Raw genomic sequence first — 57,671 nt, forward strand, 5'->3', positions numbered from 1 at the left:
TCGCTGCAGGAAAGAAGACGAGTTGAAGTTTGCCGCGCACTGATGACAAGGCCGGATGTGCTGCTGCTGGATGAGCCCTGTGCGGGCTTGAGCCAGCAGGAATCGCTTGCTTTCTGCGATGTGATCCAGGCTATCCGCAGCAGAGGCATTTCGATCGTGCTCGTAGAGCATAACGTCAAGATGGTGATGTCGCTGTCGGACCGGATTATCGTGCTGGATCACGGACAAAAAATCGCCGAAGGGACGCCGGAGGAAGTTTCCCGCAACCAAGCCGTCATTCAGGCTTATCTGGGAGGGACCGCGCATGCTTAACATTCAAGGCCTAATAAGCGGATACGGAGATATTAACGTCCTCAAAGGCGTTGATTTGACAGTGAACGAAGGGGAAATCGTCGGGCTGCTGGGCGCCAACGGAGTTGGCAAAACGACGCTGCTCAAAACGGTTTCGGGTCTTGTGAAAGCAAGAGGGGGTTCGGTCGACTATTTGGGTACTGACCTGCTCCGTACACCTCCTGTCAAGCTGCTCGGCATGGGTATCGCGCATGTCCCGCAGGGAAGGCACATTTTCTCCAAAATGACCGTATTGGAAAATTTGCAGGTTGCCATAGACAGCGTCCGGAAACGGGTACATGCAAAAGAGAAGCTGCAATACGTCTTCTCCCTATTTCCAAGGCTTGAAGAACGGTTGAACCAGCTTGGCGGAACGCTCAGCGGAGGGGAGCAGCAGATGCTCGCCGTGGCGCGAGCGCTCGTGACGAGCCCTAAGCTGCTCATTCTGGACGAGCCGTCGATGGGACTGGCTCCGATTATCGTGCAGAACATGTTCGATGCGATCCGCAAAATCGCTGACGACGGAATGACGATTTTACTGGTCGAGCAGAACGCCGTAGCCGCGCTCGATATTGTCAACCGGCTGTATGTCATGGACATGGGCTCCATCGTCTATCGTTCATCGCAAATTACGGATCAGGAAATGGAGAAAATCAAAGAAGTATATTTAGGCTTCGGCCATTAATGGCACCGCAACACGAACGAAACGGACGGTGAATGAATTGATCGTTACAGGTACCTCGGAAGTGCTGCCTCATCATATTGAAGCGATTTACGGGCAGACAGGCGAAAAAGCCGGCGTGTTCTCCGCCATTGACCGGATCCCGGACGCCGTTGCGGCGCAAGCGGAAGTTCTGCTCACATTCGGCAGCAACATTACCGATGGTGAGCGCGATATCGTCGATCTGTCGCGGTTTCATAATCTGCGCTGGATTCAGATGATGAGCACGGGAATCGATAATTTGCCTTTGGCGGACATTATCGAGCGCGGCATCATCGTGACAAACGCCGCCGGCGTCCATGTGAAGCCGATGAGCGAGTATGTGCTCATGTGCATGCTTCACTTCGAGAAAGACATGGAACGTTACCGGGAACTTAAGAAACGCAAGGAGTTCGACCGGACAAAGCTGGTAGGGGAGCTTTCAGGGCGGAAAGTGCTGATGTACGGTACCGGAACGATCGGAAAAGCGATCGCGCAGCTGCTGACGATGATGGGAATGGACGTCTACGGCGTGAATACGAGCGGCGCTCCGGTTGATCCGTTTATCCGCACGTACCGGCTGGAGGAAGCGGCAGATGCGCTCGAAACCGCTGATTACGTGATCAGTCTTCTGCCGGATACGACCCGAACAAGGGGGCTGTTCTCAGGCGGCTATGTCCGGAGGATGAAGCCGGAGGCCGTATTTATCAGTCTCGGCAGAGGCCGGGTGGTGGAGGAAAATGAAATCGCCGCGATGCTCCGGGAGGGGCTGTTGAAGGGAGCCGCGTTCGACGTGTTCCAGCAGGAGCCTTTGCCGGCGGACAGTCCGCTTTGGAGCTGCGATAATCTGCTGCTGACGCCTCATATGTCGGCTAAGTCGATCTATTATGTCGACCGGTGCGTCGAACTTTTTATCCGTAATTTGCTGGCGTTTCGCAGCGGTTCCCCGATGGTGAACGTGATCGATCCTTCCCGTCAATATTGACCATTTTACCCGCAAGGAGTCTACTGCAATGATAAATGATACGAAAGAACTGGAGCTGCAGCAGCAAGTGGAGGCCTTCACGGATGCGCTCGTCCGCACACTGAGCGTGAACGGAACGGCCGGGGAAGTGGAAATCGCCGATCAAATCGAATCGATTCTGCGCAGCTTTCCTTATTTTGTGGCGCATCCCGGCCAAGTGTGGACGCAGCCGCTGCCGGGGGACGCGCTGGGGCGCAAAAACGTGTTTGCCCGGATTAAAGGAAGAGGCACCTCGAAGCGGACCGTTATTTTTCACAGCCATACCGATACCGTAGGCATCAGCGACTATGGGAACCTGGAGCCGGCCGCGGGCAAACCGGACGAACTGCTCGCTTTCTTCAAGCAGTGGAACGATCACCCGGAAATCCGCCAGCAGGCGCAATCGGGAGACTGGATGTTCGGGCGCGGCGCGCTCGATATGAAGAGCGGCGTTGCCGTCCATCTGGCCAATGTAAAGTTTTTCTCCGAGCGCCCCGACCTGCTTGACGGCGACATAATTTTTATGGCGAACCCCGTTGAAGAGAACGAGCATTCCGGCGTCATCGCGTCGGTTGACGAGCTGCTGCGCCTGCGGAAAGATGAAGGGCTCAGCTATGAGGTTGCAATCAACACGGACTATATTTCGCCTATGTATCCTGGCGATCCGTTGAAATATATTTATACCGGCGCCGTAGGCAAGCTGCTTGCTTGTTTCTATGTATACGGCCGCGAAACTCATGTCGGGCAGACGCTGAACGGGCTTGACCCGACGCTGATGACGGCCGAGCTTAACCGCCGGATTAACAACAACATGGCGTTGACGGAACAGGTGGAAGGCGAGGTCATGGTGCCTCCGTCGGCACTGTATCACCGGGATACGAAGCAGTTCTACAATGTGCAGACGGCAACTTCGAGCCAATTGTATTTCAACTGTATGGTGCTGGAAGACTCGCCGAAAGACGTCATGGCCAAATTAAAGCGGATCGCTTGCGAAGCGGCAGCGGATGTCGAGAAGTATTACCGGGAGCAGTTTCAGACGTATACGCGGGTAAACGGGTTTGTGAACCATGAGATGTCCTGGGAGATGAAGGTGTACACCTATGCCGAATACTGCGGGAAGCTGCAGCGGCAGGGAGTGGACGTGGCAGCCGTGACGGCTCGCATCGTAGAGGCTAACCCGGGAATGGAGCTGCGGACGCTTTGTTATGAAATCGTCGACGTCTTGCGAAAGCTCGACAGTTCGGGAAGCCCGTGCACCGTGCTTTTCTTCGCGCCTCCTTATTGCCCCCACAATTACTTGAAAGGGCAAGGGGCACATGAAAGCCGCATTATGAACACGATCCGGGATGTCCTGGAGCGGTGGTCGGAAACGGAGGACGAATCGTTCGCCGTGAAACGGTTCTTCCCCTATTTGTCGGACAGCAGCTATTTGTCGCTGCATGATACGGATGAAGAAATCGAATCGCTGAAAAATAATTTCCCGGAGTGGGAACGGATTTATCCGGTGCCGGTGGAGAAAATCCGCAGTCTTGGCATTCCGGCCATTAACGTCGGGGTGTACGGACTTGACGCGCATTGCTGGACGGAGCGGGTGTACAAGCCGTATTCGTTCCGGACGGTGCCGCTGCTCATTCGCGAAATGACCCAAAGCTGGCTGCAGCAGCGTTCGGAAGAATGATTTGCCCGCGCAGCGGGCTTTCAAGAACGGACAAGGATTCCTAATGACCTTTAAAGAATAAGGAGTGGATGCTCAATGAACGAGACGACAACGAAAACGTTGTATGAAAGAGCGATGGAGGCGATGCCGCCGGTCGCGGCCCGGGCGACGCAGCTTGGGATCGTGAAAGGAAGCGGCTCGTATCTATGGGACGAGCACGGCCGCAAGTACCTTGATTTCGCGAGCGGAGTCGCCGTCACGAACGTCGGCCACAACCACCCGTATGTTCTGGAAAAAGCGAAAGCGCAAATGGATGAGCTTGTTCACGGCGGCCATAACGTCGTTTATTATCCCGTCTATGTGGAGCTCGCCGAGAAGCTGAACGCGCTGAACGGCGGTGACCGCAAGACGTACTTCTCCAACAGCGGAGCGGAAGTGAACGAAGGCGCCATCAAGCTGGCCAAAAAAGTGACGAAGCGTCCCGGCATCATTTCGTTCAAGCGCAGCTTCCATGGACGCACGATTGCCACCACGACGCTGACGGCGTCCAACTCGGCCTACCGCCGCGATTACGAAGGGCTGCTGCCGAGCGTTTACTACGCCGAGTACCCGTATGCACTGCGCAGCGGGCTGTCCGAGGAGGAAGAGACGCAGCGCTGCCTGAAATCGCTGGATGAAATTTTCCAGTTCCTCATTGCCCCGGACCAAGTGGCGGCGATCATCATGGAGCCGGTGCAGGGCGAGGGCGGATACATCGTGCCTCCGGTCGAGTTTGTTAAAGCGATCCGCGACATTTGCGACCGTCACGGGATTTTGCTAATTTTTGATGAAATCCAGACCGGCTTCGGACGGACGGGCCTCATGTTCGCCTGGGAGCATTTCGGCGTGCAGCCGGACATCCTGACACTCGCCAAAGGCATTGCCAGCGGCTTCCCGCTCAGCGCGCTCGTGGCGCGCAAGGACCTCATGGACCAGTGGCCGGGCGGCTCGCACGGCGGCACGTATGGCGGCAACCCTGTCGCCTGCGCCGCTTCGCTGGCCACGATCGAGCTGCTGGAGAACGGCCTGCTCGACAATGCCAATGCGATGGGACGTTATTTGGTCGCTCAGCTGCAGCAGCTGCAGCAGCAGTATCCGGGCATTAAGGATATCCGAGGTCTCGGCCTGATGATCGGGATGGAAATGTGGACAAGCGACGGCCAGCCGGACCACGACACGATCACGAAGCTGAAGGACAAGGCGCTGGAAAAGGGCGTGATCCTGCTGACCTGCGGTACGGAGCGCAACGTGATCCGCTTCATCCCGTCCACGGCGGTCAACAAAGAAGAAATCGACGAGGCGGTAGCGGTGATCAAAGAAGCGCTGGCGGAAATTAAGGCGTAACGGAAACGCAGCGAACTAATCTTAAGCTATCGAATTGTTTTTGCTCCGAAAAAAACGTTAGCCTGTTCTTACGAAGTGGTTTTGCCTCCGGCAAAACCTTTAGAAGGCAGGTGATAAAGTTGCCGAAGTGTCGGTATGGAGTTGAAACAGCGCTAGCGGTCGCCTTTGTAGACGGATTTTCACCTCATAAATGGGTTATCAAAACAAAAAATCCGGCTACAACAGCGAGTGGAAACCCATACCGACCGTAGGCAACTTGTATTTCACCGGACTTTAAGGAGGGAATCACCATGTTATATATTAACGGGCAGTGGCGGGATTCGTCATCGGGCGAAACGTTTGATGTTATCAATCCGGCAACGGGCGAGGTCGTCGGCAGGGTCGCGAAAGGCACCAAAGCGGATACGGAAGCGGCGATCGACAGCGCCCATGCGGCTTTTGCGGGGTGGGCGAAGAAAACGGCAAAGGAAAGATATGCGTATCTGAAAAAGACGGCCGACATTCTCCGCTCCCGCGCCGATGAGTTGGCCGCACTCGTTACCCGTGAGATGGGCAAGCCGGTGGCCGAATCGAAGGGCGAGCTTGGCCTCGCCGTCGACTACCTGGACTGGTACGCGGAAGAAGGCAAGCGGGTGTACGGCGATACGATTCCGGCCTCTGCGGAGGACAAGCGGATCCTTGTCCTGCGGCAGCCGGTCGGCGTCGTGGCGGCGATTACGCCGTGGAATTTCCCGCTGGCGATGATTACGAGGAAGCTCGCTCCGGCCCTTGCGGCCGGCTGCACGGTCATCCTCAAAGCGGCCGAGGCTACGCCTTTGTCGGCGATTGAAATCTTTAAAGCTTTTCATGAAGCGGGAATTCCCGCCGGCGTCGTCAACCTGGTCAGCGGCGTTCCGGCGGAGGTGGCCGGCGTGCTGATGAGCAGTCCGAAGGTGCGCAAGATGACGTTCACCGGCTCGACGCAGGTCGGCAAACAGCTCGTCCGCCAATCGGCCGACACGATGAAAAAGGTGTCCATGGAGCTCGGCGGTCATGCGCCGTTCATCGTATTTGAAGACGCGGACCTGGGGGAAGCGGCCAAAGGCGCGATCGCCAGCAAATTCCGCAATGCCGGCCAGACGTGCGTCTGCACGAACCGGATTTATGTGCAAAAATCGGTCGTCAAGCCGTTCACGGAAATTTTGGCGCGCCACATGCAAGCGCTCGTCGTCGGCAACGGCCTGGACGAAGGCGTTACGATCGGCCCGCTCATCAATGACCGCGCCGTGGCGAAATCGGCGGATCATATCGCCGATGCGGTGAGCAAAGGCGCCGCCGTCGTCTGCGGCGGCGCCGAGCTGACCGGCGGGGCATACGGCAACGGTTACTTTTTCGAACCGACGGTGCTTGTAAATGTCACCTCCGACATGAAAATCGCCCGGGAGGAAACGTTCGGTCCGGTCGCCCCCGTATTCGAGTTTGAGACGGAGGAAGAGGTCATCCGCTATGCGAACGATACGGAGTACGGCCTGGCGGCCTACATTTTCAGCCGCGACCTGTCGAGGGTGTTCCGCGTGGCCGAAGCGCTGGAATACGGCATCGTCGGCATCAACGATCCGCTGCCGACCGTGGCGCAGGCGCCGTTCGGCGGCGTGAAGGAGTCCGGCATCGGACGCGAGGGCGGCAAATACGGGATCGAGGATTATTTGGAATATAAATTCCTCTCCATTAAATTGGATGTCTGACTTAAAGCGGGGTGAGCCGGGTGACGTACCGTAAAGCGGGCGGGGACCGGTTACGGCAGGCGGCTGTGAAGGACAACGGGCGCCTGCTGTCAGCCGTAAACCGGACGTTTGACCGCATAATGCCGTTTATCACACCTGTAAGTCTGATTATCGGCATGGTTTTTACCGTTTGGCTGAAGCCATACGGTTTTTTATCCACCTGGCTGTTTGCGTTCATGACGCTTGCGGGCAGTCTGGGCTCCGGCTTCGGCGATTTTCTCAAGGTGCTCCGGAGGCCGCTGCCGCTGTTGTGCGCGCTGTTTCTCCTTCATATCGTGCTTCCGCTGATCGCATGGGGGGCGGGCAAGCTTCTCTTTGGAGGCGACGTGGAAACGGTGACCGGATTCGTACTCGCCGCCGCGATCCCGACGGGCGTCACAACCTTGTTCTGGGTGACTGTAAAAGGCGGGGACGTGGCTCTGGCGCTCTCGATTATTTTGATCGATACTCTCCTTGCCCCGTTCGTTGTACCCGGCACGTTGTCGCTGCTGTTCGGTTCAGAGGTGCACATCGACGCTTTCGGGATGGTCATAAATTTGTTTTGGATGATCGTGCTGCCGTCTCTGGCCGGAATGTGGATTAACCATGTAACCAAGGGGAAGGCCGAGCGAAAATGGAAGCCCCGGCTGTCACCGCTGTCCAAGCTGGCAATGGGAGCGGTCGTGGCGCTGAACGGAGCGTTTGTCGCCCCATTTTTCGTTCCTTTTCGATTTAAGCTTCTCGGTATATTGATGACGATTATCCTGTTAACGATCATTGCCTATACTTTGGGCTGGTCCTTTTCCAGATGGTTTTGGAAAAAGGAAGACAGGATCACGGTCACGATAACCTATGCGGTCGGCATGCGAAATATCAGTGCCGGTGCCGTCATCGCAACGACATTTCTGCCTGCGCCGGCCGCTTTGCCCGTCGTGTTGGCCATGCTTGTTCAACAGCTGTTGGCATCGGTTGCAGGCGTGTTGATGGGCCGAACCGGAAAACAAGAATACGATGATGAAAGAGCATTAAGTCTTAAACGAAACAAAGCAGTATAGAGCTGGCATCGGACGAGAGGACGGCCGCTCCGGATTCGAAGCATATTCGGAGAATAAATTTCATCATTTTAGCGCAGGAGACCCCTACTTCTATAAGTGGGGGAGGAATGCGCTTCGGACAAGGACAGGATTCATCCTGTTCAGTTGTCCGACACTCTCTCCTGCCTCTCGTTTCTATGATAGACTCTCACTACACACTATGATATCATTATTTTAGTGAAAGTGAGGTGATGATACATGCAAATGACGATTACAGCAAAAATAAAGATCAATCCCACATCTGAACAGATCGAATTGCTGAGAAACACACTTCATGCTTACCGTACGGGATGTAATTACGTTTCTGCTCTTGTATTTGAAACGAAGCAATTGGCACAGGCGAAATTACACAACATCACTTATGAACGTTTACGTTCTTGCTTTTCTCTACGTTCTCAAATGGCACAGTCGGTTATGAAAACTGTCATTGCCCGCTATCAGTCTCTGAAGAGTAACGGTCACGATTGGACAAAAGTTCAGTTCCGAAAGCCTGAATATGATCTCGTATGGAATCGAGATTATTCGCTTATTCAAGGACTATTTTCGATTAATACCCTTGGCGGTCGGGTGAAAGTGCCATTTGAAACGAAAGGCATGGAACAATACTTTGACGGAACATGGTCTTTTGGTACTGCAAAACTTGTCAACAAGTATGGGAAGTTCTATCTGCATATCCCGATGACGAAAGAAATTCCAACAGCTTCTGAACATACAATCAGTCAAGTAGCCGGTGTTGACATGGGCATTCATTTTGTTGCGGTTAGTTATGACTCTCAGGGAAAATCCTTGTTCTTTAATGGAAGATTAATCAAGAATAAGCGTTCGATCTACAAACATATGCGTAAACAACTGCAACAATTGGGTACAGCTTCTGCTCGCAGGAAGCTGAAACGAATCGGACAACGAGAAAACCGTTGGATGTCAGATGTAAACCATCAGGTATCAAAGGCACTCGTTGAACGATATGGAGCGAATACACTGTTTGTAGTCGAAGACTTATCGGGTGTTCGTCAAGTTACTGAGCGTGTGAGAGTCAAAAATCGTTATGAAACGGTTTCTTGGGCATTCTACCAATTACGTCAGATGATCGAGTACAAAGCGCTTATGGCTGGCTCCAGGATGATTGCCGTCGATCCACGGTTTACTTCTCAAACATGTCCGAAATGCGGACATACAGAGAAAGGAAACCGGAATAAGAAAAAACATACATTCTGCTGTAAAACGTGTGGATATCAATCAAATGATGATCGTATTGGTGCAATGAATCTTCAACGAAAAGGAATTGAGTACATCGTTGAAGTGACTGCACAAGCATGACTTGTGCAGTTGGGTAGTTGTCAGCCTGCCTAAAGTAACGCCACGCTCACAAGAGTGAAAAAGATAGGAGCCGCCAGGCATTTGTACTATCGGGCAGTTACAAGCCCCCACCTCAAAGCGTTAGCATAGGTGGTGGGTAGTTGACTCGTTTAAATTGGATGTCTGACCGAAAAGTGAGGTGAGCTTAGATGACGTACCGTAAAGTGGACGGGGAAATCGTAAGCAGCCTGCGGACAATCCTCAAGGAAAACGGGCGCGTGCTGACGGAGAAAAGTGACTTGGCCAGCTATTCGTTCGACGCTTCGTTCGGCACGTATTTACCTGAAGCGGTTGTCCAGCCGGTGAGTGCGGAAGAGGTTGCCGCCATCATGAAGCTGGCATATCGTGAGCGGATTCCGGTAATCCGAGAGGCCAATCGACGTCGTTGTCCGGCGGGCCGCTTCCGGTAATGGGCGGCATCGTGCTCGATCTGTCGCACATGAACCGGAAGCTGGAGATACACCCCGAAGATTTAATCGCGGTCGTTTCCCCGGGTGTGATCACCGGCGATATTCACCGGGAGGCGGAGAAACACGGCTTCATGTATCCGCCGGACCCGAGCAGCTCTACCGTCTGCACGATCGGCGGCAATATCGCCGAGAACGCGGGCGGCCCCAGGGGGCTGAAATACGGAGTGACCAAAGATTACGTCCTCGGGCTTGAAGTTGTGACGCCGCAGGGTGATCTTGTCCGTACGGGCGGGCGAACTGTCAAAAATGTGACCGGCTATGATCTGACGAAGCTGATTGTCGGCTCGGAGGGAACGCTCGGCATTGTGACGGAGGCGGTGCTGCAGCTGATTCCGAGGCAGCCGGCAACGGGAACGGTTATGGCTGTTTTTGATGATATTGTGTTGTCCGGACGGGCGATCTCGAGGGTGCTGACGTCCGGCATTCTGCCCTACAAGCTGGAAATTATGGATCAGGCGTGCATCCGTGCGGTGGAAGCGTACCGTCCGAGTGGCTTGCCCGTTGACGCGGAAGCGATCATTTTGATCGAGGTGGACGGTCACGAGAAGGCGGTTGAGGCGGAGCTTGCAGCTGTGGCGGAAGTGTTCCGCGGCATCGGCGCAAGACAAGTAGCCGTGGCGGAATCCCGGGAAAATTTTCTCGGAGCAGGGACAGAAGCTTCGATTGACTGAGGGATGAACATGACGAAACTTCCAAAACTTCCTTATGACGAAACCGTCCAATGCGTTCAATGCGGCTACTGTCTGCCTGCCTGTCCAACATATGTGACGATGGGCAAAGAAACCCATTCTCCCCGGGGGAGAATCAATTTGGTCAAAATGGCGGCGGAAGGGCGCGTGTCGCTGGACGACATTATCGTGAACAATGCCGGAGGCTGCGGCGCGATGCTGATCGAGTACGATCATCTGTTTAAAGGCGCTGACAGAACTGGCAGCGGCGCGCCGAAGCTTTTGCCGGTAAAACCCGCGATATCAGCCAAATTCTCGCCTTGTGCGACCTTTCTTTTACGAAGTCACTGAACGAGACCGTCACCTATCAGCACTCCTGCCACATGACCAACGTCCAGAAAGTGACCGCGGAGCCGCTTCAGCTTCTGCAGAGCATTCCGGGCGTGCGGTATGCAGTGATGGACAATCCTCACATGTGCTGCGGCTCGGCCGGCATCTATAACGTGGTGCATCACGAAGAGTCGATGGAAATTTTGGACTGCAAAATGGAAAGCGTCAAAGGAACCCGTGCGACGGTAATCGTTACCACAAACCCCGGATGTCTGCTGCAGATGAAGCTCGGCATCGAAAGGGAAGGCTTATCGGGGCAGGTAAGGGGCATCCATCTGGTGGAGCTGCTGGCTGAAGCGATGGGGATAAGAAGCACGCTTTAGACGACAACAGTAAACGAAATTACAAAAAAACGAACCAATTCAAGGATAACGCCTTGAACGGTTCGTTTTTTTAAGTTGATCAAACTACTTATAATCGCCCTGCAAGTAACGATAAAACGGTTCGTCAACCCAGAATGAGTACGATTCCAGTTGGATGTCCGGGTTCAGTTGTTTTAATCCGGCGGCTATCGCTGCCGTTTGATTACTTAGCGAAAACGTTTGGGCGTAATAGTTTCTGCTTGTTATTTTCGTATTGGAAATGATCTTGTAATCTTGCATGGCCGTATCCGAAAAGTAAAGCGGCTGCCACCATGAGTCGGCAATTAGTCCCGTTTGATTGTCGCTGTCTTTTTTGGCGTATTTAAGGATGATGCGCTGGAAGTCGTTCTTTTGCTCCACATTTTGAAATTCAAATGAAAGATCGTATTCCTTCGTATATGCGATGGAAGTGCCGTCTTCATCCTCGACAATTTTATAATCCTGCGGGCCCCATTCTTTCAAATAAACGAAAGCGGAAGTTTTCGGTTCAAGCTGTACCTTCGCGTCAATTCCTTCGCTGCGCAGCAGACCGATGAGCTGCAGTGCATGCACAATATTACTATGACCGTATGTTAGCGTAAGGTTTGGGTCAAAATGCGGGTCGTAGCGGGAATCCTTCAAATTATAGCCGGTCACCAGTTTTTGTTTTAATGCGGTATCGACGACGGATTGCAGCTGCTTGTCCTCGATAATATCCCGGGAAAGCCAAGCTTGATTGACGAGCCGGAAAATATCCGGATCCGATATGCGGCCAAGGTAATTTTCGTTTTGGCCATGGAAGGTAATGACGCGATCGAGCAGCATGGATGCGAAATTGCCGGAAGCCGGCTTTGACAAAGAGAATGAAGAGAATGAATCGGCAGGCAGCAGTCCAAGGTCTACGGCCGCCGCCAGCTCTTGGGAAGCTTGCGGGGATAGCGCGTTATTGCCGGTTATTCGTAATTTAGCCAGCGAGCGCTTTGTTTTCTCCGGAGAGTAAGTATAGGCCAACTCCTTCATGCCCGAAGCTTTAAGGGCAATCATGACGGCGTTGCTTTGGGTTAGTTGCCGGTCGGCATTAACGCTTAGTTGGGTAATAATGCCTTTGTCGTATAGAGCCGCAGCGGGCTCATAGTAAGGGCTGCCCTCTTGAAGATCGCTGAATGGTATCTTGTGACCGGTTGCCTTTAAATCAAGAATCTTCGCGACCACAACGATGAAATCGCCTTTGGTTAAGGAGTCGGGGATCGAGAGCCCGTAGCGCTCCTTCAAAGATTGTTTATGATCCGCCGCTTTTGACAACGGGGCCTGACCTTGCTTCACCGCTTGCGAATAAACATCGCTCTCCGGCCAGAAGCCGGATAACAGTAGAGCGGAAATAACAATTGAAACGAATATACGTACTGCTCCATTTGAAATTACCATCCAAATATCCTCCCTGTAAGTGGATTGCTGACTCATTGCCTCAAAATCTAATAACGCATATTCATCACCCCCATAAGCAGTAAAGATGAGCCGCATCCCAGCGGCATCTGTTCTGTTCTGTGTTGTGGTACCGCACACAAAACGGGCATAAAACAACAAAATATCAAGCAGTAATTTTGTTATGGATTATAACATCGAGCCGCAAAAGAGGCAATATACCCAAAAAAAAGTTTGGAAAAAGGAAAAAATATGTTGATAAACGAATTTTCATGCATTATTATGTGAGTTAATGTTACGCAAGAAGATTTATGGGTCGTTATTTCAACTACTTTAGTGACCGATTATGTTGTTATTTGTTTGAAAAGCCGCGATTGGCTGGAGAGGTGATCATGATGGGCACAGAACAAATTCAATCCGTATCGTTTGACGGGAAGACGCTTCATATTTTAGATCAGACGAAATTGCCGGCATTAAAGCAATTTTTGCAAATTACAACGATTGAGCATTGCTGGCAAGCGATCAAGGAACTGAAGGTGAGAGGGGCGCCGGCAATCGGCATCGCCGCCGCTTACGGGCTGTTTCTTGGTGTCAGAGACGTATGCTCATCGGCAACGTTCGACGAATTTGATCATGTTTTTCAAGAGAAATCCGATTACTTGGCTTCCTCCCGCCCGACAGCCGTCAATCTGTTCTGGGCATTAAAGCGGATGCGCGCACGATTAATGGCTGAGAAGGGGCATTCGATCGAAGATTTGAAAGCGAAGCTGCTGCAGGAGGCGCACGCGATTAAAGCGGAGGATGAAGAGGTATGCCGCAGCATCGGGCTTCACGGACTTTCTTTATTGCATGATGGAATGACCATTTTAACGCATTGCAACGCAGGGGGAATTGCAACGGCTAAATACGGCACAGCGCTGGCGCCGGTATATTTGGCCAAAGAACACGGCTGGAACGTGAAGGTGTTTGCCGACGAGACGCGCCCTTTGCTGCAGGGATCCCGGTTAACAGCCTGGGAGCTGCAGGAAGCCGGTATTGACGTTACCTTAATTACCGACAGCATGGCTGCTTTCGTGATGGCGAAAGGCTGGGTGCAGGCCGTTATTGTCGGCTGCGACCGGGTTGCCGCGAACGGTGACGTTGCCAACAAAATCGGTACTTACGGCCTCGCCCTGCTGGCGAAGGCTCACCAAATTCCGTTCTACGTGGCGGCTCCGATGTCGACGATCGATATGGAAACAGCATCCGGCGCACATATTCCGATCGAAGAGCGGGATGCCCGTGAAATCATTAATGGATTCGGAGTGCCGACAGCTCCGGCTGACGTAAAGGTGTTCAATCCTGCCTTCGATGTAACGCCGAATGAGCTCATTACCGCCATCATTACGGAAAAAGGGATTGTCCGTCAGCCTTACCAGGAGTCGTTAATCGAGTTGTTCAAGGAGAAATCTGAAAATTCCATGCCGCAATACGGGAACAGCGAGGAAGGTAACCAACATGTTACAGCATGAAGCGGACGATCGAGTAAAGCAGGACATTTGTGAGATTGGAAGGCGCGTGTACGAAAAAGGGTTCGTAGCCGCAAACGACGGCAACATCTCCGTTCGCACGGGAGAAGATGAAATTTGGATTACGCCTACAGGCGTCAGTAAAGGCGAAATGACGCCGGATATGCTCATTAAAGTGAATCTTCAAGGCGAAGTGCTGCATGGCAGGCTGAAACCCACTTCGGAAATGAAGATGCATTTGAAAGTCTATGAAAAACGGTCGGATATCCGTGCGGTCATCCATGTTCATCCGCCGTATGCGACAGCGTTTGCGATTGCGGGCATTCCGCTTGACCAGGCGACGATGCCGGAATCGGTCGTGCTGCTCGGCACGATCCCGGTCGCTGAATATGCTACACCTTCTACGGAGGATGTTCCGAAGAAGATTGAACAATATGTGGCAGGCCATAACGGGGTGCTGCTGGAAAATCACGGCGCGCTTACCTGGGGCCGCGATCTGCGCTCCGCTTATTATTTGATGGAGTCGCTGGAATTTTGCGCGAAAATCAATTGGATTGCGAACCAAATGAACGGCATGCGCGAGCTGTCTGTCGAGCAGGTTGCCGAGCTGGTCCAAATTAGAGAACGGATGGGGCTAAAAGGCGAGACGCCGACCGGTGCTGTCGCCGTTAACGGCAGAAATAAGGGATTGCCGGACAAGAGCGCCGTTCATGCTCCGATTTCTGACGACCAATTGGAGCGCATGGTGTGCAGGATTACGGCGTCCGTACTTAGCGGGCTGCAGCAGGATGGAGCGAGAAGGGGTGATGGAATTGCACAGCATAATCGTTAACGCCACCGTCATTACCGTTGATGAATCGAACCGGATTATCATGGATGGGGCCGTCGCCTTCAAAAACGGGGTCATTACATATGTCGGGGCTACACCGGAGGAGCTGGAGCTGTACGATGAAGTCATTGACGGACGTCACCGCTATGTGCTTCCGGGTCTCATCAATACGCACGGGCATGTGGGGATGTCGCTGCTGCGCGGCTATGCAGACGATTTGCCGCTTCAAACTTGGTTGAAAGAGAAAATTTGGCCTTGGGAAGCGCGGTTTACGGATGAACATGTGAGATGGGGAACAGGGCTTTCATTAATCGAAATGATTCGCACAGGTACGACGACCTTCGTCGATATGTATGACCATAATGAGGCAATCGCGGGTATCGTTGCGCCGTCGGGAATGAGAGCCGCCCTCTGCTGCGGCATGATTGGAAGCGGCGATCCAGGCGTTCAGGACCGGAAGCTTGCGGACGCCGTTTCCTTTGCGAAGGATTGGCACCGGCAAGCGAACGGCCGCATTTCGGTCATGTTGGCTCCGCATGCGCCGTATACGTGCACGCCGCATTTCATTTCGCAAATTATTGATAAGGCGGCCCAGCTTCAGCTCCCCGTACATACGCATATGTCCGAGACGAATTGGGAGGTCGAGCTTAATGTGCAGCAATACGGCTGCCGCCCGGTCGCTCATCTGCATAAGCTGGGCATGTTTGAGCGGTCGGCATTGGTCGCGCATGCGGTCCATTTGACAGAGGAAGAGATCGACTTGCTGGCGGAGTGCAACGTTCGCGTATCGCATAATGTCGTCAGCAATTTGAAGCTTGCGAGCGGCGTTGCGCCAGTGCCGCAAATGCTTGCCAGAGGAATAAGCGTGTCGCTCGGCACCGACAGCTCGGTCAGCAATAATAATCTCAATTTGTTCGAAGAGCTGAAGTTAGCGGCGATTGTGCATAAGGGAACGACGTATGACCCGCTGGCCGTTCCGGCGGAAACGGCGCTCCGAATGGCTACGCGCAATGGAGCGGACGGCGTGTTTCAATCCGATTCGATCGGAAGCATCGAGATTGGCAAGCAAGCCGATCTCATCATGATCGATGCGGGGAAAGCGAATTTTCAGCCGGCGCACAATCCGGTTTCCCATGTTGTATATGCAGCTAACGGGCTGGACGTAACGGATACGATCGTGGCGGGCAAATTCCTAATGCGCAAAGGGGAGCTGATGACGCTGGATGAAGAGCGGATGATCTATGAAGCGAACCGGATGGTCCGCCAATTAATGAACGAGGATCGGCCCGCTCATTCGAAATAAACGAAATGCACAAGTTGAATGCTGGTGTTGCGGCGAGCTTATAGAAATAGGAGGGGCAGCGATGGAGTTGATGGACAGAATTGATCGCGCCAAGACATATATTCAGCGTTTAACCGGCTACCGCCCGACGGTAGGACTGATTTTGGGATCGGGACTTGGCGATTTGGGACACGAAATCGAAGAAGCAATCAAGATTCCTTATGATGAAATCCCGTTTTTCTCCAGCACGACCGTCGAAAGCCATGCCGGCTTGCTCGTGATCGGCAAGCTGGAGGGGAAAGTAGTCGTCGCGATGCAGGGCCGGTTTCATTATTATGAAGGACATTCCATGGATGCCATCACCTTCCCGGTCCGCGTTATGAAAGCGCTCGGTGTCGAACGGCTGCTCATTACCAATTCGAGCGGCGGCGTGAACGAGTCCTATCAAGCGGGCGATGTGATGGTCGTTAGCGACCATATTAATTTGACGGGAGTAAATCCGCTTATCGGCCCCAATGACGGGCGGCTGGGCGTTCGTTTTCCCGATTTGACGAACGCTTACTGCGCTGACCTGAGGCGGCTTGCGCATGAGACGGCCGCTGCTCAGGGTTTACGTATGCACGAGGGCGTTTATGTCGGCTGGGCTGGCCCGACGTTTGAAACTCCTGCCGAAATTCGAATGACGCGAATTGTAGGCGGGGATGCGGTCGGCATGTCAACCATTCCCGAAGTGATTGTGGCCAATCATGCCGGGATGAAAGTGCTGGCGCTGTCCTGTGTCTGCAATATGGCCGCCGGCATTTTGCCGGGAGGGCTTACGGCTGAAGAGGTGTTTGAAGCGGCTCAGGAGCTGAAAGGAAGGCTGATCGGACTTGTAAGGGCGATTTTGAAGGTCATGTAAATCGTATGCGAGTGCCGATAAATGACTCGTGTTTCTGGCAATTGATGATCAAAAAATAGAACATAGGAGTGGGAAGATGAAGAAGAGTGCGGTATTGGTTATCATGTTGATTATTTCGATCCTAGCGGCGGGATGTTCGGCAAGCAAAACGAAAGATCAGGCGGGATCGGATGCCGAAACCAAAAAGCCGCTGCGCGTCGCGCTTATTACACCGGAGAAAATTGGCGTAAATCCGTTTTTTCAAATTATGGACGAAGGTGCCAAGCAAGCGGCGCTAACTTATAAAGTGGAACAAAAAACGATGGAGTCGGCAGATCCGAATGCCATTGAAGAAAATTTGCGGGTTGCGGTTGCCGATAACTACGATTTGATTATTACGTCGTCCTTCCAGGCCGCGGATGCTTTGAAGAAGGTAGCGGCGGAAAATCCGGACAAAAAGTTCATTATTATTGACGATGTTGTCGACTTGCCCAATGTGCGCAGTGCGGTGTTCCGCGAGCAGGAGGCCGCTTATTTGCTGGGAGCAGCGGCGGGCCTGTCGACAAAATCGGACACGGTCGGCATGGTAGTCGCCATGGATATCCCGCTGATGAAGAAATGGACGAGCGGCTTTGAGCAAGGTTTGAAGGCGACGAATCCGCAAGCTACGTTCCTCGTCAACTATGTGGGCAGCTTTACCGATCCCGCCAAGGCCAAAGAATTGGCGCTCGTGCAGTATTCGAAAGGGGCCGATTTTGTTGCCGGGGCATCGGCGGTAGGAGACCTTGGCGTATTCGAAGCTGCGAAGGAAAAAGGTTTTTTCACTTCAGGTCAGGATATTGACCGGACAATGATCGATCCGCAGCATATCGTCATGTCCCAATTGAAATCCGCTGACAACGTTGTGATCGACAGCATTAAACAATTTGTTGACGGCTCCTTTGCGCCGGGCGTGTACGATTACGGTTTGAAAGAAAATGGCGTTGGCATTACGTACGTCACGGACAACAATCCGTTTATAACAAAAGAAACGATCGAGAAGGTTTTACAGATCCGCAGCGATATCATTTCCGGCAAAACCTCCGTCGTTAACCCGCTGAAATAATCAAACTTCAACTAAACCGGCTATGGTCCAGCCGGTTTGTTTTTCACGGAAAGGATGTATAATTGATGACCACCGTGCTTGAAGCAAGGCAGATCACGAAAACATACGGTGATTTCATAGCGAATGATGGTATCGATTTTTCATTGCATAAAGGCGAGATTCATGCGATCGTCGGCGAAAACGGCGCCGGAAAAACAACGTTGATGAGAATGCTGTACGGGATGGAAGCGCCGACTTCGGGGGACATTGTGTGCCAAGGTGAAGTGAAGCGATTCCAAAGTCCATTAGAAGCGATTCAGAGCGGCATCGGGATGGTGTTCCAGCACTTCATGCTGTTCCCTACCTATACGGTCGCTGAAAATATCGTCATCGGCAATGAACCTGCACGGGGGATTTGGTTCGACCGCAAGCTGGCCGCAGACCGGATTAAAGCGTTATGCGAAACGTATCAGCTGCACGTTGATCCGGATCAGAAAGTGTCTGAATGCTCGCTTGGAACCCGGCAGCGGATTGAAATATTGAAGGTGCTTTACAATGGGGCGGACATCATTATTTTGGATGAGCCGACGGCTGTATTGACGCCGCTGGAAGTGAAGGAATTGCTCGTGACGATTAAACGGCTTGCAAAGCAAGGGAAGAGCATTATCCTTATTACGCATAAATTGCACGAGGTTATGGAAGCGGCGGACCGCGTTACCGTGCTGCGCAACGGCAAAGTAACCGGAACTTTAGAAGCGGACCGTACAAGTGCGGAGGAGATTTCCCGTTTAATGGTGGGCCGGGAACTGGAGGGAGTTGCCCGGCAGGACAATAAGGCGGGAGAGCCTGTTCTGCAGGTGCGCAAATTGGTTGTGAAAGGAGCAAACGGGAAGGCGCTGCTTAATGATATCAATTTCGACGTGTGCGCCGGGGAAATTGTCGGTATTGCGGGTGTGTCCGGTAACGGCCAGTCCGAGCTGGTTCGAGTGCTGAACGGGCTGATAAAGGCCGATCAGGGCAGCATGCTGCTGGATGGAACCGATGTGACCAACTTGCCGGTGCGCCGCATCCGCGCGGCAGGTTTGGCCCATATTCCCGAGGACCGGTACTTATGGGGGGCTTCCAAGGATGCAAGCGTCAAGGAAAATGCCATTATGGGCCATTATCGTAAAGATGGCTGCCATCGCTTCGGATTGTTGAGGCATAAGCGGCTGAACCAATTGGTTCATGGCTGGGTACAGTCGTTTGCGGTCAAGACGGCGTCGATTCACGAGCAGGCGCAGTATTTATCCGGAGGGAACTTGCAGAAGCTGATTTCAGCAAGGGAAATCGGCCAGCACACGAAATGCATCATTGCGGCGGAGCCGACCCGCGGCGTCGACCTCGGTGCAATGGAAATTATTCACCGGCAGTTGTTGCGGAAGCGGGAGAGCGGTGAAGCCGTGCTCGTCGTTTCATCCGAGCTGTCGGAAATGATGACGCTGTCGGATCGTATTTTGGTTATGTTTGAAGGGGAAATCGTGGGAGAGCTTAAAGGCAAGGACGCTTCGGAAGAGGAGATCAGCTTGTTGATGGCGGGAGGAGGGCGAGCATGAAGAACTGGAATCCGATGCTCCTCTCGATGATGCAGCCGATTATGGCCATCTTGTTCGGTTTGACGGCTGGAGCAATCGTCGTCAGCTTCACCGGGGAGTCGGTTATGGAGTGTTTCAAGGAGTTGTGGAGAGGGGCGTTTGGCAGCTTTTACTTTTTGTCGAGCACGATGGCAAGAGCAACGCCGATCATTTTGAGCGGACTGGGAATCGCATTTGCTTTTCGCGCCGGCTTCTTCAACATGGGGGCGGAAGGGCAGATGGTGCTTGGCGGACTGGCGGCTGCTTTAACTGCGCTCCATGTTCCAGGTCCTGGCTGGGTGAAGCTTGTTGCCGCCCTATGCGCCGGTATCGCAGCGGGCGGAATGTGGTCGGTACTCGCCGTCTGGATGGAAGTGAAGTTTAAAGTGAATCTGCTTATCTCGACCTTATTATTGAATTATATTGCCGTCTTGTTCGCCGGGTACATCGTATCGGGGCCTTTCAAGGATACGAGCGGTTCGGCAGGGCTGGCGCAAACCGCGATGATCGATCAGGGCTCCTGGCTGCCGAAACTGTATAACGGGATGAGTGTGCATGCGGGTTTTTCGATCGCGATCGGACTGACGGTTTTGTTTGTTCTGATGTTTCGGTACTCGATTGTCGGCTACGAGGTGAAAATGCTTGGGTTAAATCCGTCTTTCGCCATGTACGGAGGCGTCAACCGTCTGCAAATGATGATCTTCAGTATGGTTGCAAGCGGAGGGCTGGCCGGACTTGCCGGCGGTGTTGAGGTGCTTGGCATGCAGTACCGTTTCGTAGACGGCGCCTTGACGATGCCGGGGTATGCGTGGACCGCTCTGATGGCGGCGTTGCTTGCGAATGCGCATCCGGCCGGGACGGCAGTGTGCTCCTTTCTGCTCGCAGCTCTGCAAACCGGGGCGGCAGGGATGGAACGAAACACGAATGTTCCGGTTGAATTGTCAGCGGTTATACAAGCCGTGCTCATTTTGTTCGTATCGGTCAAGTTCGGCTATTCGTTTATGAGGCGGAGAAAAGCGAGGAAAAACAATGGATCAATTATTTGACATCTCTCTACTCAACTCCACGATTCGTATGGTGACGCCTATTTTGCTCGCTGCATTGGGAGGGGCGCTTTGCGCACGTGCAGGCCTCTTTAATGTCGGTCTGGAAGGCATGGTTCTGGCCGGCGCATTCGGGGCGGTTCTCGGCAACTACCTGCTTAACAATCTATTTCTTGCCGTAATGTTTGCAATCGGCTGCGTTTTGCTGCTTTCACTGCTATACGGCTATTTCACGATTCACTTGAAGGCCAACGTCATCGTGGTCGGCATTGCCGTCAACTTCCTCGCGATGGGGCTGACGACTTTTTTATTAAGCGCGGTCTTTCATGTCAAAGGGGCGTACTATAACAAAGATATGGAAGGATTGCCCCGCTTGGATATTCCTGTATTAAGCAAGGTGCCTGTTCTCGGAGATGTCGTATCCGGTTATTCCCCGATCGTATTTTGCGCATTTCTGCTCGTTATTGTCCTCCATTTGTTTTTGTACCGGACGGTAACGGGCTTCCGCTTAAGCGCGGTCGGACAAAGTCCGATTGTCGCTCAAAGCGCGGGCATAAAAGTGCGCCGTTATCAATATGCAGCCGTCTTGGCGTGCGGTATGTTGTGCGGGCTGGCCGGAGCGCAGCTCTCGCTCGGCCAGGTGACGATGTTTGCCGAAGGCATGACATCGGGCAGAGGATTTATTGCTCTTGTCGCGATGATGCTGGGTCAGGCGAATCCGGCCGGAATTATGGGATCAAGCTTGCTGTTCGGACTGATGGATGCGCTTAGTATCCGGATGCAGGGATTGTGGCTTCCGACACCGTTTACGATGATGGTGCCTTATGTCGTCACGATTATGGCCATGTTCTTTTTTAAGGATAAAAGTTATTTGCACGGCACGACCGGCAGCTCCAGATAATACGAAGCTTCCCGTCCGGTTTCGAAATCCAATTGGTGTCCTGCTGCTTCTATGGTACAATCGAGGTAAAATGTGCGAGTTGGTGGGATTACATTTGTTTGCCGCTGAACGAAGAAATAAAATTATAAACATGTTGTTGGAGCAGGGATATGTGCTGGTAACCGATCTCAGCAAAGCCTTTAACGTTTCGGAAGAGACCATCAGACGCGATCTGGATAAAATGGAGAAAGAAAATCTGCTTACCCGCACGCACGGAGGGGCGTTTATCGAGGAAGGCATCACGTCCGACATTCCGGTCGGCATTCGGGAGCGCGCTTATCTTCAAGGAAAGGACTGGATCGGTGAGAAGGTCGTCGGCCTAATCAACAGCGGGGATACGCTGATGCTGGATTCCAGTACAACTTCTCTGCATATCGCCAAGAAAATCAAAAACAAAAAAAACTTGACGGTCATTACGAACTCCTTCAAAGCGCAGATGGAGCTATCTTCTGCCGAAGGAATTAAAATCATATCAACGGGCGGCATTTTGCGCCAGCACTCGTTGTCATACGTCGGGCATGCGGCCACGCGGGAACTGTCCAACTATTTTGCAGATACGGCTATCATTTCATGCTCGGGGATTCATCTGGATAAAGGAATTTCGGATTCGAACGAATATGAAGCCGAAATGCGCAAAATTATGCTGAAAAACGCGGAGTATAAAATATTGGCGGTCGATACTACCAAACTGAACAAGCTCGGTTTCATGTTCATAGCCGATTTTCCGGCTATCAACAAGGTCGTGGTGGACAAAAAGCTGCCCGCCGACTGGGTTCAGTTATTTGAACGGCTCAATATTGAGTTCGATGATCGGGAGATGCCGTCAGCGGGCTTGGAGACAACCGTATAATTCACAAGGAGGCTGCCCCAAGGTTATTGGCCTTGAGGGCGGCTTTTCTTGTCATTACAGCCCCAAACGATCATCGCATGCCGAAGCTCAGGCAATGATGTCATTTCAGGTCCGCCGGGCAGAAAGATGCTGCTCCTGATATTCCCCCGGCGGAAGGCCGAAATGCTGCTTGAACACGTGCGAAAAATGCTTCACGCCGACGTAGCCGACCTTCTCGGCGACGTCGTACACCTTCTCGGGCGGCGAGGCCTGCAGCAGCTTGGCGGCCTGCTCCATGCGGATGCGCGTCAAAAATTTGACATACGTTTCTCCGACCGTGCGGTGGAACGTGTTGCTTAAATAGCCCTGCGACACGCCGAGCTTGTCGGCGAGCAGCGCGAGGCTAAGCGGCTCGGCGTAATGGGCGTAAATATAGGCTTTGGCGCGGTTGCCGATATCGGTTTCGTCGAGCGCCTCCGGCTTCGCTTGCCCGGCGGAGAAGGATGCCGCGATATCGCGGAAGACCGCCAGCACGGACTCGGCCTCCCAGGAAGCCCGCTGCTCCTGGAAAACCCGCTGCAGCCGCCGGCAAGCCTTGTTCATGCGCTGTCCGTACAGCTCCCGCTTGCCGGCGGCGATGCTTTTGGTCAGATGAATGCCGAACGTGACGACTTCATTGGACGTAAAGAGCCTCATCTGATCGATATACGACCCCAGCGCAATCGCTGCGGCCGTCTCATTCCGGTTGAAGAGAGCATGCCGGATTTCCGCCGCCGCTTGATCAATCGCTTTCAGCCGGCCGGCCAGACTGCCGGCTTCCCGCTGTCCGAACAGAGCGGGCTGCCCGGTCAGAAGGCGGCATTGAAGGTTCCGGGCCGCTGCCGCATATGAAGTGTGGAGATGAAAGAGCTCGCTCTCCAGCGAGCCTAACCCGCCGGAGACGGCAATGCCCGTACTCACCGCCATCGCGTCCGCCACCCGGCGGTAAAGCTCGGTGCACCGCTGTAAAATTTGGGCTTCGTCATCCCCGGTAACGAGTACACTCGTCAGCTGTTCCTCGTCCAAAAATACGTTGCCGAACGCATCCTCCTCGGCTATTTCCGCGGCGGCCTGCTGCAAAATAAAGCGGAAAATCGGAAAATCGCCGCACGGGACGCCCCGTTCGATCAGACTCTGCTCGTCGAGATCCAGCAGCATAATCATGCCTTCGGTTTCGATCAGCTGCACCTTCAGCCGATATATAAGCGGGTAGAGCGTCTTGATCTCAACACCGCTGTCGCTGATGACCGCCTTCAAAAATTGCTTGATTACTTGCGCCCGGCTTTCCTTCGATATGCTGTTTTCGGTATAAAATGCCAGACTTTCACGGTTCCGGAGCTCCAGCAGCGATGTAACCGAATGGATCGCTTCCATCAGTTCTTCCTTGACGACCGGCTTCAGCAGGTAATTGCAGACGCCGCTGCGAAGTGCTTCCTGGGCCAGCGCGAATTCGTCATAGCCGGAGAGAATGACCATTTGCGGCGGGGCTTCCATCCGGTGAATGAGCCGGCTCAGCTCGATGCCGTTCATGACCGGCATTTTAATATCGGAGATGACGAGGTCGATCCGGCACTCCTGCAGCTTTTCCCATGCTTCCTGACCGTCCATCGCTTCCGCGGCGATCTTCCACTCGGGGTGATGCTGCCTGAAATGAGCGCGCAGAAATTCCCGCACGAGCGGCTCGTCGTCGACAAGCATAACGTTAAACATCATAGCTCCTCCATTCCCGGCCTGGTTTCGGCAGCGCTACGGTGACGGCGGTTCCTTCATGCAGCGTGCTGTCCACCGTCAATCCATACCCGGCGCCGTATTTCAGCTTGATCCGCTTATTCACATTGAGCAGTCCGATCCCGGTTCCAGACCGGCTCGGCTCGTGGGCGGCGGGATGCTCCGCCGCATGCTCCGCCGGATGCCCGGCCTCATGTGCGGCCGGATGCTCGGCATCCTCGCTGAGCGCAAGCTTATGCCGCACCCGCTCCAGCGTCTCTTCGTCCATCCCGATGCCGGTATCTTCAATCACGAACAGAAGCTTGCTGTCGGTCTCGCGGCTTGCGATCCTCACAGTCGTTTTCCCGCGCTTTGTTTCGCAGCCGTGAATGACAGCGTTCTCAACAATCGGCTGGAACAGCAGCGCCGGAACATTTACCTGGGAAAGGGACGGATCGATATCGATCTCATAGTCGAGGCGCCCTTCGTAACGGCCGCTTTGAATGCTCAAATACGCGCGCAGCAGTTCGATTTCCCGCTGCAGCGTAATGTCCTTGTCCGATCTCGTCATGCTGCGCAGAATGCTGCTCAGCTGCTGGATATGGCCGATCGATTTGTCCGTCTTGCCCATCTGCATCTGCAGCGAAATCATATTGAGCGTATTGAAAATAAAGTGGGGCTTGATCTGGCTGTGCAGCGCCAGCACCTGCGCTTCTTTTTGCAGCAGCTCCGTTTCATACACCTGCTTCACCAGCTGCGTATTCTCCTCAAGCATCGTGCGGATTCTCGACACCAGCGCGTTGAAGGAGAGGCCCAAATAGCCGACCTCGTCGCCCCGCTTGTCGGGAAAGCGGACGTTCAAATCGCCGCGTTCGACCGTGCGCATCAACCGGACGACATTTAACAGCGGCCGCAAAAATTTTTGCAAAAACCACCATAAAACGCAGAAGGCGAGCGCCGCGCACGCAAGGGCCATCCATAAGCCGAAGTTGCGCGTTTTCGTCGCTTTCGCGTTTAATTCCGTGAGCGAATTGACCGCGACAATCGTCCAGTCGGACCGGGGCAGCAGCGTCGAATTGAGCAAATAGGGCTCGCCGTTGTAATCCACTTTCAGCGTCTTTTGGCCGCTTTGCTGTATGCTCCGGTAAAAGTGAACCGCTTCCAATTTTCCGGTGCTTCCATAAATGACCGTTTCTTTGTTGTCGATAATGAACAAACCGCCATATGCGCCCATGTTGACCTTGCGGACGATGTTTTCGATGCCGGTATAGTTCGCGTCCACCTTGATGACGCCAAGCACTTTGTCGCTGTTGCGCGTGCTCCGCAGCTGCCTGACGATCGAGAACACTTTTGGCCCCCGGTTATTGACCATCTGCTGCATATGGGCCGGAACAAAAATAGGCTCAGGCGAGACAAGAGCCTGCTTATACCAGCCGAACTGCTTAAATAGGCCGCTGTCGTCGATGTCGACCTGAATGCGTCCCGAGGAGTAAATCGTGTTCGTTATAATAAAGACGCGGTTAATATCGCCGCGCGGATAAATCATCATCTGATCGAGAAATTCCTCGATCAGGCGGCGCTTCTGCAGCCGGGAAAGGGCGGAGCCGCCGTCTTCGTCTTCCAGCGCCTCCATAACGAAGTCGTTCATATACAGGGCGAGGGAAAGGCGGTTCAAGTCGTCCAGATAGGTGTCGATATTATAGGAAACCTGGCCGATAATCTGCTGCACGCTGTCCGAGGATTGGGATTCGAAATCCTCCGTATATTTGGTGTACGAAATAAAGGTTACCGAATAGAGCGATCCGAGTATAAAGACGGCGGCAAAAACAAGCAGCTTCGGTTTCAGCCTCCAGTCGCGGTACTTTTTCCAGCGGAGCACGATCATCACCTTCCAGCTCCAGTTTAACCGCTTTCATTGTCAGGGACAATACTTTTTCCCCTACCTGTAAAAAACATACCTTCACCTAAAAATTCCGGTATTTCGAGTTCGCCCGATAACAACTAAGATAAAGATGTACCGATCGGGTGACAAAAAAGGGAGGAAAAAAGATGCGTATGAAAGCGGTTCCTTTTGCGCTTGGCTGCACGCTTGTTTTATCGCTGCTCGGGGGTTGCGGAAGTAGCGGGAACGGGTCGGACAAAGAAACGGGAAATACGGGGGCAACAGGCAATACGGAGGCGAACAGTCAGCAGCAGCAGACCGATGCGCCGAAAGAAACGGTGAAGCTGAAGTTTTTTACCGGAAAAGTCGAAACGGTAGACTTAATGAATGATCTGATCAAAAAGTTCAACGCGGAAAATCCGGGCATTGTCGTCGAGCAGGAATATCAGAAGGATGCGAGCAGCGTCATCAAAGTCAAATTCGCCTCGGACGATGTGCCGGACATTACGACGGTCGTCGAGCAGGATTACATCGATCAGGGCAAATATTTGGACCTTTCGAACGAACCGTTCTGGTCAAGAGTGCTGCCGGCGATCAAAGAGCTGTCGACCGACGTCAAAACCGGCAAGCAGTTCCGCGTGGCGACCAACGTCACGATGGCAGGCATTTTTTACAACAAAAAAATCTTTAACGAACTGGGTTTAAAGGAAGCGCTTACTTGGGATGAATTCCAGTCGAACCTGCAGACGATCAAGGACAAAAAGCCCGACGTCGTGCCGATGTTTCTGGCCGGCCGGGACTCGTGGACGCTCGGGCATTTAATCGAATTTATGCCGCACGGCGTCATTAAGCAGAATCTGGGCGTGAACGGCTCGCGCCAGGCGTTTATCAATAACGAATCGGATAAGCTTGCATTCGATGCCGAAGGCGGCTCGATCGACACGTTTGCGAAGCGGCTGCTTGACCTGAACAAAGCCGGACTGATCAATGCGGACGCTTTGACGGCCACCTACGACAACCAGAAGGAAGCGTTCGCGACCGGCAAAGCGGCCGTGATCAGCCAAGGGATGTGGGTACTCGGCGACCTGCTGAAAATCAACCCGGACATCGCAAATGACATCGGCTTCAGCCCGTTCCCGGCCATCATGGACGGAACGAAACCGGTCGTCTTGTCCGCAGACGATTCGCGGTATGCGATTACGTCGGCTTCCAAGCATCCGGAAGAAGCGAAGAAATTCCTTGAGTTCCTGTTCAAGCCGGAAAATCTGCAGGCGTACAGCGAATTCCTCAAGTCGCCGCCGGCCTTCACCGACGTCACCGCCAACTGGGGACCGCTGAAGGATCAGGCAAACGCGGCTTTGCAAACGGGCGTCAACATTCCGTTTACGGAGACGCCTTCCGGCTTCTCCGGCGACGATGCCGGCAAAATGGTGCAGGAGCTGCTCGCGGGCAAGTACACCTCCATTGAGTTTGCCAAGGCGTACCGCAAAGCATGGGACAAAGCGTGGAATGCCACGCATAAGTAGAGGAAGCGCAACCAGAATCAACGCAACTAGAGTCAACGCAAGCAGAGCAAGGCAAGTATAGTGAACGCAACTAGAGAAAACGTATGTTGAGCTTAATCGGCAGGAGAATCGAAAAAGACATAAACGCCGCAAACCCGGTATGTCCGCCGGCAGGAACGAAAGACGGGCATGCCGGAAAAGCGGCGCAGGATTGGAGGGAGAGGCTGTGCCACTTTTTCGCGCGGTATCGAATCGGTTGCACTATTTCATGGCGGTTCCGGCTATCGTGCTGTTCGCTTTATTTTTCATCTACCCGCTAACGCAAGGAATCGGGATCAGCCTGACGGATTCAAACGGCGTTACGCAGCCGAACTTTATCGGTTTGCAAAACTTTCTGGATTTCTTTCACGACGACCGGGCGAAAACGGACATTTTCAACACCGTGTTTTTTGCGCTCGGAAGCGCTCCGCTGCTCAATTTGTTCGGCTTTTTGTATGCGCTTGTACTCGACCGTACGTTCAAAGGAAAAAGCGTCGTGCGCGCCCTCGTTTATTTGCCGGCCGTCATCAGCCCGCTCATTATGGGATACGTCTGGTACTTCATTTTGCAGCCGGGAAGAGGCTTTCTGTTTCACATCCTGGAAAGCATGGGTCTCAAAGGCGGCAACTGGCTGGCGGAAGCGAACTCGGCCATCGTTGTGCTTATCCTGGTCAATGTATGGCAGTTCGTCGGCATGACGATGATCATATACTTGGCGGGACTGCAGTCCATTCCGAAGGAGCTGTACGAGGCGGCCGAGATCGACGGGGCCGGTTCCGGCAAAAAGCTGCGTTATATCACGATTCCGATGCTCGTGCAATCGATCAAAATTAATGTCGTCACCAATATAATCGGCTCGCTCTCGGTGTTTGAAATTATTATCGCGTTAACCGACGGCGGTCCGGGGTACAGCACCGAATCGCTGAGCATTTACATTTTGCGCATGCTGTACGGCAGCTTCACCGGCTACTCGACGGCGGTCGCGATGATTCTGTTCGTCATGATCGTCATCCCCGTCTTTGTCTTTATGCGGTTTATCCGCAAGCAAGAGTTTGAAATGTAGGAGGCGCCTTCACATGAAATCGACCCGCAATTTATGGATCTATGCACCCGTTGCCGTGATGGCGCTGCTGTCCCTGATTCCTTTTTATATCCTGCTTTACCTGTCGCTCAACACCCCGTCGCGGACGATGTTCGACGGCGTGCTGATGCTTCCCGATTTTCATTTCGCCAACTATGTCGAAGCTTGGAAGTCGTCGAAAATCGGCACGGCGACGGTCAACTCGCTCATTATAACGGTCGGCGGGGTCGCCATCATCGTCGCGGCGTCGAGCATGGCGGGGTATGCGATCGCGCGCTATTCGAACAAGTTTCACGCCGTGCTGTTCAACACGCTGCTGATCTGCATGATGATTCCGGCCATCATCATTACGGTGCCGCTCTACTCGCTGATGAAATCGATCGGCGGCATCAATACGCATTGGGCGATGATTTTGCTGATGGCGTCCAACGGCCTGCCGTTTGCCGTCTTTCTATACACCGGCTTTATTAAAGGGCTGCCGCGCGAAGTTGAGGAGTCGGCCATAATCGACGGCTGTACGCCGTTCACGGCGTTTTGGCGGGTGACGTTTCACTTTTTGCGACCGGTGACGGCGGCTGTGGTCATTTTGCAAGGATTGGCGGTATGGAACAATTACGGCCAGGCCGTCTTTTTTTTGCAAAGGGAGTCGATGCGGACCATTCCTTTGGCGGTTTCGATGTTTTTTCAACAGTATGGCGCGCAGTGGAACTTAATGGCGGCGGCGTCCGTCATCGGGCTTGCGCCGGCGGTGGCCGCGTTTCTCTTGTTCCAAAAATATTTTATAAAAGGGATAACTGCAGGGGCAGTTAAAGGGTGATGACGATGGTTCCGGTGTTAAAAGATGTCTATCCGCTCAAAGCGCAGTATATGAAAGGCGAGCCGGTTGAAATCGCGATCGAAATCGAAAATTTTTACGATTACGACTATTCGGTGCAGCTGGAAATCGGCATCATGGATTTGAACCGTACGCTGTCCTTGGAAACGATTGTGCTGAAGCTTCCTCCGCAGGCGGTCATGACTCATGTGCTGACAACGGGGCCGTACCAGACGAAAATGGGCGGTTTTGGCGTCGATGTGCTGCTGCACGGGGGAGAAGCGGAGCCGCAGCGGCTGTCGGGTTCTTTCGACGTCGTTGCCGACTGGCGGAAATCGCTGCGGTACGGATTTTTGAGCGATTTCCATCCGCGGGAGGCGGGCGACGAGCAGGATGTCGCGCTGCTGAATAAGCTGCATCTCAATTTGGTGCAGTTCTACGATTGGATGTACCGCCATGACGATCTCGTCTCGCCCGAAGAAGTGTTCACCGATTTGATGGGCAGGGAACTGAGCCTGGGCGTCGTGAAGAAAAAGATCGAGCTCTGCCATAGGTACGGGATGAAGGCGATCGCGTACGGAGCGGTTTATGCCGCCAGCCGGGCCTTCTACGATCGGCATCCGGACTGGGCGCTGTATTATAACAACGGCAAAGTCATCGACTTTATCGATATCTTCTGCATTATGAATATTGCGGAGCAGTCCCCTTGGCACCGCCACATTATCGCCGAATACCGGAAAGCGGTGGAGCAGGTCGATTTCGACGGCATCCATATGGACACTTACGGCTATCCGAAGACAGGATTTTCCAGGCTCGGCGGCGAGCTGAAGCCGGAGCGTCTGGACGGGCAGTTTCCCGTGCTGATTGCGAATACCCGCAGGGAGCTGGAGCAGGTCAGGGACGACGTCTGCCTTATTTTCAACAACGTCGGCAACTGGCCGGTCGACACGGTAGCGGCCGCTCCGCAGGATGCCGTCTACATTGAAGTCTGGAACCCGTACGAGCGGTACCATCACATTGCGCAGATTATTGCCTGGGCGCAGCAGCACGGCGGCGGCAAACCGGTCATTTTGGCCGCTTATTTGGCGCCGTTCCGGCTCGAGCCGGCCGAACAGATCGACCGGGCGCACGTGTCCGCGCTGCTGCTGTCCGCCGTTATTTTCTCCCATGGGGCGAACCATCTGCTGCTCGGGGAAAACGGCGGCGTGCTGACGCAGGGCTATTATGCCGACTATTCGGTCGCATCGGACGCTTTCATCCGCGAAATCCGCAATTATTACGATTTCATGATCCGTTATTTGCACGTGCTGTACGCACCGTCGCTGCGCGACGTGTCGATGACCCATGTCGAGGGGGACAACCTCGAGTATGTGTTCGCCGGCGCGCCGATGTCCACCTACGGCGAAGCCGGCAAGGTGTGGACGGTCGTCCGGGAAAACGAAGCGTACAAGCTGATCAGCTTCATTAACATGACGAACAATGATGAGGATTATTGGAACCGGGGGAAAAAGCGGCCGGCCCCTCAAGGCCCGGTTACGGTACGCATTCTGATGGACCGCGAAGCCGAGTCCGTGTTCATCGCCAGCCCGGATGCGGGCATGGGTGCGCCGCGAGAGGTTGCCGCCGTATACGAGGACAGCCCGCGCGGCTTAACGCTCACGGTTACGATACCGGAGCTGCATATATGGGATTTACTGGTGGTGGAAAAAGGAGAAAAAGGAGCGCTTCGCGGGCAGGTTTGATCTTCCGATCGCCACCGTCCCCGGATTCTTGGATTCGATAAACCCTTACAGGGTTAGAATCCGGGGACAAAAGCGACCGCTACGCTTCTCCAGATTCAAACCCGCCCGCTGCGCTTTCCTTTTTCGGAGGAAAGGGGAGAGGGGCGGCTAGCGCGGAATTGCCGCTTGCCGGGAGAGAAAGCGGAAAAGCAGCCGCTGCACGGGCAGGAGAAAACGGAGTCGCTCCGCGAGGAGAGGAATAAGGAGTGCTCCGCGGGCAGGTTTGATCTTCCGATCGCTGTTGTGGCCGGATTCTTGGATTCAATAAACCCTTAGCAGGGTTAGAATCCGTCCACAAAGGCGAACGCTAACGCTTCTCCAGATTCAAACCTGCCCGCTACGCTTTCCTTTTTCGGAGGAAAGGGCAGGGGCGGCTAGCGCGGGATTACCGCTTGCCGGGAGAGAGAAGGCGGAAGAGGAGCCCTGCGCGGACACAGGAGCTGCTATTTCCCTCCAAACACTCGTTTTTTGCATGTAAGCGGACCTAGGAGCCGTTAATAGCTGTGAATCCTCACAAATTGGCTAATTTCTGAACGAATAACGGCTTCTCTGTCCGCAAATGTTGCAGATGAGCGGTCTCTGCAGGAAATAACGGCTTTACGGTCCGTCTAAGGGTAACCAAGAGCATCCAAGAGCATCTTGTGCCGTTTTTTTGCCGAAAGCTTGCGGCTGCGCTGTTTCGGATTCAATTGGCCTGCTGCGCCTATCTGTAGGAAGGCGGGCTATTTTTCACGAAGATTTTTTGAAAAGCCAATTTTGAACGAGAAGGGAGAATCGTAATGAAGCAAATGAACGCCAGATCTTGTTTGGCTTTGCTCGTCTCGCTTTTGTTATTGTCGGGGGTCGTCCCGCTCCCGGCGAAGGCGGCTGCAAGCGGAATGATCAAACGGGTGTATACCGATAAAGCGAGGTACAACCCCGGAAGCAGCGCCGTGATCAAGGTGGACATGAAAAATGATTCCGGTTCCGCGTATAACGGCAGCGTTAATTTGACGATTCATCATCTTGAGACGCAGGTGTATCAGACGAGTCAGACAGTTAGTCTGTCCGCTGGAGCTTCAACAACGGTAACGTTTAACTGGACGGTCCCGAACCAGGATTTCAAGGGATATTTTGTAAGCGTTTCCGCGGGATCGTCAGCCGGAGCGACGGCTATCGATGTATCCAGCAAGTGGACAAGGTATCCGCGTTACGGATATATGACGGAATTCCCGGTTGGCGAGTCCTCGTCGGCTACGGATGCCCGGGTGAAACAAACGGTGGAGGATTACCATACGAACGCGTTTCAATTGTACGACTGGATGTGGCGGCACGAAAACATGATCAAGCGGACGAACGGAACCGTCGACAGCTCCTGGACCGATTGGAGCGGCAAACATACGATGTCGTGGCCGACGATCCAAAATTTGATCTCGTCCATGCATAACTACAATGCGGCCGCGATGCCGTATACGATGACCTATGCGGCGCTGCAGGATTACGAGAATATTTCCGGCGTCAGCCCACAGTGGGGCATGTTCCATGATAACCTGCACCAGAGCCAGCTCGGCTTCGACTTCGACGACAACAATCCGAATACGGACATGTGGCTGTTCAATCCGGCGAGCAGCGGCTGGCAAAACTATATTTTCGGACAATACCGCGATATTATCGCCACGGCCGGCTTTGACGGCGTCCACCTGGATCAAATGGGCGAGCGTTCCGATCCGTACGATTATAACGGCGGCACGATCGACCTGGACAAAAGTTTTTCCGGATTCATCAACAATTTGCGCGGCAATTTGAACAGCAACGGTTACGCGGACAAAGTGATCACGTTCAACAACGTCGACGGGGCTTCAACCGGATGGGCGTTCAACGACGTGACGAAAAACGCGAACTATGACTTCAGCTACACCGAAATATGGGGGCATGCGGACGATTATATCGAGCTGAAAGATTTGATCGACCAAGGCAGGCGCAACAACGGCCAAAAAGCGATGGTGCTGGCGGCTTATATGAATTTTGAAGAAAATACGGGCACCCGCTACGAGGCGGAGTCGGCTTCGCTGAACGGCGTGAACGTAAACACGAATCATCCCGGATATACGGGCAGCGGTTTTGTTGACGGCTTCGGGGAGACCGGCGATTATGTCCAGTTTACGATTTCGGTGCCGGAGGAAGGCTGGTACGGTCTCGTATTCGACTACGCCAACGATACCGGAACGAACAACTCCCGCAGCTTGTATGTAGACGGCACATTCGTCAAGCAGCTGAAATATTTCCTGGATCAGCCGAATTGGGACACCTGGAAATTTGACGAATCGGCAACCGTCTGGCTGACCCCGGGCACGCATACGGTGAAACTTGCCAAAGAGGCGAACGATACCGGCTATATTAATCTCGACAGCCTCACGCTGGGCACGTTCAATGAACCGTCCGTTCGGTTGACGCAGGCAGCGATTGCGGCAAGCGGCGCGCTCCGCATTGAAATGGGAGAAGGCGACCAAATGCTCGGCCATCCTTACTTTCCGAACCGCGCCAAGCAAATGCGCAACAGTTTGAAGGAAGCGACAAAGGACTACTACAATTTTATAACGGCCTACGAAAATTTATTGTATGACCCGGATGTGTTCAACAACGATTCCGGTAGCCAGTTTGTGGAGATTGCGGGGCAGTCCGTGAGCGGCGAAGGGGCGGCCGGTTCGGTGTGGCAGATGATGAAACGAAGCCCGGATTATACAATCGTCCATTTGATCAACCTGCTGAACAGCACCGATACGAAATGGAGGAACTCCGACAATGCGCCGACTACGCTGACGAATCAGGCGGTAAAAGTGTATATCGGCGGCGACGAGTCGATCTCGAACGTATATTTGGCGTCACCGGAAATTTCGATGGGGGCTACCCAGGAGCTTTCGTTCACGACCGGTACCGACAGCAAAGGGAAGTACGTCTCCTTCACGCTGCCGTCCCTTCAATATTGGGATATGGTCTACATGAAGCGCTCTCTGACGGCGCCGACGAACGATATTTATGAAGCCGAAAACGCGGTGAAAGTTAATTTGGGCGTGAATACCGATCATTCCGGGTATACCGGCAGCGGATATGTCGATCAATTCGCCGATGTGAACGACGGGCTTGCGTTTACGGTAAAAGCGGCAACGACCGACGATCACGTGCTGCGGTTCCGGTACGCGAACGGAGGGTCCGATGCAACCCGCGACGTTTTCGTGGACGGAGTTTTTGCCGGCACGATCGGCTTTAAAGGATTAGGAGACTGGGATACTTGGGGCTTCGGAGAGCTGACCGTTTCATTGAAGCAGGGCGTTCATACCGTAACGCTTTGGAAACGGGTCTCGAATACCGGAGCGATTAATTTGGATCATTTGGACTTGGATAAAACGTATGTCTGGCAGTTTGACCGTCAAATCACCTCGGTTCCCGCCGGTTACCGGGTCACGTTCCGGACGGGCGCGTCGGGATGGGTGCACTCGGGAACGAACAATTGGCAAAACGTTACCGATTCAATGATGCGGCCTAACGGATCGGGCAACGATGACCTGGACTACGAAATTTCCGTTGGGCCGTTCGCATCGGGCACGACCGTCGATGCCACGTTCCTGTGGGACGACAATGGAAACGGCGTGCTTGAGGAGAGCACCGACCGCTGGGAAGGAACGGATTTTCATATTTCGGTAGAGTGAAAAAGGAAGGCGCTATGCAGGATGGTTTGATCTTCCGATCGCTGTTGTGGCCGGATTCTTGAATTCGATAAACCCTTAGCAGGGTTAGAATCCGTCCACAAAGGCGAACGCTGACGCTTCTCCAGATTCAAGCCATCCCGCGCCGTCGCGCCTCCCGCGGGAAACTGCGCGAGGCCAAATCTCCACATTTAAACAGCAGCAAAGCGGCAGCATTCGAAAGGGATGCCGCCGCTTAACCTGCCTCTGCTTTAAATGCCTCTTTCACCACCCACTTGACTTTTCTTTAGAAAGCGGTTTCATTTTCCGGGAAATTTTAATAGCGGAAAAATTTCAATAAATAAGGAGGATGAACATGAAACGCGTTTTGACGCGAGAGCTATCAAAATTTTTGATCGGTTTGTTGGCCGTGATCCTCTGCTTTAGCTTGGCGGCGGGAACAGGATTTGCCCGGGACAGTGCAGCGACCCGCAAAGGCGTGCCGCCGCTGTACTGGATGGCATATGAAACGCCGTTTACGACGAACACGCCGCTTACGGAAGCCCGCTGGAAAGCGAATGTGGACTGGTTTGCGGCGAATTTTTTGCCTTACGGCTACGATATGGTCAGCACGGACGGCTGGATCGAAGGCGCGACGATGACGAACGCGAACGGATATATTTTAAGCTACAACGATTCGTGGATCACGAACAACCCTGCGTCGGAAACGGTTACGGGCACCGACACGTGGGCCGATTGGGGCGGCTATGTGCAGAGCAAAGGGCTCAAGCTGGGCGTCTATTACAATCCGCTCTGGGTTTCGCCGTTCGCCGTTGAGGATACGAGCAAAAAGGTGGCCGGCAGGCCGGGCATCAGCATCCGCGACATTGTGGACTTGAATTACGACTGCGACGGCGACGGCATCGCCGACGGCGACCGGTTCAATACGGGACAGCCGAATCCGCTCTATTGGGTCGATGTGACGAAACCGGGAGCCGAGGAATACGTGAAGGGCTACGTCAACTATTTCAAATCGATCGGCGCGAAGTTTCTGAGGGTCGATTTTCTGTCCTGGTACGAGAACGGCAAAGAAGGAACGACGCCGTTAACGTGCAAAAAAGACGAGAACGGCAACGGCTACGGCCAGCAAAAAGATCACGGGCGCGCCAATTACGAGACAGCGCTGCGCTGGATGTCCGAAGCGGCCGGAGACGATTTGACGCTTAGCCTCGTCATGCCGCATCTGTACAATCACGGCGAGATTGAGAAAAAATACGGCGACATGATCCGCATTGACGAGGATGTGTTCGGCGGCGGCTGGGACCATATTAGCGGCAGAAGGCAAACGTGGAGGAACGGCTGGTCGCAGTGGGCCAATCCGTTTCAGGGACTGACGGGCTTTTCCGATCTGGCCGGACGCACCTCGATGATCAATGACGCCGATTTCCTGCGGATGAACACGTTCAGCGGCCCTTACGCGGACAACGAGCGGAAAACGGCCGTGTCGCTGCTGACGATGGCCGGCGCTCCGATTGCCGTTGCGGATCAGTACGATACGATCGGATCATCCGCGCCGATTTATCAAAATCCGGAAATGATCGAGCTGCCGAAAAGCGGCTTTGCCGGAAAACCGGTCTACCTTAGCGGAGCGCCTTATGAACCGGAGACAGACGGGCAAAACGATACCGGCAGCCGCGATACCGAGCGCTGGGCGGGGCAGCTGCCGAATGGGGATTGGGTGGTCGGGCTGTTCAACCGCTCCGATGCGAACAAAACGCTCTCCATGAACTTTGCAAGCGTCCTTGGCCTGCAAACGGATGCGCTCGTGCGCGACCTGTGGGCTCATGAGGAACTGGGCTACAAGACGTCACATTCGGTTGATCTGGCCCCTCACGACAGCTCTGTCTTTAAAGTGATCCCGAAAACATTCACCCGCAAATACGAAGCGGAAGTGACGGCACTAACGGGCGGCGCCTCGTTCAACAACGACCATACGGGATATTCCGCTTTCGGGTTTGCCCAGAAGCTGGACACTCCGGGGGCGAAAGCGACGTTTGCCATCGAAGTTCCGGAGGCGGGAACGTATAAGCTTAATCTGCGTTACGCGAATGCCAAAGGCGCGGACAGCACCGTCACGCTGCGCGTCGAAGATGCCGACAAGAACCAGATCGCGAGTCCGCATACCGTCGTGCTGCCGAATTTACCGGACTGGAACACGTGGGCCGATAAAACGGAGTCCGTCACTTTGGCGAAAGGTCTTAATCTGGTTCAGCTCGATTTTACGTCCGGCGATACCGGCGGCATCAACCTCGATTATATCGAGCTGCTAGGCCGAACAGGTAATGCCGCGGTCAATCCCGGGTTTGAAACCGGCGGCATCGACGGCTGGACGGAGTGGCATCCGGGCGGGCAGGCGGCCGCATACGGCGTCGACTCCGCCGACGTGCACGGCGGGACGAACAAGCTTTACTTTTATGCGGCATCGAAATACCAGCAGAGCATCCATCAGACGATCAGCGGACTGGCAAACGGAACATATATCGTATCGGCATGGGTGAAGCGTCAGCATGCGGTACCGGATGTGTCCCGTATGGAAATTTCGCAGCACGGCACGCCGCAGGTCAATGTCACCATTAACGGCAGCGGCCAGTATGAGCAAATTTCGGCAACCGTGCCGGTGACGAGCGGAACGCTGGACGTCGGTTTTTACGTCTCTTCGCCGGGCGGAACTTCGCTGCAGATCGACGATGTGCGGGTGGAACGGGCGGATATCCCGCTTTTCAACTCCGATTTCGCGGACGTTTACCATCATTGGTCGCGCAAGGGCGACATAGCCTATTCAAAAATCAGTGCCGAAGCGGGCGGCAATAAATATGCCGATTTGTACGGCACGCAGCCGTTCACGAACGATTTGTTCCAATATGCGAATTTGACGGCGGGGACGTACACGCTCCAGGCGAAGGTGCGACGCAGCGGCACATTCAACAATGCGGTCATCTACGCCGACGCCTCCGGACAGTCATACACGGCGGCCGTTCCCGCTTCTGCGGATTGGACGACGGTCACGATCCCCGGCATCGAAGTGACGGGAGAAGGCGAAGCGGCGAAGCTCGGCTTTTGGACCGATGCCGGTGCCGGCAGCTGGCTCCACATCGACGATGTGGAGCTGATTAAGAACGAACCCGGACAGCAGGCGATGGGCAGCTATGTATCCCATGCGCAGCAAGGCAATGCGGTCACGTTTACGCTCAGCAATACGCCGAAAGTGAGGATCGAGTTCATCAAACCGGAGATCGCCAAAGTATGGATGGAGCCGGGCGGCATGTTCGATAAAGACAGCTCGTTTACGGTCGACAGCGAGTCATCCGCTCCGGTATCTTACACGGTCAGCGACCAGGGCGGCTATATCCGCATGATGTCGTCCGGCCTGACGGTACGCGTCAACAAATCGCCGTTCCGGATCGATTATTATGACGCTTCAAATACGAGTTACATCACAGGGGAGCGCAGCGCGTCCGGTCTTGCCTACGGATCGGGAACGAGAGTGTACGAGTATATGAACATGGATCCCGGCGAGCGGTTTTACGGACTCGGGATTGACCGCGATGCGCAGTCGCTCGACCGCCGCGGCAAAAGGGTCGTCATGGACAATGTAATGTCGGGCGGATACGGCGGCAATACGTCCGATATATCCGGCACATTTTTCACGAGCACGAAAGGTTACGGCATTTTTTCGACAATACGTATATGAACGCCGCGTTCGACATGGGGCAGGAGAGCCCGGATTATTACAGTTTCGGCGCGCCGGACGGCGAGATGGTGTACTACTTCATTAACGGCCCGACAATGGCGGGTGTGGCGTCACGTTACGCAGAACTTACCGGAGGAGCGCCGCTGCCGCCGAAATGGGCGCTCGGCTACATTCAATCCAAATACGGCTATGAGAGCTGGTCGGAGGTAAATGCGGTCGTCGACGAGTTCCGCACGAGAGGCATTCCGGTCGATGGGATGGTACTCGATGTCTATTGGGCGGCGCCAAACCATTATTTCGATTTCACGTGGAACAGTGCGGGCGGATTTGCAAATCCGGCCGCGAATCTGGCAGCTCTCCGCAGCAAAGGGATTAAAGTGACCAATATTGTCGACCCTTATGTGCAGCAGACGGCGTCGAACTACGGTGACGGCAATACAAACGGCTACTTTGCCAAGCAGGGCGGCGCGACAAAGGTTTATCAGGCGTGGTACGGCCCTTCCGGTCTGATTGATTACACGAACCCGGCTGCTGCGGTCTGGTTTACGAACGATCCGGCCCATACGAAGGACGTCCGCCAATTGTGGGACGACGGCGTCCGCGGCTGGTGGATCGACCTGAACGAACCGGAAACGCCGGTCAATCCGGCGGACGAATTCATGCGCGGAACGGCCGACAAGGTTCACAACGTGTATGCGCTGAGCGAGGCGAAAGCGTTCTACGATGCGCAGCGGAGCTACACGGATGAACGGGTATGGAATCTGGCCCGCTCGGGATTTTCCGGCATTCAGCAGTACGGAACGACGGTATGGACCGGCGACGTGGACGCCTCGTGGGATGCTCTGACGCATAATCTGCAGCTCGGAATGAGCGCGGGCATGTCCGGCATTCCTTACGTCGCGACCGATACCGGCGGATTTAACGGGAAGCCGTCGGCGGAGCTGTATACGCGCTGGATGCAGGCGTCGGCGTTCATGCCGATTTTCCGCGCGCACGGCTGTGAATGCGGCGATCCGACGAACACGAGAGAGCCGTGGGCGTTCGGGACTACGGCAGAGGGAATCGTGAAGGATGCCATCAAGCAGCGGTACCGGATGCTTCCGTACATTTATTCGGCGGCCAAAGATACGCTTGCAAGTGGTACGCCAATGATGAAGCCGCTCGTGGCGGATTACCCCGGCGATGCGAATGCGGCGAATCTGCAGGATCAGTGGATGTTCGGACCGTCGCTGCTTGTAGCGCCGGTGCACGCCGCAGGTGCGACCAGCCGCTCGGTTTATCTCCCGTACGGGACATGGTACGACTGGAACAGCGGCTCCAAATGGAGCGGCGGTCAAACCATCACGTACAGCGCGCCGCTGGAGACGATTCCGGTGCTCGTCAAGGAAGGGGCGATCGTACCGCTCGGCAAAGATATGAATTATGTCGGGGAAACAGCGGACGATTTTATCAACCTGAAGGTGTATCCGCTCGCCGCGGGAGGCACTTCCAGTTATTCGCTTTATGAAGACGACGGATTGACCTACGGCTATGAAACGGGCGGGAGCAGGGAGACGTCGATTATAGTGAACAAGGGCAGTTCCGCGATCAGCCTGAACATCGGGGCGGCGCAGGGAAGCTACCCGGGCCAGCCGAATAGCAGGCAGTGGCGCTCCGAAGTGAAGACGGAATCGCTCAATGTCGCCACCGTCAAACGGAACGGCACGGCGCTGACCAAAGTAAACACGTTCAGCGAGTTTAACACCGGTACGGACGTCTGGTACAACGATGCCGCTTCGGGCACGGTGTATATTCAAACGGCCTTCGTGCCGACGACGCAAGCGCAGACGATCGAGTTGACGAGCAGTTGACGACGAAAGGCCAATTAAAGACTGGCCCATAACGGGTAAATAATGGAGCGTAACTTAAATGAACCTACCGTCCCGCAGCGCGGCAACAACGCGGCGGGACGGTATTTTTTTCGAATCGTACCCGTTACCGGCACCTTCTCATCTGCCTCCGCTGACGGTTCTCCCAAAATATAATTCGACGCATCAAATGCAAGGAAGCAGATGACCTCCGCGATTTCCAACGGGGCTAATGGATCGTTTGCGTTATATGCCGCTGACCGTTATCGTTAGAGTTGATTCTGTTTGCGGATCGTTCGGGTGATTTTAGGAGCAGGAAAGGATGTGCGAAAAATGAAGCAGGAGCAGGCGCTTCTTTCGGAGGAGCTGTTCGGGCTGCTGAACGGAACCAATATTGCGGACAAACAGCACGAAGCGATTATGCTGCAGACGGTCGGAGCGGACATGTGGCCGCACACGGCGATGATCAGCGTCGGGGAGCTGTTGGCGCTCGACCGCAGCAATCTGCGGCTCGGCTTGTGGGCAGGAACGCGCACGGCGGAAAATATTATCCGCACGGGCAAAGCCGCTTTCGCGTTATGCTACAAAGGGAAGGCGCATTACGTGAAGCTGTCTCTGGAGCAGCTTGCGCCGCTGCCGGGCGCCCGCTTTCCGGGCGAACGGTTTGCGGCGACAGTGACGGAAACGCGCGAGGATGAGGCAAAGTACGCGGCCATCACGTCGGGAGTGCAAATCCAGCTGCTCGACCCCGGTTCGGTTTTGGAGCGGTGGGCGCAAACGATTCGGGAGCTGAAGAGTTGACCCGTTGATGCTGGATCCGCCGATCGGTAAGATGGCTGAACCGCTGTTTCGGCAGCGTGGCTGATAAGATGATTTGTTGGTCGAATGTCGGCACCGTATTCCGCGCCGAGAGCCGCACGCGGCAGAACAGATCCGATGATCCGAAGGCCTAGATCGACGGGTCCACTTCACTTTTTTCTAAATCCAACTTGACGGATAGGAATTAACGTGATAACTTGTTAACAACAACAAACGAGTGGTGAACAAACGAGAGAGCTGAGGCTTAAGCAATATACACTCTTCTTGTTGGGAGTGAAAAGCTTTTCAGCTGTTTCATTCGGCAAGCGGACAACCGCGCAGCCGAACTTCTGCTCCACCATAAAAAAGGAGAGCGGAGCGGGCGGATTGTTCTGGAGAAGCGCATGCGTTCGCCTGAAGGCTTTCTGCAAGAAAGCCACTTCGGAAGCATATGCTTTGTTCTTGGATTTCTACCATTACATGGGTTATAAAATCAAGAAATCCTAAGGACGACAGCGATCGTAAGAATAATCGGCCCACGCAGCGACATATTTTTGAGCCTACTGGAACAACCAGCGGCCTACTTTTATTCCTTTCGGACCATCGAAGGGAGAAGTAGGCCTTTTTGTTTCGGGCAAAGGGGATGAAAGCAGCTTTTCACTATTGCGCCGAAGCGGGGAAGAACGATGAAATCGACGATTAAAGACGTCGCACGGCTGGCTAACGTTTCGATCAGCACCGTTTCGCGAGTGTTAAACAATCCGGAGATCGTAGTGCCCGAGAAACGGGAAAAAGTGCTGGAAGCGATTCAAAGGCTGCACTATTCCCCCAACGCGCTGGCCAGAGGGCTCATCCACAAGCGGACCCAAACGCTGGGCGTGCTCATTCCGGATATTTCGAATCTGTTTTATTCCGCCGTGCTCAGAGGAATGGAGGATGCGGCCCACCGGTCGGGCAACAACCTGATCATTTGCAATACGGACAACAACCGCGAGCGCCGCAGCTCGATTCTAAGCGTGCTCAACGAAAAACAGATCGACGGCGTCGTGTGGACGAGCGAGCCGGTTGACTCCGGCAGCTACGAGCTGTTCGGGAAGTTTGGTTTTCCGGTGGTGCTTGCCGCCACGCACAGTCTGGAGTTCGAGCTTCCGTCGGTCAAGATCGACGAAGAACAGGCCGCCTACGATGCGGCGGAGTATTTGATCCGGCGCGGGCATACACGCATCGGCATGATCAGCGGGCCGGCGGCCGATCCGATATCGGGGCATCCGCGCATCCGCGGTTTTCTGCGGGCATTGGACGATTACGGCATTGAGGGGGACGCGCAGTCAAACATCGAGTACGGAAAGTACCATTTTGAGAACAGCTACACCGCAATGAGCAAGCTTTACGCCAAGCTGCCGGATATGACGGCGGTGTTTGCTTCAAGCGACGAACGGGCGCTGGCGGCCATTTCGTTCCTGCATGACAACCGGATCAAAGTGCCGGATGACATTTCCGTCATCAGCTTCGACAATACCCGGATGGCGGGCATGAGTACGCCAAGGCTGACGGCCGTTGCCCAGCCGCTGTACGATATCGGCTATTTGGCTGTCGCGAAATTGATTGGATTGATCAACGGGGAGCCGCCGCAGCAGCTCAGAACGTACGTGGCACATTCCATCGTGGAACGCGATTCGGTCAGCGACCGGGGAGCAGGCGGGTTCTGATGCAGCGTCGCAGCCGACGCTTCGTCTGAAAAGCTTTTCAGATAGCAAAAAGCAATTTAAACAATGGAACAATGGAATGTAAAAATCAAACCTTCAGGAGGGCGAAACAATATGGCAAACAAATTATGGAGTCTCGGCTTAAGCGTCACACTTGTGGGAGGACTGCTCGCCGGGTGCGGCAGCTCGGGCGGCAATTCCGCAGGCAATTCGGCCGAAAGCAGCAGCGGTTCCGCAGAGCAGAGCAATGCGTCCAGTCAAACGTCGAACCAGAGCGAAACGTCCGGCAGCCAGGCAGCTTCCGGCGGAAAGGTGAAAATCGTGTTCGGCCAGGGCGCCGATCAAACGGAAGGGACGAAGAAGCTGATCGCGGCTTTCGAGGCGAAGCATCCGGAAATCGAGGTGGAGGTGCGCGAGTTTCCGAACGATTCCTCGCAAATGCACGACCAGCTGGTTACGATTTTAAGCGGCAAATCGTCGGAGCTGGACGTCGTCAATCTGGACGTCACCTGGCCGGCCGAATTTGCGCAAGCCGGATTTTTGCAGCCGCTTGACCGCCAAATCCAGAAGGACGGCATCGACACGAGCCAATATTTAGAAGGCGGCGTCAATGCCGGTTACTACAACGGCCAGCAGTGGGCGCTGCCCCGCTACAACAACGCCGGCCTGCTTTATTACCGCACGGACATTGTGAAAGAAGTGCCCAAAACGTGGGACGAGCTGCTCAAGCAAGCCGAGCAGTTGAAGGGCAAGGGAGGCACGCAGTACGGATTTGTCACGCAGGGCAAGCAGTATGAAGGGCTGGCCGTCGGCTTTACGGAGCTGGTCAGCGCTTACGGCGGCACCATTCTGGATGACAAAGGCAATGTGGCCGTCAACAGCCCTGAGGCGCTGAAAGGGCTGAAGAAGCAAATCGAACTTTTGAATTCGCCCGCCGTCCCGTCCAACATTAACACGTTCACCGAGAAAGAAACGCTGACCGCCTTTATCGAAGGCAGCGCCGTGTTCGCTCGGCACTGGCCGGCCCTTTACGCGCAGGCGAACGACCCGTCCAAATCGAAGATTGTCGGCAAGGTAGGCATTGCGCCGCTGCCTGCGGGTGACGCCCGTTCGGCTGCCGCTCTGGGCGGCTGGCTCGCGGCCGTCAGCAAATATTCCGCGCATCCGCAGGAATCGTGGGAGTTTCTGAAGTTTCTGATCAGCGAGGAAGGGGAAAAAATCATCGCCGTCAACAGCACGCAAACGCCGACCTACCTGAAGCTGTTCGACGATCCGGAGGTGCAGAAGGCGAGTCCGCTGTACGCGAACCGCGACTTCATGAACGGACTGAGCAGCGCGGTTCCGCGCACGATCACGCCGCAGTATGCGAAAATTTCCGGCCTGATCCAAGTGGAAGTTTCCAAGGCGGTGGCCGGGCAGCAGACGCCGGAGCAAACGCTCGCTAATTTGGAAAAGGAGATCAAACAAGCCGTTTCCCAGTAACGAAAACAAGAGACTTTAGGCAAATGGAGAGTCATGCTCACGGCTCTTCATTTGCCGTTATGTATGACTAAAAAGGGGTGACCCGTTCCATGCCGTTCAAACGAAATGGAAGAAAGACCGAAAGCCGGATCGCTTACGCGATGATACTGCCGGCGGTGCTGATCATTGCCTTGATTGCGGTTTGGCCGCTCATTCGGTCGTTCTGGATCAGCCTTTACGATCTGCGTCTGAACGATCCCGCGCGCAATGAAATGCACGCCGAATATTCGATCGATATGGAGAAATACGCAAATACGATGCCGTTTCTGATCGGGGCGATCAATAAGGAAGTGGGCTCCGCAGACGGAGATGCGAAAACCCGGCTAACTGCGCTCGCGGACCGCGTCCGGGAGCTCGGGGAGTCACTGAAGAGCGATCCGGCTTTTGCCGCCAGAGAGCAGGAGGTGAATCGGCTGCTCGACGACTTCAAGCCGGTGCCGGATCCATTGAAACAACTGACGATCGACGACGCAAAGGCCGAGCAGCTGCGCGCCGGAATGACGGAAATCCGCAGCGAGCTGCAAAAGCTCAAAGGTGGCGGGTCGCTGGAGCGCCCCGATGAAGCGGTCGGTCTGACGAAGGCGGTTCAGGATTCGCTGGCGTCTCCGAACTTTGTCGGGCTGGCGCATTATAAAGCGCTGCTGTCGGGAAACCGTCTATGGGCGGCGCTCAGCAATACCGCGCTGTTCACTGTGCTTGCAGTTTCACTGGAAATGCTGATCGGCCTCTTGATCGCGTTGCTTATAAACCGGACGTTCAGGGGCCGCGGTCTCGTGCGGGCGGCCGTGCTCATTCCGTGGGCGACGCCGACGGCGGTATCCGCGATGATCTGGCACTTTTTGTACGACGGGCAGAATGGGATCGTCGCCAAGCTGTTTGCCGCGGCCGGCATCATTCCCAATATGGGAGCGATGCTGTCGACGCGGGGGTGGGCGATGGCTTCTGTTGTCATGGCCGACGTGTGGAAAACGGCGCCTTTCGTCGCGCTGCTGCTGCTCGCCGGCCTGCAATCCATTCCCGATTCCCTGTATGAAGCGGCGCGTGTGGACGGCGCGAGCCGGTGGCGGCAGTTCGTCCATGTGACCGTTCCGATGCTGAAGCCCGCTTTTTTCGTCGCCTTAATGTTTCGGACGCTGGACGCTTTCCGGGTGTTCGATCTCATTTACGTGCTGACGGGCGGAGGCCCGGCCAATTCGACGGAATCGATCTCCATTTACGCTTACAAGACGATGTTCAGCGAGCTGGACTTCGGCACGGGCTCGGCGCTTTCCGTCATTTTGTTCGTATGCGTGCTGCTGATCAGCATGGTTTACGTGAAGCTTCTCGGATCCGATGCGCTCGGCAGACGGGCGGGGTAGCGGTACCTTGGAGATGAAAAGAGAGGGGGAAACAGGATGATGAGCAAAAAAGCGGGGCCGTTATTTTACGGCGCGACGGCCGCATTCGTGCTGACGGTGATGTTCCCCTTTTTGTGGGTGCTGCTCGCTTCCGTCAAGTCGCCGAGCTATTTGTACGGCCGCTACGCTTTTTCGGTGATCGTACCGGGGTATACGCTGGACAACTATTTGTCTGTATTCCAAAATCACCCGTTCGGCGGGTACCTGCTGAACAGCTTGACGGTCGGGGTGATGACGATGGCCGTCGCGATCGTCGTCGCGTCGTTTGCTTCTTATGCAATTGCCAGACTGCACTTCCCGGGCAAAACGCTGTTTCTCGGGCTGCTGCTGGCCGTCTCGATGTTTCCGCAGATCGCGACGATATCGCCGCTGTTTCTGTTCATGCAGCAGGCCGGCCTGCGCAACAGTTACTTCGGGCTTGTCATTCCGTACGTCACCTATGCGCTGCCGCTTGCGATCTGGTATATGACGACGTTCTTCAAGCAAATCCCGCGCGAGCTGGAGGAAGCGGCCAAAGTGGACGGCGCGTCGGTATTCGTCGTCTTCTCCCGGATTCTCGTGCCGCTCGTCTCGCCGGGGTTGTTCACGACCGCCATCGTCGTTTTCGTCGAGGCGTGGCACGAATTTCTGTTCGCGCTCACGATCAATACAAAGGAGTCGATGATGACCGTGCCGGTCGGCATCGCGATGTTTCAAGGGGAGTTCACCTTCCCCTGGGGCGAAATTTCGGCGGCGACGGTGACCGTCACGGTGCCGATCGTGCTGCTGGTGCTGCTGTTTCAGCGCCGCATCATATCCGGCATTACGTCGGGCGCGGTAAAAGAGTAACGAAACCGATCCTACACTTGGAAGGGGCCAATTATAATGAATCGAAAAAATATTTTGTTCCTGATCTCCCACGATACCGGTCGTTATTTGGGGTGCTACGGCAAATCCGTGCAGACGCCGGCCATTGACGCCTTGGCGGAAGAGGGAGTGCGCTTCGACAATTACTTTTGTCCGGCTCCGCAGTGCAGCCCGAGCCGCGCCAGCATCATCTCCGGCCTGTATCCGCAAAATCACGGCATGATCGGGCTCAGCCATCTCGGCTTCTCGATGAAAGCCGCCGTCACGACACTGCCGATGGCGCTCGGGCGGGCGGGCTACGATACGGCGCTGATCGGCTTCAGCCATGAAACGATCGATGAGCCGAACAGCGCGATCCGCTCGTCCACCTATAAGCTCGGGTACGATGAGGTGCTGCCCGTTCCCGGCGACCGCGCGCCGGACGTCGCCGAGCGGGTGGCCGCTTACCTGCAGGAGAGAGCGGACGGCGAGCGGGAGCGGCCGTTTTTCGCCTCGGTCGGCTTCTTTGAAACGCACCGCGACTTCGACGAATACGAACCTGTCGCCGACCCTTCAGATTCTATTCTGCCGCCCGCATACTTGCCGGATACGCCGAACGTGCGGGACGATTTTGCGCTGCTGCACGGCTCGGTCAAAACGCTCGATCAAGGAATCGGCCGCATTTTGTCTGCGCTGGAAGCTTCGGGGTTGTCCGATGACACGCTTGTCGTGTACACGACCGACCACGGCATCGCGTTTCCGCGCGCCAAAGGGACGCTGATGGACGCCGGCCTCGAAACGGCGCTCATTATGCGCGGCCCCGGCGTGCTCGAAGGCGGCACTGTCGTGGACAGCCTGCTGTGCAACGTCGACCTGATGCCGACGCTGCTGGAGTTTGCGGGAGCGGACATTCCGTCCGGCCTCGACGGCCGCAGCTTCTGGGGACTGCTGCAGAAGGAGAAGGAATACGCGGCGCGGGACCACTTTTTCTCGGAGCTGACCTGGCACGATCTGTACCACCCGATGCGCGGCATCCGGACGGAACGGTACAAATATATCCGCAACTTCGAGGACGGCCCGTCCGTCTATTTGCCGCTGGACATTCATGTGAGCTTGTCCGGTCAGGATGTGCGCGACGGTTATTATAAGCCGAATGTGCCCGAGGAGCTGTACGATCTAAGCCATGACCCGCTGGAGGAACATAATTTGGCGGACGACCCTGGCCATGCGCACATTTTGCAGGAGCTGCGCGGCAAGGTCGAGGACTGGATGAAACGCAGCGATGACCGGCTGCTGTCCGGCAAGGTGCCGGGCATCGCCGCGCCCGAATGGCAGGCGCAATTCGATAACGGAACGGCTTATGGCGCGAAGCGCGGGTAGGCGGCTATTCGGGTAAAAAAAATCGGTCCGGGCGAGAGGCCCGTACCGATTTTCATTGAACGCATCGCCTGCGGCGATGGGGTCGTAGGTTCAGCCCGCGACCTTCGAGAGCTAACGGCTGGCAAAGACGTTATTTTGCTCAAAATGCCCTATTGCAAAATGTAACGGTTTTGAGAGACCTTATCTGATGGTTTTCGCCCAAACAGGGCTATTCTTGCAACCAATAGCTGCGCTCATCGCCGTTAGAAATTCAAAGGGGTCATTTTTATTAAATTAGCGGTAATGGCAGCCGTTAGAAAATAACCCGGCATCCACCACTCCCTCATCCGGAACGAATCGAACCGGGCGAATCGAACAGGCGGAGTCGTTCGGAGCCTAAACGTGCGGGACCGCTGATTTCCGCATACGTTGAAATAAATGGGGGAGGGATGAGCGCTTGGAGAAGCAGGAGATATGGAAAAAAGCGTGATGTTGTGAAGCGAGTCGATTATTAAGACGAACTCACGATAGAACCAGCCGAAAGCCGTCCATTTCCTGTTCCGCATCCCGAAAAAGCTGCAGCAGTTGCCGGCTGTATGCGCCAAGCTTCCGTTCGCTTTCCTCAACATGCAGCCAGCGGATTGTGAGCGGCATGTCCACCCATCCGGTCAAACAATCCCATAAGGCGTCCAGATTGTTGCCGTAGTAGTCCGGAAGCTCAAGCGCTTCTTTCAAAGCGGCGTGCAGCTCATTCAGATGATCGATTTTTCTGCCGTCCAGTAAGACCTCGCGCAAATGGTGACCCCTCCAATCGAGTCCTCTTTTTTCAACAGACTTATGTTCACGACTTTCTTCTTTCATCGCGAATCTTTTGTTCGCGGAATAAGGCAACCCCAGCCTTTGCTGCCAGGGATATTTAAGCCGTTTCTGCTTGTGCTACTTCATTTCCTGAAACGTCTTGTAATGGTCTTCCGTCTTGTAGATTAACCCGTCGCTCGAGAAGAGGATGCGGTCATCGCCCCGGCGGCCGGATTTGTAGTTAATATCCGCTTCGTACCAAACCCTCCCTTTTTTGCGCGGCAGCTTGCCTTCGCGGTTTTGAAAGACATCGCCGCCGATGCTCATCCCCGGCGCAACCTCATCCAAGTTGCCTTTCCGGGGATCCCATCCCCGTTTCCTCGCTTCATCCTTTGTGATGAAATTATCCGGCAGCTGCTTATGGACCTTCAAATAATTGGCGACTTCGTCGAAGCCGGTCGGGGCCTCGGAGGAGTGCGGCTTTTGTTCTAGCAATCCGCAGCCGGCCAGCAGCAGCAGGCTTAACAAGACAAACAATACGGACTTGATCAATTTCAAAACTTTCATCCTCACTTTACCCGTTCAAATTCACTCGTATCGTATCATAAGGCGCGTTTATTTACGGAACGGATCGTATGAAAGTTTCATTTTGATTAAAGCTATCGGCCTCAATAATCACTTTGGTAAGCCCCGAAACAGGAAAGGCCGGAACTCTCTGAACCCTGAATCCTGAAACCTGAACCCCCGAAAACGCAAGTATATTACGAAACAACGGAATCTTCGGTTGCTGAGTTTTTTAACGGAGCCAGCAGACGTTATTTGAAGGAAATGAAGCACATGAAAAATGTAACGGATCCATGCGACGCTATTCACTGATACAGACCGTATTTCGTCTGTTTATCCGCCCAATAGCGACTCTGGTATCCGTTATATTTGAGATACGGCCATTTTACGGCAAATAACGGCAGCAAGCTCCGTTAGAGAAAGCCACTGACCGGATTCATGAGATTCAATCCTTGTAGGACAACCTCATTGTTGCGATGCAACCATCCGCCGCTTTCTTAAGAATGATCCGCCGCGTGCCTCAAAACCCGCTCGGCAGACGGCTTCGGCGATGAAATTGCCACATTCGCCCGTGCCGCTGCGCTTCGAATTCCGAATGGGTCACAGGCTGATCCAGGTGGAGGACCACTTGCTGATCTCGGCGAACACGGGAGCGAGCGCCCGGCCTTTATCGGTAAGCGAATATTCGATGCGCACCGGCATCTCCGGATATACTTCCCGGCGTACAACGCCTTCCGCCTCCAGTTCCTTCAACCGTTCGGACAGCACTTTGCCGCTGAGGTTGTTCAGAGCGGCTTCGATTTCGCCAAAACGCTGCGGACCGGAAAGCAGCTGGAATACGATTAATGCGTTCCACCGCTTGCTTAACGTCTCCAGCGCTTTCTCGAAGCGTGGGCATAGGGATTCCTTTTTCATACGATCACCTCATTGAATTCAGTTTACCACAGCTTCACAAAAACATATATAGTTTCTATTCGTATTAAGTTTACTTGACGAAAACATATTTATTATTTATACTATATTACATAAAGTAAGTTAATTTCAAGGGATACGAAAAACGGCTGACCGTCTTGATGCAACATTGTGTCATCTCGCCACGTCATGTCGGGCTATCCGATATCCAACACCTTGATTCTATGCTATTGGAGGCGTTAATGATGGTACCTGCTCTCTTCCTGGCGCACGGCAGTCCGATGATTGCGATTCAGGATACGCCTTATACCGGGTTTTTGGCCGATTTGGGCCGCAAGCTGCAGCCGAAAGCGATCGTTATTTTTACCGCCCATTGGGAAAGCGAAGTCTTAACGATTTCGGCCGGCGACGGCACATACGATACCATTTACGATTTCGGCGGCTTTCCGGAGGAAATGTACCGGATTCAATATCCGGCGAAACGGTCCGACACGGAGGCCGCAGCCGTTGCAGAGCGGTTGACCGCCACAGGCATTAAGGTAAACAAGGATATGGAAAGGGGACTCGATCACGGTTCCTGGACGCTGCTGCGCCGCATGTATCCGGATGCGGACATCCCGGTCGTTCAAGTGTCGGTCCATCCTTTTCTGCCCCCCGCCGAGCAATACAAAATCGGCGAAGCGCTGCGGGATCTCGGCGGTGAAGATATTCTGGTGATCGGCAGCGGCGTGACGGTCCATAACTTGCGGGCGCTTAATTGGTCGGCTCCCCAGTTCGGCGAGCCGGAGCCGTGGGCGGTCGAATTTGACGACTGGCTGATCGAAAAAATGACGGAGCGCGATTATGAAGCACTGTTCCATTATGAATCCGAAGCGCCGCATGCCCGTCATGCCGTACCGCGGGAGGAGCACTTCGTGCCGCTGTTTATCGCGCTTGGAGCCGGTTCCGGGGATGAAGCTCGCAAACCCGACGTGATTTACCGCGGATACGAATTGGGCGCACTTAGTTATTTGAGCCTGGCGTTTTAACAAGCGCAAGCACTGACCACCGACAAAGCTGCGCCGCGATGCGCGCCGGTCCGCTCATTTTCCGGTGCCTGGTTGTTGCGTGACGAGCGTGATGAGGCGTGGTTTTATACCTTTTTCGCGCTTTGCTTGTGAATGAAACAAAAATTCCTCGCCGGAAGTTCAGCGCCAATTTGTTGGTCCGGCTCTTCCGGCAAGTTCAAATATAGAGGTGACTTCTAATGCCAAGAATAAATGCAACTGCATCGGCAACGGCCGACGCGTCAGCAACATCATACGCAGTAAATACGGAAAACGCATCCCCAATGTCTAATACAGCTGCACCGACAAACGCATCCGCAACGTCTAAGACAGTTTCAACGATAAACGTATCAGCCGCGTCAAATCTGGCTGCCATCCTGAACGGAAAAGTCCGAATGGCTGACGGCCCGGCCGGCACGACGAATATTGTAGTCGGCCCCATCAAACTGCCGGTCGATCTCGACGGGCAAACGGTCACGTTCAATTGGTACTCCTGGCTATCGGTATCGGAGACCGAAGCAGCTGCTATACGAAGCGAGGGGACGGAGTCGCTGATCCGGCGGCTGCCATCCTTTCAACTTGCCGACAAGCAGCAGTCAAGCGTGCTCGTATACGGCGATTTCGAGCATGCGGAGCAGGCGCTGATCCGGATGCACAGCATTTGCCATACGGGCGATATTTTCGGAAGCAAACGCTGCGATTGCGGTTTCCAGCTGCGGCAATCAATGAAGATGATCATTGATACCGGCGCGGGCGCATTGTTCTATTTGGCCAATCACGAGGGACGGGGCATTGGGCTGTTCAGCAAGGCGATGGCGTACCTGCTGCAGGAGAACGGATACGATACCGTTGATGCCAACCTGAAACTCGGCTTTGCCGACGACGCGAGAGATTACGGCGAAGCGATCAGCGTGCTGCGTCTGCTGCGTACCAAGGCGGTCACGCTCATTACGAACAACCCGAAAAAGCTGGATGCGCTGCGCGAAGCGGGCCTGAACGTCAGCGGACGGATTCCGCTGTGGGGAAGCGTTTCTTCTCATAATGAAAAATATTTACAGACCAAAATCGCGCGTTCCGGCCATCTTGGATCCTTCCGGGAAACGCTTATCCAATAAGCTTCTTTCCGGCTGCGATTCTCTTCCGGCTCTCTTCCGGCTCGCGCCCGCGGCGCTTGCATGGCGGAGCTGAACGATAGTCGTCCTGACCATAAGCCCCTTCGGGGAAGCGGAAACATGATTCCGCTCCCGAAGGGGCTTTCATCATTTTAGCGCAGGAGACCCCTACTTCTATAAGTGGGGGAGGAATGCGATTCGGACAAGGACAGGAATCTTCCTGTTCAGTTGTCCGACACTCTCTCCTGCTTCTCCTTTCTTTACACACTATGATATCATTATTTTAGTGAAAGTGAGGTGATGATAAATGCAAATGACGATTACAGCAAAAATAAAGATCAATCCCACATCTGAACAGATTGAATTGCTGAGAAACACACTTCATGCTTACCGTATGGGATGTAATTACGTTTCTGCTCTTGTATTTAATACGAAGCAATTGGCTCAGGCGAAATTACACAAAATCACTTATGAAAGTTTGCGTTCTTGCTTTTCTCTACGTTCTCAAATGGCACAGTCGGTTATGAAAACTGTAATTGCCCGCTATCAGTCTCTGAAGAGTAACGGTCACGATTGGACAAAAGTTCAGTTCCGAAAGCCTGAATATGATCTCGTATGGAATCGAGATTATTCGCTTACTCAAGGACTATTTTCGATTAATACACTTGGCGGTCGGGTGAAAGTGCCATTTGAAACGAAAGGCATGGAACAATACTTTGACGGAACATGGTCTTTTGGTACTGCAAAACTTGTCAACAAGTTTGGGAAGTTCTATCTGCATATCCCGATGACGAAAGAAATTCCAACAGCTTCTGAACATACAATCAGTCAAGTAGTCGGTGTTGACATGGGCATTCATTTTGTTGCGGTTAGTTATGACTCTCAGGGAAAATCCTTGTTCTTTAATGGAAGATTAATCAAGAATAAGCGTTCGATCTACAAACATATGCGTAAACAACTGCAACAATTGGGTACAGCTTCTGCTCGCAGGAAGCTGAAACGAATCGGACAACGAGAAAACCGTTGGATGTCAGATGTAAACCATCAGGTATCAAAGGCACTCGTTGAACGATATGGAGCAAATACACTGTTTGTAGTCGAAGACTTATCGGGTGTTCGTCAAGCTACTGAGCGTGTGAGAGTCAAAAATCGTTATGAAACGGTTTCTTGGGCATTCTACCAATTACGTCAGATGATCGAGTACAAAGCGCTTATGTCTGGCTCCAGGATGATTGCCGTCGATCCACGGTTTACTTCTCAAACATGTCCGAAATGCGGACATACAGAGAAAGGAAACCGGAATAAGAAAAAACATACATTCTGCTGTAAAACGTGTGGATATCAATCAAATGATGATCGTATTGGTGCAATGAATCTTCAACGAAAAGGAATTGAGTACATCGTTGAAGTGACTGCACAAGCATGACTTGTGCAGTTGGGTAGTTGTCAGCCTGCCTAAAGTAACGCCACGCTCGCAAGAGTGAAAAAGATAGGAGCCGCCAGGCATTTGTACTATCGGGCAGTTACAAGCCCCCACCTCAAAGCGTTAGCATAGGTGGTGGGTAGTTGACTATGTTAAGATCGGGTTTCACGAACCGTAACGGAGGCCTGAACAAAATGAGTGAGCGGGAATGGATGCAATGGATGGGCCAGGACGGCATGCCGCGCGCGGATGCGCCGATAAAACGGGAGCCGATTTATACGGGCAGAAACGGCAAGCAGGTTGAGCGCTGGTCGATGGCGACGGAGAGCGGCGCCGTGCAGAGCGTGATTTATAAACCGCTTACGAATCCGGACACGAAAGGGCGGGAAGTGTGGCTGGACGAGCATCTGCTACCCAAACTGGGCGTTGCCTCCGAGAAAGTAATTGCCTATTCCGACAGCAGCGACCCGGACCGCTGCTGGATATTGAAGGAGGATCTCGGGGAGATTGACCACTCCGTTACTCCCGCCATGCTCAGCAGCGCGGCAAAGGCGGCCGCTCAGTGGCACGGCCTTCCGAAGGATATTCTTCCCATCGGCTCAGCCGGTGTCGGCCATACCCCGGGCGTTCTTGAGGTGCTTGCACAGGTCCGGCAGCGTCAGGGGATCTGGAAGCGGATCGCAACCGAAGAGGGTCTCACGACCCGGCAGGTGGATCGGATGGCCGCCCTGTGCGAGGAAAAGCCGCACGAGTATTTTGACTGCACCGTCGTATCGCATGGGGACTACTATCCGCTTAATATCGCGTTTGTAAACGGCGGGCTGACGGTCATTGACTGGGAATTTGCCCAGCTGAACAGCGTTTACTGGGATTTGTACAATTTGCTCGATATTACTAGTCCGACATACCGCCGGCCGGCGCTGGCGCAGACGGACCGCATCGGGGCGCTGTATGATTACCTGGAGGCGAGAGCAGTTGAGAACGGCAGTCCGCTTTTTGACCGGGATTCATTTGTGGCAGGATATATGCGTTATGCGCTGTTTCATTCCTTATGGATCCTGACGTTGATCGACGGCGATCTTGCGGCAGACAGGCATGAACGCTGCCGGCTGCTGGAGCAGAAGCAGGAGACCGTCCAGGTTGTCCGGGCCAGCCTGCGCCATTTTCTGGAGCCGCTCGTCTCGGTTCTGACGCCGACCTACAATAGGCCGCTGGCGCTGTGCGAAATGCTGGAAGGACTGCGCCGGCAGACGGTGCAGGACTTTGAAGCGATCGTCGTCAATGACGCGGGCGAGCCGGTGGACATAGTTTGCCGGTTGTATCCCGAGCTCGACATCCGGATCATCAACTTAAGCGAGAACGTTAAGCACTGCCGGGCGCGGAATGAAGGACTGAAGGCGGCGCGGGGAAGTTATGTCATGTTTTGCGATGACGACGATCTGCTGCTGCCCCGCCATTTGGAGCGGATGCTGGACGAAATTTCAGGCTGCGACCTGGTGTACAGCGATGCGGAAATCGTCGGGTACCGGGTGGAGGACGGCCGGCGGGTGCCGCTTAGCCGTCTTACGTTCGCCTACCGCTACGATCCGCAGGGGATGCGGGAATTTTCGACGTTTATTCCTTCCGGCTGCCTTTATAAAAAAGAGATTCACGATGTGATCGGCCCGTTCGACGATGAAATGTACCACTACTGGGACTGGGACTTTATATTGCGCGTCTCGGCCCGCTGGCGGGTGAAGCGGGTGCCGGCTGCATCCGTTCTGTATGCGTTCTCGCAGGAAGGCGACAACGCATCCGCCGATACGGAGCCGATGCGGCCTTACTTGGACAAGCTTTGCGCAAAGCACGGGCTCGGATTCTTGCCGACGAAAAATTTCTTTTTGCTGCTGGAAGAGGAAGGGGTGCGCGGGCGGAAGGCCGACACGGAGATCCAGTGGGACGGGATGCCAATTGGCTCCCGCTGCGGGGCGGACCGGCAGGAGGGACGGACTGAATAAAGGAGTTCAGCCCCTCAAATTGAAGCTGTCCGGATAACTATCCAATCGGGGGGCTGAATTGCCTCTTTGAGGGAAGAGCTTGCTGCAAGCTTTCGCCCAATCTTGTCCGGTACCTTTTCTTATTCTTCGTGGCCACTTTTGTTTGGAGCGATAAAAGGACTTAACGACATACCGTATGCATCCATGAGATGGCCGATGGATGAGAAAACAGGAACCATGCCGATCATCAAGATCAACCTGACCCATAGATGACGTTTTTTTGCATGTCCGATTTCGTGAGCCGTAATTGCCTGAAGTCCTCAATTTTTTTCGGCTTTTAACAGCATCGGATAAAACCGGGGAAGCACGATGTTTAGAAGCAGGATAAGTGCCATTGGGAAAAGAATATCTAACCATGCATCCACGGACGAAAAGATTGTGTCTACCCACTTTTGGGCAAATATATTGAGTCAGAGATGTTCCCGGTAACTCTCCACTGTCTCTCTTATTCTTGTAACCGCCTGATGGTAGAAATACTGTTTGACCGTAATTAGCAAGATCAAGACGAGGCTCGGTGCAATAACCAGTACAATTTTGCCCGTCAACCCAAGCGGTTTCATGATCGGCCATATGAGAATTTCGATAACAAGCATCGAAATAATAGAAGTCAGACTTACAACATATTGGTTCAATATTCGAAGTCTATTGAAAGCAAGTTCTGCAGAAAGGCTTTTGCTCAGAACAGACATAGCATGCTTCGAAATCAGGTAGGAGAAAGTCATGTTTAAAAGTAAGACTAATATTAAAATTTCCATAATAGTGTATCTTTTATTAAACATGACACCTCCTTTCACTGCATCTAAAAAATTTGAAATTGCGTAAGTTTATTAATGAAAGAGCCTAACTCGATAGCTAAGTTCTGGAAGATAACGCCATTATACATCATCCTTTCTTGATGTAACCCTCCAAAATTTCTTTCAAGATAACTATCGTCAAGACGGAAGGAATAATTATACAGTCCGAAAGAGTGAGTTATCGACGGCGTTTGTCGCTTAGGCTGCGAACGCCTTTTTGCTATGTGCCAAATTTCGACAGCATCTAACTACATCTAGTACTTAAAGCCTATAAAATCACCGAAAATTGACGGAAAATTAATGAAATAGTCAGTTTTTTTGATTGGATATGTTTAGTAGTTTTATATAAACGGAGGTGAGAATTGGAAATTAAACGGGCGCCAAGCTGCAATTTTCCCTGTTTACAGTATTATTTTGCAGGCTTTTGAATATTTAGTACATATTTTGGATCCGGAAAGAAGGAACGATTTTGAACAAAAAGACAAAAAAGTTGTTGCTGACCGTCCTGTCGAGCGTGCTGTCCGGCCTATTGGTCCTCCCGTCTGCGGCCGGAGCTGCCGATGCTTCCGGACCTGGCGGCGTTAAGCTGCAAACATCCACGAGACTTTCAATTCCGGCTTTAAGCAAGCTGGCACAAGCCCATGCCGGGCTATCCTCCATCCAGGCGGCTGAATTCGATCAGAAACCGATCATTTCCCCCAAGCTGCG

General features: G+C 53.9%; 44 protein-coding genes and 2 pseudogenes (2 of these 46 cut by a window edge). 39 read left to right on the forward strand and 7 right to left on the reverse strand.

What is annotated here, in order from left to right; genetic code table 11:
* The 11 genes and pseudogenes from VN24_RS13605 to VN24_RS28800 all read left to right on the forward strand — a co-directional run.
* A protein-coding gene (locus VN24_RS13605; RefSeq protein ID WP_045670846.1) for an ABC transporter ATP-binding protein crosses the window boundary here: on the forward strand, positions 1 to 312 show its 3' end. Its footprint begins 462 nt before the window's first position; the window shows 312 of its 774 coding nt (coding positions 463-774); its start codon lies beyond the left edge, outside the window; its stop codon occupies positions 310 to 312.
* Positions 305 to 1,015: an ABC transporter ATP-binding protein gene (locus VN24_RS13610; protein WP_045670847.1), complete on the forward strand. Its 711-nt coding sequence runs from the start codon at positions 305 to 307 to the stop codon at positions 1,013 to 1,015. The genes VN24_RS13605 and VN24_RS13610 overlap by 8 nt, the downstream gene beginning before the upstream one ends.
* 28 nt (positions 1,016 to 1,043) lie before the next feature.
* Entirely contained in the window at positions 1,044 to 2,015 is a 972-nt protein-coding gene (locus VN24_RS13615; protein ID WP_158453673.1) for a D-2-hydroxyacid dehydrogenase, read from the forward strand.
* 28 nt (positions 2,016 to 2,043) lie between these two features.
* Positions 2,044 to 3,711 carry a M20/M25/M40 family metallo-hydrolase gene (locus VN24_RS13620; protein WP_045670848.1) on the forward strand — a complete coding sequence of 556 codons (1,668 nt, stop codon included), beginning with the start codon at positions 2,044 to 2,046 and terminating at the stop codon, positions 3,709 to 3,711.
* Positions 3,712 to 3,786: 75 nt separating this feature from the next.
* Positions 3,787 to 5,073, forward strand: coding sequence for an aspartate aminotransferase family protein (locus tag VN24_RS13625; protein ID WP_045670849.1), 1,287 nt, complete (start codon positions 3,787 to 3,789; stop codon positions 5,071 to 5,073).
* A 290-nt stretch (positions 5,074 to 5,363) separates the two neighbouring features.
* A complete protein-coding gene (locus VN24_RS13630; RefSeq protein ID WP_045670850.1) occupies positions 5,364 to 6,797 on the forward strand; it encodes an NAD-dependent succinate-semialdehyde dehydrogenase in 1,434 nt (477 codons plus the stop codon).
* Between the two features lie 20 nt (positions 6,798 to 6,817).
* Entirely contained in the window at positions 6,818 to 7,870 is a 1,053-nt protein-coding gene (locus VN24_RS13635; protein ID WP_338012175.1) for a bile acid:sodium symporter family protein, read from the forward strand.
* A gap of 237 nt (positions 7,871 to 8,107) precedes the next feature.
* Positions 8,108 to 9,226 carry an RNA-guided endonuclease InsQ/TnpB family protein gene (locus tag VN24_RS13640; RefSeq protein ID WP_045670851.1) on the forward strand — a complete coding sequence of 373 codons (1,119 nt, stop codon included), beginning with the start codon at positions 8,108 to 8,110 and terminating at the stop codon, positions 9,224 to 9,226.
* Positions 9,227 to 9,414: 188 nt separating this feature from the next.
* Positions 9,415 to 10,367 (forward strand): annotated as a pseudogene (locus VN24_RS13645) (FAD-binding oxidoreductase); the annotation flags it as partial.
* A 48-nt stretch (positions 10,368 to 10,415) separates the two neighbouring features.
* Positions 10,416 to 10,754 (forward strand): 4Fe-4S dicluster domain-containing protein, encoded by a 339-nt coding sequence (locus VN24_RS28795; protein WP_476638853.1) that lies wholly within the window; start codon positions 10,416 to 10,418, stop codon positions 10,752 to 10,754.
* Between the two features lie 32 nt (positions 10,755 to 10,786).
* A complete protein-coding gene (locus VN24_RS28800; RefSeq protein ID WP_052702942.1) occupies positions 10,787 to 11,116 on the forward strand; it encodes a (Fe-S)-binding protein in 330 nt (109 codons plus the stop codon).
* An 84-nt stretch (positions 11,117 to 11,200) separates the two neighbouring features.
* Here VN24_RS28800 and VN24_RS13655 read toward each other — a convergent pair whose 3' ends face one another.
* Positions 11,201 to 12,559 (reverse strand): hypothetical protein, encoded by a 1,359-nt coding sequence (locus VN24_RS13655; RefSeq protein ID WP_045670852.1) that lies wholly within the window; start codon positions 12,557 to 12,559, stop codon positions 11,201 to 11,203.
* 389 nt (positions 12,560 to 12,948) lie between these two features.
* On the opposite strand from VN24_RS13655, the gene mtnA reads away from it, so the two are divergent.
* From mtnA to VN24_RS13700, 9 genes are all read left to right on the forward strand, one after another.
* On the forward strand, positions 12,949 to 14,067 hold the full coding sequence (gene mtnA, locus VN24_RS13660) for an S-methyl-5-thioribose-1-phosphate isomerase (protein ID WP_193790071.1): 1,119 nt from the start codon (positions 12,949 to 12,951) through the stop codon (positions 14,065 to 14,067).
* The gene (locus VN24_RS13665) at positions 14,054 to 14,896 is read left to right on the forward strand and encodes a class II aldolase/adducin family protein (RefSeq protein ID WP_045670853.1); all 843 of its coding nucleotides are present in this window, start codon (positions 14,054 to 14,056) and stop codon (positions 14,894 to 14,896) included. Before mtnA ends, VN24_RS13665 begins: the two co-directional genes overlap by 14 nt.
* Positions 14,871 to 16,196 carry an amidohydrolase gene (locus tag VN24_RS13670; RefSeq protein ID WP_045670854.1) on the forward strand — a complete coding sequence of 442 codons (1,326 nt, stop codon included), beginning with the start codon at positions 14,871 to 14,873 and terminating at the stop codon, positions 16,194 to 16,196. The genes VN24_RS13665 and VN24_RS13670 overlap by 26 nt, the downstream gene beginning before the upstream one ends.
* A gap of 70 nt (positions 16,197 to 16,266) precedes the next feature.
* A complete protein-coding gene (locus VN24_RS13675) occupies positions 16,267 to 17,076 on the forward strand; it encodes a purine-nucleoside phosphorylase (protein WP_045673277.1) in 810 nt (269 codons plus the stop codon).
* A 76-nt stretch (positions 17,077 to 17,152) separates the two neighbouring features.
* Complete coding sequence (locus tag VN24_RS13680) at positions 17,153 to 18,160, forward strand: BMP family lipoprotein (RefSeq protein ID WP_045670855.1); 1,008 nt, start codon at positions 17,153 to 17,155, stop codon at positions 18,158 to 18,160.
* A gap of 65 nt (positions 18,161 to 18,225) precedes the next feature.
* Complete coding sequence (locus VN24_RS13685) at positions 18,226 to 19,734, forward strand: ABC transporter ATP-binding protein (protein WP_045670856.1); 1,509 nt, start codon at positions 18,226 to 18,228, stop codon at positions 19,732 to 19,734.
* On the forward strand, positions 19,731 to 20,798 hold the full coding sequence (locus VN24_RS13690; protein ID WP_045670857.1) for an ABC transporter permease: 1,068 nt from the start codon (positions 19,731 to 19,733) through the stop codon (positions 20,796 to 20,798). The genes VN24_RS13685 and VN24_RS13690 overlap by 4 nt, the downstream gene beginning before the upstream one ends.
* Positions 20,782 to 21,696 carry an ABC transporter permease gene (locus VN24_RS13695; RefSeq protein ID WP_045670858.1) on the forward strand — a complete coding sequence of 305 codons (915 nt, stop codon included), beginning with the start codon at positions 20,782 to 20,784 and terminating at the stop codon, positions 21,694 to 21,696. The genes VN24_RS13690 and VN24_RS13695 overlap by 17 nt, the downstream gene beginning before the upstream one ends.
* Before the next feature lie 70 nt (positions 21,697 to 21,766).
* Positions 21,767 to 22,585, forward strand: a complete 819-nt coding sequence (locus VN24_RS13700) for a DeoR/GlpR family DNA-binding transcription regulator (RefSeq protein WP_274520364.1) — start codon at positions 21,767 to 21,769, stop codon at positions 22,583 to 22,585.
* Between the two features lie 105 nt (positions 22,586 to 22,690).
* Here the strand turns inward: VN24_RS13700 and VN24_RS13705 are convergent, their stop codons facing one another.
* Both VN24_RS13705 and VN24_RS13710 read right to left on the reverse strand, forming a co-directional pair.
* Positions 22,691 to 24,313 carry a response regulator transcription factor gene (locus VN24_RS13705; RefSeq protein WP_045670860.1) on the reverse strand — a complete coding sequence of 541 codons (1,623 nt, stop codon included), beginning with the start codon at positions 24,311 to 24,313 and terminating at the stop codon, positions 22,691 to 22,693.
* On the reverse strand, positions 24,306 to 26,195 hold the full coding sequence (locus tag VN24_RS13710) for a cache domain-containing sensor histidine kinase (protein ID WP_045670861.1): 1,890 nt from the start codon (positions 26,193 to 26,195) through the stop codon (positions 24,306 to 24,308). Before VN24_RS13710 ends, VN24_RS13705 begins: the two co-directional genes overlap by 8 nt.
* A gap of 164 nt (positions 26,196 to 26,359) precedes the next feature.
* Here VN24_RS13710 and VN24_RS13715 point away from each other — a divergent pair, with 164 nt between their 5' ends.
* From VN24_RS13715 to VN24_RS13780, 13 genes are all read left to right on the forward strand, one after another.
* Complete coding sequence (locus VN24_RS13715) at positions 26,360 to 27,718, forward strand: ABC transporter substrate-binding protein (RefSeq protein ID WP_045670862.1); 1,359 nt, start codon at positions 26,360 to 26,362, stop codon at positions 27,716 to 27,718.
* A 205-nt stretch (positions 27,719 to 27,923) separates the two neighbouring features.
* Positions 27,924 to 28,799 (forward strand): carbohydrate ABC transporter permease, encoded by an 876-nt coding sequence (locus VN24_RS13720; RefSeq protein ID WP_202967394.1) that lies wholly within the window; start codon positions 27,924 to 27,926, stop codon positions 28,797 to 28,799.
* 13 nt (positions 28,800 to 28,812) lie between these two features.
* Positions 28,813 to 29,634: a carbohydrate ABC transporter permease gene (locus VN24_RS13725; RefSeq protein WP_045670863.1), complete on the forward strand. Its 822-nt coding sequence runs from the start codon at positions 28,813 to 28,815 to the stop codon at positions 29,632 to 29,634.
* On the forward strand, positions 29,634 to 31,373 hold the full coding sequence (locus VN24_RS13730) for a glycoside hydrolase family 66 protein (protein WP_052702943.1): 1,740 nt from the start codon (positions 29,634 to 29,636) through the stop codon (positions 31,371 to 31,373). The genes VN24_RS13725 and VN24_RS13730 overlap by 1 nt, the downstream gene beginning before the upstream one ends.
* An 818-nt stretch (positions 31,374 to 32,191) precedes the next feature.
* Positions 32,192 to 35,098 carry a glycoside hydrolase family 66 protein gene (locus VN24_RS13735; RefSeq protein WP_052702944.1) on the forward strand — a complete coding sequence of 969 codons (2,907 nt, stop codon included), beginning with the start codon at positions 32,192 to 32,194 and terminating at the stop codon, positions 35,096 to 35,098.
* 352 nt (positions 35,099 to 35,450) lie between these two features.
* The gene (locus VN24_RS26345) at positions 35,451 to 38,825 is read left to right on the forward strand and encodes a carbohydrate-binding protein (protein WP_052702945.1); all 3,375 of its coding nucleotides are present in this window, start codon (positions 35,451 to 35,453) and stop codon (positions 38,823 to 38,825) included.
* Positions 38,822 to 40,675 carry a glycoside hydrolase family 31 protein gene (locus VN24_RS13745; RefSeq protein WP_045670864.1) on the forward strand — a complete coding sequence of 618 codons (1,854 nt, stop codon included), beginning with the start codon at positions 38,822 to 38,824 and terminating at the stop codon, positions 40,673 to 40,675. The genes VN24_RS26345 and VN24_RS13745 overlap by 4 nt, the downstream gene beginning before the upstream one ends.
* Before the next feature lie 330 nt (positions 40,676 to 41,005).
* Positions 41,006 to 41,473 (forward strand): pyridoxamine 5'-phosphate oxidase family protein, encoded by a 468-nt coding sequence (locus VN24_RS13750; RefSeq protein WP_045670865.1) that lies wholly within the window; start codon positions 41,006 to 41,008, stop codon positions 41,471 to 41,473.
* A 683-nt stretch (positions 41,474 to 42,156) separates the two neighbouring features.
* Positions 42,157 to 43,179: a LacI family DNA-binding transcriptional regulator gene (locus VN24_RS13760; protein ID WP_045670867.1), complete on the forward strand. Its 1,023-nt coding sequence runs from the start codon at positions 42,157 to 42,159 to the stop codon at positions 43,177 to 43,179.
* Positions 43,180 to 43,290: 111 nt separating this feature from the next.
* Entirely contained in the window at positions 43,291 to 44,658 is a 1,368-nt protein-coding gene (locus tag VN24_RS13765; protein WP_045670868.1) for an ABC transporter substrate-binding protein, read from the forward strand.
* A gap of 89 nt (positions 44,659 to 44,747) precedes the next feature.
* Positions 44,748 to 46,055, forward strand: coding sequence for a carbohydrate ABC transporter permease (locus VN24_RS13770; protein WP_045670869.1), 1,308 nt, complete (start codon positions 44,748 to 44,750; stop codon positions 46,053 to 46,055).
* 39 nt (positions 46,056 to 46,094) lie between these two features.
* Positions 46,095 to 46,922, forward strand: coding sequence for a carbohydrate ABC transporter permease (locus VN24_RS13775; protein ID WP_045673282.1), 828 nt, complete (start codon positions 46,095 to 46,097; stop codon positions 46,920 to 46,922).
* Positions 46,923 to 46,958: 36 nt separating this feature from the next.
* On the forward strand, positions 46,959 to 48,299 hold the full coding sequence (locus VN24_RS13780; RefSeq protein WP_045670870.1) for a sulfatase family protein: 1,341 nt from the start codon (positions 46,959 to 46,961) through the stop codon (positions 48,297 to 48,299).
* A gap of 501 nt (positions 48,300 to 48,800) precedes the next feature.
* Here the strand turns inward: VN24_RS13780 and VN24_RS13785 are convergent.
* The 3 genes from VN24_RS13785 to VN24_RS13795 all read right to left on the reverse strand — a co-directional run bounded on the left by VN24_RS13785 (position 48,801) and on the right by VN24_RS13795 (position 50,555).
* Positions 48,801 to 49,073, reverse strand: coding sequence for a barstar family protein (locus tag VN24_RS13785; RefSeq protein ID WP_045670871.1), 273 nt, complete (start codon positions 49,071 to 49,073; stop codon positions 48,801 to 48,803).
* 141 nt (positions 49,074 to 49,214) lie between these two features.
* A complete protein-coding gene (locus tag VN24_RS13790) occupies positions 49,215 to 49,643 on the reverse strand; it encodes a ribonuclease domain-containing protein (RefSeq protein WP_045670872.1) in 429 nt (142 codons plus the stop codon).
* 597 nt (positions 49,644 to 50,240) lie between these two features.
* Positions 50,241 to 50,555 carry a catDE operon transcriptional regulator CatR gene (locus VN24_RS13795; RefSeq protein ID WP_045670873.1) on the reverse strand — a complete coding sequence of 105 codons (315 nt, stop codon included), beginning with the start codon at positions 50,553 to 50,555 and terminating at the stop codon, positions 50,241 to 50,243.
* A 242-nt stretch (positions 50,556 to 50,797) separates the two neighbouring features.
* Here VN24_RS13795 and VN24_RS13800 point away from each other — a divergent pair, with 242 nt between their 5' ends.
* The 5 genes and pseudogenes from VN24_RS13800 to VN24_RS28175 all read left to right on the forward strand — a co-directional run bounded on the left by VN24_RS13800 (position 50,798) and on the right by VN24_RS28175 (position 56,130).
* Entirely contained in the window at positions 50,798 to 51,580 is a 783-nt protein-coding gene (locus VN24_RS13800; RefSeq protein ID WP_045670874.1) for a DODA-type extradiol aromatic ring-opening family dioxygenase, read from the forward strand.
* A gap of 413 nt (positions 51,581 to 51,993) precedes the next feature.
* Positions 51,994 to 52,713, forward strand: coding sequence for a GTP cyclohydrolase II (locus VN24_RS13810; protein WP_045670876.1), 720 nt, complete (start codon positions 51,994 to 51,996; stop codon positions 52,711 to 52,713).
* A 304-nt stretch (positions 52,714 to 53,017) separates the two neighbouring features.
* Positions 53,018 to 54,136 carry an RNA-guided endonuclease InsQ/TnpB family protein gene (locus VN24_RS13815; RefSeq protein ID WP_045670877.1) on the forward strand — a complete coding sequence of 373 codons (1,119 nt, stop codon included), beginning with the start codon at positions 53,018 to 53,020 and terminating at the stop codon, positions 54,134 to 54,136.
* A gap of 311 nt (positions 54,137 to 54,447) precedes the next feature.
* Positions 54,448 to 55,080 (forward strand): annotated as a pseudogene (locus VN24_RS28445) (phosphotransferase); the annotation flags it as partial.
* A gap of 219 nt (positions 55,081 to 55,299) precedes the next feature.
* Positions 55,300 to 56,130, forward strand: a complete 831-nt coding sequence (locus VN24_RS28175; RefSeq protein WP_045673283.1) for a glycosyltransferase family 2 protein — start codon at positions 55,300 to 55,302, stop codon at positions 56,128 to 56,130.
* A gap of 119 nt (positions 56,131 to 56,249) precedes the next feature.
* Here the strand turns inward: VN24_RS28175 and VN24_RS28710 are convergent, their stop codons facing one another.
* Complete coding sequence (locus VN24_RS28710; protein ID WP_148505364.1) at positions 56,250 to 56,417, reverse strand: hypothetical protein; 168 nt, start codon at positions 56,415 to 56,417, stop codon at positions 56,250 to 56,252.
* Positions 56,418 to 57,432: 1,015 nt separating this feature from the next.
* Here VN24_RS28710 and VN24_RS28450 point away from each other — a divergent pair.
* Positions 57,433 to 57,671, forward strand: partial view of a S8 family serine peptidase gene (locus tag VN24_RS28450; RefSeq protein WP_052702946.1) — the 5' portion only. Its footprint extends 4,528 nt past the window's final position; only the first 239 of its 4,767 coding nucleotides appear in the window; the start codon lies at positions 57,433 to 57,435; its stop codon lies off the right edge, out of view.

It is taken from the genome of Paenibacillus beijingensis (genome assembly GCF_000961095.1).
GTDB classification, from domain to species: Bacteria; Bacillota; Bacilli; order Paenibacillales; family Paenibacillaceae; genus Paenibacillus_O; species Paenibacillus_O beijingensis.

Coding starts and splice junctions, on each gene's coding strand:
- VN24_RS13610 (WP_045670847.1), top strand. CDS start 305: ATGCTTAACATTCAAGGCCTAATAAGCGGATACGGAGATATTAACGTC.
- VN24_RS13620 (WP_045670848.1), top strand. CDS start 2,044: ATGATAAATGATACGAAAGAACTGGAGCTGCAGCAGCAAGTGGAGGCC.
- VN24_RS13625 (WP_045670849.1), top strand. CDS start 3,787: ATGAACGAGACGACAACGAAAACGTTGTATGAAAGAGCGATGGAGGCG.
- VN24_RS13630 (WP_045670850.1), top strand. CDS start 5,364: ATGTTATATATTAACGGGCAGTGGCGGGATTCGTCATCGGGCGAAACG.
- VN24_RS13640 (WP_045670851.1), top strand. CDS start 8,108: ATGCAAATGACGATTACAGCAAAAATAAAGATCAATCCCACATCTGAA.
- VN24_RS28795 (WP_476638853.1), top strand. CDS start 10,416: ATGACGAAACTTCCAAAACTTCCTTATGACGAAACCGTCCAATGCGTT.
- VN24_RS28800 (WP_052702942.1), top strand. CDS start 10,787: ATGACCAACGTCCAGAAAGTGACCGCGGAGCCGCTTCAGCTTCTGCAG.
- VN24_RS13655 (WP_045670852.1), bottom strand. CDS start 12,559: ATGGTAATTTCAAATGGAGCAGTACGTATATTCGTTTCAATTGTTATT.
- mtnA (WP_193790071.1), top strand. CDS start 12,949: ATGATGGGCACAGAACAAATTCAATCCGTATCGTTTGACGGGAAGACG.
- VN24_RS13665 (WP_045670853.1), top strand. CDS start 14,054: ATGTTACAGCATGAAGCGGACGATCGAGTAAAGCAGGACATTTGTGAG.
- VN24_RS13670 (WP_045670854.1), top strand. CDS start 14,871: ATGGAATTGCACAGCATAATCGTTAACGCCACCGTCATTACCGTTGAT.
- VN24_RS13675 (WP_045673277.1), top strand. CDS start 16,267: ATGGACAGAATTGATCGCGCCAAGACATATATTCAGCGTTTAACCGGC.
- VN24_RS13680 (WP_045670855.1), top strand. CDS start 17,153: ATGAAGAAGAGTGCGGTATTGGTTATCATGTTGATTATTTCGATCCTA.
- VN24_RS13685 (WP_045670856.1), top strand. CDS start 18,226: ATGACCACCGTGCTTGAAGCAAGGCAGATCACGAAAACATACGGTGAT.
- VN24_RS13690 (WP_045670857.1), top strand. CDS start 19,731: ATGAAGAACTGGAATCCGATGCTCCTCTCGATGATGCAGCCGATTATG.
- VN24_RS13695 (WP_045670858.1), top strand. CDS start 20,782: ATGGATCAATTATTTGACATCTCTCTACTCAACTCCACGATTCGTATG.
- VN24_RS13700 (WP_274520364.1), top strand. CDS start 21,767: ATGTGCGAGTTGGTGGGATTACATTTGTTTGCCGCTGAACGAAGAAAT.
- VN24_RS13705 (WP_045670860.1), bottom strand. CDS start 24,313: ATGTTTAACGTTATGCTTGTCGACGACGAGCCGCTCGTGCGGGAATTT.
- VN24_RS13710 (WP_045670861.1), bottom strand. CDS start 26,195: ATGATCGTGCTCCGCTGGAAAAAGTACCGCGACTGGAGGCTGAAACCG.
- VN24_RS13715 (WP_045670862.1), top strand. CDS start 26,360: ATGCGTATGAAAGCGGTTCCTTTTGCGCTTGGCTGCACGCTTGTTTTA.
- VN24_RS13725 (WP_045670863.1), top strand. CDS start 28,813: ATGAAATCGACCCGCAATTTATGGATCTATGCACCCGTTGCCGTGATG.
- VN24_RS13730 (WP_052702943.1), top strand. CDS start 29,634: ATGACGATGGTTCCGGTGTTAAAAGATGTCTATCCGCTCAAAGCGCAG.
- VN24_RS13735 (WP_052702944.1), top strand. CDS start 32,192: ATGAAGCAAATGAACGCCAGATCTTGTTTGGCTTTGCTCGTCTCGCTT.
- VN24_RS26345 (WP_052702945.1), top strand. CDS start 35,451: ATGAAACGCGTTTTGACGCGAGAGCTATCAAAATTTTTGATCGGTTTG.
- VN24_RS13745 (WP_045670864.1), top strand. CDS start 38,822: ATGAACGCCGCGTTCGACATGGGGCAGGAGAGCCCGGATTATTACAGT.
- VN24_RS13750 (WP_045670865.1), top strand. CDS start 41,006: ATGAAGCAGGAGCAGGCGCTTCTTTCGGAGGAGCTGTTCGGGCTGCTG.
- VN24_RS13760 (WP_045670867.1), top strand. CDS start 42,157: ATGAAATCGACGATTAAAGACGTCGCACGGCTGGCTAACGTTTCGATC.
- VN24_RS13765 (WP_045670868.1), top strand. CDS start 43,291: ATGGCAAACAAATTATGGAGTCTCGGCTTAAGCGTCACACTTGTGGGA.
- VN24_RS13770 (WP_045670869.1), top strand. CDS start 44,748: ATGCCGTTCAAACGAAATGGAAGAAAGACCGAAAGCCGGATCGCTTAC.
- VN24_RS13775 (WP_045673282.1), top strand. CDS start 46,095: ATGAGCAAAAAAGCGGGGCCGTTATTTTACGGCGCGACGGCCGCATTC.
- VN24_RS13780 (WP_045670870.1), top strand. CDS start 46,959: ATGAATCGAAAAAATATTTTGTTCCTGATCTCCCACGATACCGGTCGT.
- VN24_RS13790 (WP_045670872.1), bottom strand. CDS start 49,643: ATGAAAGTTTTGAAATTGATCAAGTCCGTATTGTTTGTCTTGTTAAGC.
- VN24_RS13795 (WP_045670873.1), bottom strand. CDS start 50,555: ATGAAAAAGGAATCCCTATGCCCACGCTTCGAGAAAGCGCTGGAGACG.
- VN24_RS13800 (WP_045670874.1), top strand. CDS start 50,798: ATGGTACCTGCTCTCTTCCTGGCGCACGGCAGTCCGATGATTGCGATT.
- VN24_RS13810 (WP_045670876.1), top strand. CDS start 51,994: ATGGCTGACGGCCCGGCCGGCACGACGAATATTGTAGTCGGCCCCATC.
- VN24_RS13815 (WP_045670877.1), top strand. CDS start 53,018: ATGCAAATGACGATTACAGCAAAAATAAAGATCAATCCCACATCTGAA.